Here is a 57,671-nt window from a genome sequence, read left to right as displayed (position 1 = left end):
CTGGCTGGCGATCGTCGCGACGACCACGGCCGGAACGGAAATATCCGATATGATGGATCGGTCCTTCGGCCTCGGCTACCTCTCGGGGTCGATCATCCTGACGCTCGGGCTCGCAATATCGCTCGGTGTTTGGTATTTGCGGGACGCCAAGCTTGATGTCGTGCACGTCAACCGCCGGGATACCGAGACCCTATTCTGGATTGCGGTCGTCTTCTCAAACAGCCTTGGAACGGCCTTCGGTGATTTTCTCACCGACAACATGGACCTGAGCTATGTTCAAGGTGCGATCGTTACGGCCGGGATCATCGGTCTCGTTGTCGCGCTCCACTACATGACCAAGATCAGCGATGTCTTGCTGTTCTGGATCGCCTTCGTCTTCACGCGGCCCTTCGGAGCGACATTCGGCGATTTTCTGACCAAGCCCATCGAAAAGGGCGGATTGAACCTGCCGCGGGACAACGCTTCGCTGGTCACGCTTGGCCTCCTGGTCATTGTCCTGATGCTGTCCATGTGGAAGCAGCGATCAAAGATGGTCGCCCAGCCGGCGTAGTGCCTCGACAATCCAACGGATGTCGGCTGCGCAGGCGCATTTCGCCTGCGCAGTTTCGTCTTGGCTGAAGGCGACCGTTCACGCAGCAGGGGGAAATGCCGGGCCAACCAAGGATGATGAGACACTGACTGGGCGGACTGTCGGCATCTGCGCGTAAACCGGGCGTCTGCAGATGATTCGCGGCGGGCGGGTCGGTGGCGGTTCACGAGTCTAGGCCCAATGCTCGCGCAATCGCCTTTCGGTTGTGGGTCTGCGCGAACAAAGGTGTGCGCAAACTCATCGCCTGGCAGCCCATCTCGTCCAGGAAAGCCCAGCGATTCCAATAGGGTGACGGGATTCCGTCGGGCAAGCTTCACAATCAGCCTTGAGGCTTTGTTAACCCTATTGTTCTGGACGGTCCGGGAGAATCGTGTTTTATCTTTGGCGGGCAATGGCCGGTAAACCGACTTTCGGCCGCCAAGAGGGAAAAATGGCGATAGCTAGACCTGCAGAAACTGACGTTCAACTCAAGGAAGACGCTGCCGCCAAGATATTGCGGCACGCCGGTCTTTTGTCGAGCCAGTTGCAGCAACTGCGAACGCGCATGTATCCGCCGAAGTCCGAGAAGACCTTGAGGTCGTTTCTGACGAACGAAGTTTCGAAGCTGACATCCATACCGGATTCGACGCTGAAGCTGATGTCGTCCGAGGGGCGCGGGCCCAAGCCGAGCCGCCTAGAGAACAATCACCGGGTCTACACGCTCGCGCAGATCAACGAGCTGCGGGAGCTGTTTGCAAAGCAGAAGCCTTCCGAGGCGCTCCGCTTCCTGCCTCGCCGCCGCCCGGGCGAACATCTTCAGGTCCTTGCGATCGCCAACTTCAAGGGCGGTAGTGCCAAGACGACCACATGTGTCCATCTTGCGCATTATCTGGCGCTCAATGGTTATCGTGTACTCGCGCTCGATCTCGATCCGCAGGCATCGCTCTCGGCACTGTTTGGCGCGCAGCCGGAACTCGATGTCGGCGCCAACGAAACGATTTACGCGGCACTTCGCTACGACGATGCCGAGCGCCGGCCGATCCGCGACATCATCCGCAAGACCTACTTCGAAGGCGTCGATCTCGTACCGGGGAACCTCGAAGTCATGGAATACGAGCACGAGACGCCGCGTGTGCTCGCAAGCAAATCAAGCTCCGGCGCCATCTTCTTCGAGCGCTTGAAACTCGCACTTTCCGAGGTGGAAGACGACTACGACGTCGTCCTTCTGGATACGCCTCCTTCCCTCGGCTTCCTGACGCTGAGCGCGATCTACGCCGCCACGAGCATGATCATCACCGTTCACCCGGCGATGCTCGACGTTGCATCGATGAGCCAGTTCCTCTTGATGATGGGCGACCTGATCGGCGTGTTGAACGACAACGGCGCTCAGCTCGACCAGGATTTCATTCGTTACCTCGTGACGCGGCACGATCCGAACGACGCACCTCAGTCGCAGGTCGTGGCAATGTTGCGCCATCTCTTCGGTTCGGACGTGCTCCTGCCGACCGCGATCGAAAGCACGGCAGTCGAGGCGGCGGGCCTGGCGAAACGGTCAATCTATGAGCTCGAAATGGGCCAGATCGGCCGCGACACGCACAAGCGGGCCCGTGAGGCTGTCGATGGCGTGAACGAGGCCATCATTCGTTTGATCAACTCGAGCTGGGGACGTGAATGAGCAAGAACGCCCGCAAATCGATCGTCGCCAGCTTCGGCCTGCTTTCGGCCGAACTTGAAAGCAACCTTGCTGCGAAAGAGCAATCGACGACGCCCGCTCCTCCTGCCGCTCCCAATCGGGTCGGCGCCGGTGTGGTCGGTGCCGCGCATCGAGCGATCGACGACATACGGGCCGAGCGCGATCGGCTGAAGGCACTGGTCGAGTCGGGTGGCGGCGCGATCCGAGAGCTTGATCCTTCACTGGTCGACCCCTCTCCCTATCCGGACAGGCTGCCGGACGATGACGGGGCGGACTTCGAAGCCTTCAAGCGCTCGATCGATGCAGAAGGACAGAAGGTTCCGGTCCAGGTTCGCAAACACCCCTCGTCGGCGGGACGCTACCAGATCATTTACGGCCACCGGCGGTGGCTTGCCGCAAAACAACTTGGCAAGCCCGTTCGCGCGATCGAAGTCGAAATATCGGATCTGGACCTGGTCGTTGCTCAGGGCGTTGAGAATGCAAGCCGGCAAGATCTCACCTGGATCGAACGCGCCTTGTTCGCATCGCGCATGGACGACGCCGGTATCAAGCCGCGCGACATAAAGGCGGCACTGTCGATCGACGACCCGGAGCTCGCCAAGATGCGCAGCGTTTACCGCGTGGTCCCGACCGACGTGATCGAGGCCATTGGTCGCGCGCCAAAGATTGGCCGGCCGCGCTGGCTCGAATTCGCCAAGACGATCGCTGACCATCCGGAATCCGTTGCGGCCGCTCGACAGATCTTGTCTGAGGCGCGCGACGCTTCGCCGTTGTCCGATCAACGCTTCCAGCGTGCGTTCGAAACCATAAAACCCGCGAACGCGGTACGCCAAGACGGCACGGACTTGTCCGATGCGTCCGGCAACAAGCTGGGTTCCTGGAAGCTTTCGGCCAAGGAGGTGCGGATATCAGCCGACGGGCCTCTCGGCGTGGAATTCGTCAAATTCGTCGGGGAGGAACTGCCAGCGCTCGTTGCGCGGTTCTCTCGCGACCGCAAGGATCAAGGCCTCTGACAACGGTCGGAGATGCAATCGGATACGTGAACACGAAAGGACTGCTGCAAAAGAAAAAGGCCCCCAAACGTTGCCGTCGTGGAAGCCTCTCTCATATCTGGACAATCTGAGAATCGCATTTCCACGAATCCCCGTCAAGAGACTTTGGCACCTAATTTGGTGAGCGGATTTCTTTTGCCTTCTGAAGGGTGAGGGAAAATGCAGAGTGGAAATGTGACGACGCCCTTTGGGCGGCGGCCGATGACGCTTGCGCTGGTGAGGCGACAAGTAGCATCCGTCGAGATCACGCCGAACAAGTCGGCGGATAAGTGGAAGGTCTTTCGCGACGCCTGTGAGGCGCGGCCGCTTCTCGGCCTGCAGGACAGGGCACTGGCCGTCCTTGATGCGCTGTTGAGCTTCTATCCCGAGACCGACCTTCGCCAGGGTAAATCCCTGATCGTCTTTCCGTCGAATACTCAGCTTTCAATTCGGGCGCATGGCATCGCCGGCGCAACTTTGCGTCGCCACCTGGCAGCACTCGTCGATGCCGGGCTTATCGTTCGCAAGGATAGCGCGAATGGCAAGCGTTACGTTCGCAAGGACAGGTCCGGGGAAGTCGAAGACGCGTTCGGTTTTGATCTCGCGCCTCTGCTCGCGCGATCGGAGGAACTTGCTCAAATGGCCCAACAGGTCGCAGCGGAACGGACGCTCTTTCGCCGCACCAAGGAGGCCCTCACGATCAGGCGCCGAGACGCACGTAAGCTCATTTCTGCCGCTATAGAGGAGGGGGCGAGCGGCGATTGGGGGAAGATCGAGGCCGTTTACCTGGCCCTCGTTGCGCGTATGCCGCGCTCTCCATCCATCCATGACCTCAAGGCGCTGCTCGAAGAAATGGAACTGCTGTGCGCTGAGATCGTCAATCAATTGGAAGATCAGCAAAATTCTCAAAATATGAGCAGCAATGATGCTTGTTTTGAGCGTCATATACAGAATTCAAATCCCGAATCCCCTAATGAATTTGAACCAAGCTCTCGAAAGGAGCTGGGGGCGAAGCCTGAGCCAGAAAAGCGGCCGACAGCAGAGCCGCTTAAGGCGTTCCCATTGGCGATGGTTTTGCGGGCCTGCCCTGAGATCGGGCTTTACGGGCAGAGCGGCGAGATATCGAACTGGCGCGACTTCATGGCGGCCGCCGTGGTCGTTCGCTCGATGCTGGGCATCAGCCCGAGTGCCTATCAGGATGCCTGTGATGTGATGGGGCCCGAAAATGCAGCGGTGGCGCTCGCCTGCATGCTGGAAAGAGCTGGGCACATCAATTCTGCGGGCGGTTATCTCCGCGATCTGACCTCGAAGGCGCGGCGCGGTGAGTTCTCGCTCGGTCCGATGTTGATGGCGCTCTTGCGCGGGGCCGGCGGGATGCGGAATGCAGGGTAGAGTTCCAACGCGCGGTCGCCGCCTTGCGACGAAAGCGATTTTGCAAGCATCGGGTGGATGACATCAATGGGCGACCAGGCGGAAAAGCTGTCAAAGCGGTAACGCATCTGAAGCGGCGATGATCCGCTGCAGTATAACGGTTTCGCGATGGGTGCTGGGAGGAGCATCGCCAAACCCGCGGGACGATGCCGGCTCTACTTGAGCAGGAAGCCGGCGCTCGCCGAAACCACCCAGGGGTCTTGTCGTTCACATACAGGTTTCATTTTCGGATGCTGTCTTGCTGGCGCGTTGCCGACGGATCCAAGTCCCCTCCCCTCTTGTCGAGGCGGCACTGAACTACATTCCAACTTAAGCCAGCACCGCAGCCAGCCTTGGTCATGCCGGCGTCCGGTCTACAGTTCTCCAGCCGTACGGAATTTTCCGTCATCTGCGTTTCGTGGCAGATTGAGCAAGATCGCCTGGGGGAAGCAGTTAAGCTTCCATCCGACTTTCGGTAGAATGCCGCTAACCTGACGCCAGAACCTGGCGTCGTCGAACCTAGATGGCGCGATCACATCTGTAGCCGCCATGGCGATCAGGTCACATTCGGCTCCTGAGGGAATGTGGCCGTCTAACTTAGATGTCGGGCAAAGATGGTTGGCGGCAGGCACAGCGGGTTGATCCTCGAACGCGCAGCTCCGGATGTCGTTTCGACAGGGAGGCAATTGTCGTCATGTCGCGCGAAAGCGGGGGAAGCCTTCGCTGGTGGGAGTTTTCAAGGGCGGCCGGAACGCGGCTTGTCTGTTCTCGGCTTTTGATAGACAGAAACTGCGGTGTATCGTCTGTCATGGCTACTCGACAGACGAGCGCAAAACGGACAGGTCGGGCGTTCACCATTCAGTTCAACAGGTACCCATGACAGAGAGCCTTTCACAATCCGAAATCCCGATACATTCGGATGAAGAAAAGGCCTGGCTTTGCGCGGCCAACAATGCCGATCTCTATCAGATGGTGTTTCGAGCACATGGACGGCCTGATCGCCGAACCGGCACGTTTTGGTCCAGCGATGCGATCGCCCCTCCATACTATTCGAACATGACGACACTCGACCCGAACGGTGTTGCGGACCAGTTCGTCGAGATCGACCGGCTGACGGATAGGTTGGGACGGCGGCCCAGTCTTAAAGACGGATTTTCGACGCTGGATCTGACCGGCGAGGGATTCCGGCTGTTGTTTACGGCGTCATGGGTTTGGGCCGAACCTTGCGGAACGCCCGCTTGCTCGACCCACGGCTGGGAACGAGTGCGCGACGCGACGGCATTGAACTGCTGGGAACGCGCCTGGAAAGAGGCCGGCAACCCCTCCGACGCCAAGGTCTTTCCACCCTCTCTGCTCTCCGAGCCCGACCTGCATATCTATGGCCGATCGACGGGGAATGGCTTCGATGCCGGCTGCATCGTAAACCGGTCCTCTCAAACGGTAGGGATCTCGAACATCTTTAGTCTGTTTGATACCCCGCCCGCGTTTCGGGATGCTGTTTTGCTCGCCGGTAACGCCTTTTCCCCGGATCTGCCACTTGTTGGATACGATCACGGCCTTGCATTGGAGGAGCTTTTGAAGCTTGGCTTCAAACCGGTCGGTCAGTTGCGAGTCTGGCTGCCTGAAGCGGATACCTAGGAGGTATCCCAGATCGTTCTCAGACAGCGCTGGTAAACTGCGGGTCCAACGCAACGCTTATCAAGATGGTTGAGCTCGGGAAGTCCGACCACGTCCTAGCTCGCGGCATCGGTTTTGGATGAATGGCATCGGCGACCGCGATCGGCGCCGATCGCGGGTATCGTTCTCGTCGTGCCCTCCCCCTGGCGGAAAGTGTGATTGGCTCACCGCCTTCGCCTACCCGACAGAGGACCGCGGAAACGTGACACTGTCCGGCCGCTGCAACATGGGCGACCGCTCCTACCGCGAACTTGTCTTGGCAATTCAACAAGCGAAGTTGGAAACGGATGACGAGCGGACTTCGGTGAAGCCTGCAATTGCACGGGCTGACGAGATATCAAGTGCTCGGTCGCTTGCCGGCTGGCGGAAACCCCACTTGTAACGCAGCCACCATTCAGACATCACCCGGTGCCTTGCACCCAATGCTCAATCGCTCGAACCGGAGCACTGTCCCGTACTCTGCAACCTGGTGACAATTGACGTCAGTGGGGCGCCATATCGAAGCGTATTGGACCGAACAGCGCTCGCCAATTGGGCTGAAATTTGTATGGTCGGAAATCCAGCATTCTCGCTCTTCTAGCGCCGCGAGTGAATTCTCCCGCACGCCTGAGATCGTTACACGAAAGAGACGGTGGCAAGCGATGCAGTTTCGACGTGCGGCGTGGTCGACGGAACCGCCGCTCTCCTGGTTCGGATTGAACGCACGGAATCTCGGTAAGTGCTCGTCGGCGCAAGGGGCGCGCGTTTGGCGCGTTTCAAGCGATAGTTCCGGGCATTTGCGGCTTTTGTGATGCCGACGGATGAGCAGGGAAGCGGCCCGCGCGGCACCAGAACAAGCAACCGGTTTGAAGCGAGCGGAATCAGGAGCGCAATTACCACTCAGGTTCGGATCTCGGTGCGCTCGAAAGTTATGCACTTGTTAAATATATGATATAATGGCAATTATTGCAGAAGCGGAAGCTAACTCCCGGAAGACTTCTGCCATCGAACCCTGCACTCTGTAGCACCATTGACGATCTCTATCGGCTGAGCAATGCGATTTGATCGCCAAAGAGCCGGTCGAACCCGATCTGGGCGTCTCACGTCTTGTGGTTCTGAAAACTGAAGGCTGGAGAACTGAGAGATCCGACCTCTTTGACGTCGGACAGTTTGCATCTGCTACATTCCTGCGTATATCGCGCGAGCGCCCTCCCCTTCTCCGACCGTCATCTCTTCCGGCGATGACCTGGCTAATCATGAGACTGGACTGGCTGCGTTCAATAGCAAAGTGGGTCGCCTTCGGCAGAAGCTTCATGAACTCCGCTTCTCCCTTAGCGTTTCGCAAGCGGTCAACCAGGCGCAGAGGACTACCCCCTGCCCTTTTGTCTGCATCACTGTTCGACAAGTCAGACTGGAGGCTCCAATTTCTCGGCTCAGGGCTCCGCATCCCTCGCTCGGAAGTTGGCGACGACAACGACTTGTCGCCAGAGCGATCAGAAGTCGAACCCCGCAATCTGATCGCACTGATCTTTCAGCGCTGGTATTCGGCAACGTAACCATTGGGTTGGGCGGCGTTGGCGCGGGCTCGATCGTGTCGGCTTGCGTCTCTACGTTCCTGCGAAAGAGGTCGCGACGGCGTACAAGTTGATCTGATTGATCTGTTGTTTATCTCGCGCAGGCCAACACGGGCTTCTCGCCGAAGATCTCGAACCAAATTGCTTACGGAGGCCACGCCGCGAGACCTATCGCGAAATGCCGTCAAAGATCGCGCGGCGAAAGCGACGGCCAGCAAGCCAAGCGATCGTTGGCACGCATAAGATTGGTCGAGGTCATCGAAAGAGGTTGAATCCGGGACGTAAGGTTTGGGTTTCGCGTCGAGGGCATTTTCCAAACAAGGCGCTGGATAGACGAGGGAGTGGGCCTTGCGTGCGTTGGATGCAGCGAAGGGATAGCAACGGCGGGACATGAGGATCGTAGCACTCGAAGACCATCCACCCGCAGGTGTCGGGTCACGCGGGCTGGCCGCAACAACAGACGTCAGGATTGAACCGGGTGACGCGGCAGTGCACGAAGGCCTTGGCAACTTAGGTACCGAAAGTCGTAAGTGGCAGCTGCGGGATTGAATCTGGCTATTACCAATGCGCGCCGATTGCCGGACCAATTTCTTGGGAGTCTCTGACGGGACTTTGGTTTTGCCGGTGCTGTCGGGATCTTGCAAGCGTTAGGCGGCTCCCCGCCCCTGCATCCCGATGGATGCTGTCGCGATCTGTGCGCATGAGCAGCGACGGGGCGGGCTTTTGCCGTGATGTCGGGATTGCGGGGGCTTTGAGATCAAGACATCTCTTCGGACCTTTCGCGCGCTGGTTCCGGTGCTGCCAACCTCGGAGATGCGATAAGCAACCAAAGGTAGCATCTTTGAGTGAACTACCGTCAACCAACTGCGCTCGTAGACGAGGTGCGTATGTGGCTTCGGTGGCCTTAGTGCGGTGTACGAAGACCTTGTCAGCTGACAAGGCTTCTATGTTGCTTTTGTCGAACCGTGGTTGAGGGTATCCGGCGCAGTCGCGACAGATGATCCAATGCGAACAGACCTTGTCAGCTGACAAGGTCCGAACCCGTGCCGCTAAACATGAGCTTGTAAGCCAATCTCTAGCCACGCAAGCCGCGCCTTCCGATATCAGGGCCTTCAATTGGAAGCTAGAAACCATCTTGCGGCTTCAGGATATTCCAGAGACGGCTGGCGACGAGCGCGGGTGCGGGCCACTTTCCGAGGCTATCGGGTAAGGATAACAAAGGGCGAAAGCTAGGTCCGAAATTGATCGACCGGTGGCGACCTCTAATGCGGAGGCCTGTCAGGAAAGGCTGCCCCGGGGCCATCATTCCCAAATGCGACGTCTGCTTGGGCTAGACGAAGCAACGGCAGCCGCTCACGCCGTACCCTTCGTGGGTGTTTGAAGTTTGTCTGAAGGTGCTTGGGCGCCGGCGCTCGTCTCAAATTGATTTCGCGTCGATCGTGGCTCAACCCTGGCTCCGACTATCTCTTGCTGGATTACGGATGGCATCACTGTCGAAAGTCGCTTCAGAAAGCAAAGGAGATGTTGGATGCTTGGCGCGACTGCCTGCAAACTTCCAAACAAAATCGCCGCCGCGAGGGTTGCTTCTCTAGCGTTCGTCGCCGATCTGCTGGTATGGGTAGTACAGGTCTGTGACGAGTCCGGCGTAGCGACCGCGCACTCGAGATGCAATCCTTGTTGGGGACTTCTTGGGTTGTTAGCCGGGTTTGTAAGCGCCCGGAGGCCCGGTGTGATGAAATCGGCTTTTGCTGCACTTTGATATGTGGCCCCTAAATTGATCTCCCAAGCGGACGAAATTGCGAGCGCGGGAGTGGTGCAGCTCCGCCGGATTGCGGCGCCCTGGGTCAAGGGCGCGCGGGCTCCCTCTGTCTTCGCTGGTGCCGCTTCGAACTCACTTCTGTGACATTCGATAGGTCCTGGTCCAACGTTCGACGGGGATTGGAAGTGCGCTTGCAAACAAATTCGCGGATCCCCGGTAGCGCACGAAAAAAAGCCTGCCCCGAGGCATTCAGCGTCTATACGCGCCATAAGGGAGGGAGCCGATAAGGTTCTTAGATCCGCGGCGCTTTGATTAGATTCGGGCCTTCCGAGGTTCGTGTTAAAATCACTTTGTTTCGCGGGCGCGCCGTCAGGCGCATCGTGTTTCGGGATCTCAGAGTGCCGGTTGATGTTCGACTGTCGGCGTCAGGACCGCGTGCCAGCCGTCTTTTGAGCTGTTCGTCCGCAAGTGCGTCCTCCACTCCGTCGTTCCAGGTAACGATTTCATGGTTGGTTCGACGCCGTGAATGGAGGTACCGCCTTGGGAAAGATCCGACCAGCCGGCATCGAATCCCTGTAAGCGTCGACGCTCGGTCATTTCACCGACAAGAGCCAAGGGCTCGCTGGACGCGGGCCTTTCAGCGGCGCCAGTATTGAGGTGATATCGCCTCTCCATGTGAAAACCCGGGGCGATGCGGCCATCGCATGGACACGGGATAGATTTCGGCAATACAGGGGTTGTGCCCGGCTGGTTTGCGGCAGCTCATTGCGGTCACGTAGAGCGACTGCGGCGCGGGCGCGCCTATCGCCATCACTCGTGGATTGACACGATGGAGCAAGGGCACTTCCTTGATCTGAACCTCATCGGGCCGGCCGTTCTGCGCCGAAATCGGTCGGCGGATCGGGATGACGGGTTCGTCGTGGTCGCTTCTCTTGGTCGGGGCAGATCGAAAGACTGGGAAGAGGGGGCCTGTCGCTCGGCCTGGCGTGAACCGGTTCTCCTCAATTCCCGATCCGCAATGCTGCCACGTCCGATTGCCGGGGTCGCTGACAACTCGCCGTTTGGCGGTCGTGCCCCTGCTGCCGACCGTTCTCATGTACGGTGGCCGGCGGCTTGCCAGTTTTGCCGAAACTTGAGCCATGGCGGCCATCTTGCGTTTCGGGATGTCTCGGTCGCGTTCCGGCACGCAGCGCCGGTGGCGATGGGGATCTAAACTGCCTGCCGCCGAAAGTATTGGTTGGCCGGCTGAGCGCGTGAAGGTCGACTATCCGCGAGAGATAGGGGACGACGATATCGAGAAGCAGACCTTCTAACTCGGGATAGGGGAGGAGACCGCGAGGCCGCGGGCTCGCGCCATAATTGGACGTGGTGATTAGGCCATTTGCGTCGCGTCTTGGTCGTCCCCCAATGGCAGTTCGAGCCCAGCGGCGACGACGCCGCTGTCGAGATGTGATCGATTTCAGCTCAGGTGGCGGAAGTAGATAGACAAATAGCTTCTGCTAGGAGGTTTAGTATAGAGAAATTAGATAGTTAGATCCCGGCGAATTTGGCCGGCATCGCGGGGATTCGGGGTAGATCGAATGTTCGTGTCCGCGGAGGGCGTATGAAGCTGGGCAAAGGGCGTCGGCGTGGCCGGACAATTGTCTCCGACGTGGCTCTTCGCCAGATCAGCGCTGGATAGCAAATCTCTTTTGGTGAGCAGACAGAGGATCGTTGGCTCTGCCTGACCTTCATGGTGTTCGATCTGATCATTGGGCGGCGCTCTTCTTGCCAGATGCGAAGGAGGTTGCCGCTCTGAGATGAGTTGTCTCTTCCGTCGAGCGTGGAAGCGGTGAAATTCCCTCGGCCCTTGAGGCGGAGGCTTCGAAGACGTCGGCGCTGAGCTGCCGCGTGATTATGGCGCCCTTGGCACTGAGCCGAATGGTAGTCCGGCTTTCCTTTGGTCTTCGACGTGAACCGTCGGCGGCGCCCGACGACAGTTCATTGTCGCGCGGTTGGATGGAGACAGGGCTGCCTGTTTCACAGGCGACCCTCCGATCGCCTAGCGCTTGCGAACAAACTCGGTGCGCAAAACGAGACCTTTGATCGTCTCATGGCGGCAATCGATTTCTTCAGGGTTATCAGTCAGCCGGATAGACCTGATGACCGTTCCCTGCTTCAGCGTTTGCCCGGCACCCTTGACCTTGAGATCCTTGATCAGAACGACCGAGTCACCATCTGCAAGGACGGTGCCTGACGCATCGCGTACCTCGGCGGCTCTTGCTTTTTCGGCAGCGAGTTCGGAGGCTGGCCGCCACTCACCCGTTACATCGTCGTACACGTAGTCGTCGTTCTGGTCGCTCATGGTCTGCCTTGCATGTTTTTTCGGATTTGCGGCGGTCGCGTTGGCGGCCGCTGCCATTGGGGTGCACCCCTACCTTTTCTGCGGTTTTGACGCAAATGTAACGGCTCCCCCATCGGGGCTGGACGGAGGCGGCTCGGTTGCCGCATCCCTATAGGGGGCATCAGGTAAGGTACCGTCTCGGCTCGTCGCTCGGTTTTGCTGCGGCTTAGACCAGCAGTCGTCCGCTCCACGGCCAGTGGATTGGCAAAATACTGTCGTTTCAGTGCCCCGTTCGCGCCAAAAGCAAGTTCACGCTTCAGATCCTGGAAAACTCCGCCCGAGTTCGTGCAGCACAGTGAGTGCTCTAGTCGGCGAAGGCCTGTTCTCTCGCAAAGATTTCCTGATCCGTCGCTGCCTTGAGGGCACTCCGCGTTCGATTTCGGCCCGCACTCTTTGCTTCGTAGAGCAGTTTGTCGGCCCGTTCATAGAGTTTCTCGAAATCTTCATCGCCGAGGGCATCCGCCACTCCCATGCTGGCGGTTACGGGCCGCTTGAGACCGGGAACGACATTGGCGACAATTGCCGGAATCGCCTGCCGCCGGCGTTCGGCCAAGGTGGCGGCGCCATTGCCGCGCGTGAGTAGCACAAACTCTTCACCACCAAGACGGTATGCCCTCACGTCCGGCCCAGGCTGGAAGGCACTGGCGACAGCCTTGAGTACGGCATCACCAACGACATGGCCGCTTACGTCGTTGATTGACTTGAAATGATCAAGGTCAATGACCGCCAATGTTGCAAAGCCTTCAGCTCGAAGCTGCCCAAATTGTCCCTCAATAGCCCGCCGATTGAGCAAGCCCGTCAACGGGTCTGTTTCGGAAAGCCGCTCAAGCAGATCAGCTTCGATGCGTGCGCGATCTCGCTCTCGCTTCATGGTCACGAAGCGATCAGCTACGCCGAGCGTGGTGAAGAGGGCTTCGAATAGACAGCCAGTATAAAATGCGAGCGTGGCATCGATGCTCTCGAACCAGGGGACGACGCCCGTCACAAGACGGGTCAACCCGACCGCGACCATTGGCGTGTATCCGACTGCCTGAAATTTTGCCGCGCGGCTCCCGCGGCGCAATGCGTCGATCATCGACAGTATGAAAATGATGAGGATCGGTGCAAACGAAGCCGTGTACGCCGTCGATTGTATTGGCCGAGCAACGAACGGGAATGCCGCGTGAAACGCACTCAGGAACAATGCCGATGCCGCGCAATAGGGTAGCAGACGCCGTAGTGCAGGATGCATCAGTCCAGGTTCGATGAAGCTGTACGTGAACATCGCTCCTGATGCGACGGTCATCCCGAAGAGCAAGGTGGTCATCCAGCTCAACGTCATGGCGGGAGGGTCGAAGAAGACGACTGACAAACTTGATGAGGTCACAATGGTCATCAGCAACGAGAGCGTCAGAGCCGAGTGCCAGAGAATAAAAGGTTCGCGCAGGATCCGATAGAACGCCCCATTGAAGATCAGAAGCATGGCGAGCATGCCCGCAAGGCCTGCAACGATCATAAGGGGTTGCATATCCTCGATGCTGTTGCCTGCGACATCCTCTGGTGCCAGGTATGCTCGCTCCAGTGTCATCCGGTGGCTAGGCAAGTCGATGGCGACGACGATTTGCCGCGTCGCATCGGTCACGCCAGGCAGGGGAGCCTTGAAATACCCACCGGCGGCCATTGAGCTGGGCAACGCTGCTGCGGAAGCGGAGGCTTGCCGCACCGTCCCGTTCTGGTCGATTGCAAGCAGATGCACCGCCTTAAGTGCGCTCCGCCTTGAGAGAAAATATCGAGGAAGGCTATCGCCCGGCCTGAGATCGAAGCGAAGCAGCACTCGCTCGGAATCAATCGAGAATTTCCGGTCATCACAGAGCCACCGCTCCGCGGCCAAAGCTATGTTGATGACGTTCTCCGAGATGCGGCCGGATGCCCAGCAGGAATTGCGAATGTTGCTGGAATCAGCAGCGTGGGTCGATCCAACGCCCAGGTGCGTCAGCATCAACAGAAGCAGAAATACTGCCAATACAAGACTTCGAAACCCACCCCCAAGCATGAGGCTTTGGTATAATCAGACGCTTTCGATACCATTAAGCTTCGCAAAAAAAGCGCCTGTTATCGGCTCGGCGAGGCTCGTTGAAATGCCCCGATCCAGCAATAGCGCCTGAACGCGAACAGCGACCCTTCCATTCTGGCGCGCGGCCGCGCTTCGTAATGGGCTGCAGCCGGACACGACAGATGTTTGAAATGGCCCTTGAGGTTTTGCGCCGATCGCGGCGCTAAGGTCGGTCGCCGCTTTCGATGGCGGCCGGTGCCTCTACTGGGTTCTCGGATGCCACGTGCTCCTCGGCAACGCTCAAATCCAGTTTCCCCCAGATCGATAGTTTTTCGCCGTTGGGTTTCAGCTTTCGGGAATGCTTGATCTCAACGATAAACGGTTTTGTCTGCTGACGCATTTTTCCTCCAGGCGACGAATCGCAATGCAACTCTTTCGCAACGCATTGGTCTCGCTAGCGAACCTTGCCCGAAGGTCGTGCGAGAAACGTGCGAGTATTCGTTGTGGCTGTGGCAGTGTGCTGCAGCGCGCTGCTTCTATTCGAGTAGGGGCATGATTGCGCGCGTTGCCACTGTCAGATCCCTTTCCCCTCCGCCGCGGCTCCATGGGCGGGCTCGTGAGGCAGGTCTGATGGTAGAACGGCTGCGCCTCGCTCTTGTTCCCGCAACGGACTTTAGAAAGTTTCATCGCCTGGCTGAGACCGCCCGCTTTGACACATCAGAGTGGGGATCCCTGATCCACGCCGATGGGAACGCTTCGAAACAACTGGCGACGGAACGATTGTGCTGTGAGCGAGAGACCCATCGTCCGGCGTCGGCCTTAGCCGTTGCCAGATAGCAGAAATCGAAGCTGGTGACGCGAACGCGACGTTGGAGACACTCGAAAAAGTGGGCCGGCTCTTCGGCTTCGCAATGGGCTTCGTTCCGAAGTGTCAGCGCCGGAGCCTTGATCTGCTGTTTTCAGAAAACACCGTTTGCGTCTTCCCTCCGCTTCCCAACTTTCATTGGCCACACCCTCGGGCAATGCCACTTCACCACGCGTATCATCCCCTCAATATTCAAGAATGTAGCTTTCTTACATTTTCTTTGACAGATGTAGATTTCCTCGCTATACCAACACTCATGCACGGCGAGTGAGACCTGAGAGCCCGGGAAGGCTTTCACAAAAGGGGGCCGTCGCTTTCATTTGGAGGAAATCAACATGTCACGCCGTTTCGCGCTGGCTTCAGCGCTCGCAGTCCTGTGCTCACACGTCTTTTCCGCCGGCAGCGCCAGTGCCGCGGCCATGACCGTCTATTGCCCGATGTCGGAAGACGACTGCGGTGCTGTGCTGAAAGCCTTCAAGGACGACACCGGGATCGAAGCGCAGTTCGTGCGCATCGGCGCCGGCGAGATCCTCGCGCGTATCCGGGCGGAGAAGAACAATCCGCAGGCGGGCCTTTGGCTTGCAGGAGCGGCCGACAACTTCATCCAGGCAGCCAGCGAAGGGTTGCTCGCCGCCCACAAGGCGACCGGTATCGAGAAGGTCGACCAGCGCTACACCGACAAGGAAGGCCGCTGGACACCGATCTCGCTGTCGCCGATCGTCTTTGCCTACAGCCAACAGGTTCTCGACGAAACCGGCGCCAAGCCGCCGACAAGCTGGAAGTCGTTTGCAGACGCAACCTTCCATGAGAGTGTGGCGCTTGCTCACCCGGCATCTTCAGGCACTGCCTATGTCGCTCTTGCTTCGATGGTTCAGCTATTCGGCGAGGAGCCGGCTTTCTCCTTGATGAAGGACATCGACAAGAACGTGGTGCAATACACCCGCTCGGGTGTGGCGCCATCGCGCATGGTCGCCAACAACGAGATTGCGCTTGCCATGGCCTACACCCAGGACATCGAGGCGGCGATCGCTCAAGGGTATCCGGTCGGCTACTCTTTCCCGGAAGAGGGTACGGGCTTCGAGGTGAATGCTGCGGCCGCGATCGCCAACGCGTCGGACGAGCAGGCGAAGAGCGCCGCGGCGTTTCTGGACTGGGTTCTGACGGACAAGGGTCAGGCGGCTATAGGTGCAACGTTCCGTGGCCCGATCGTGCCCGGCTACAAGAACCCGGAGGCGAAGATCGATCTCTCCAACGTGAAGATGATCGACTACGACTTTACCTGGGCCGGTGAGAACCGCGCGCGGCTCCTGCAGCGCTACGAAAGCGACGTGCGCCACAAGGCCGACGCCAAGTAAGGCCGGCAAGGAGCCCCGACATGACCCTCGTCTCGCAAGCGACCCCGTCCGGCCGGACGGGGGCATCGCCGGCCTTCCTGCGAAGGATCACCATCGACCCATGGCTGTTCGGCCTCTTCGCCCTCGTCACGCTTTCGGTGCTGGTCTTCGCCGTCCTGCCCATCTTTACCGTCATGAAGCAGGCGGTCGTCACCGACCATGGCTTCGATTTCGCTGCGCTCGCCGATACGCTTTCCCAATCCTTCGTCTGGGAATCGCTGGTTAACACGCTGCTGCTCGGCGCCACCTCGGCGGTCATCGCCACCGCAGCCGGTTTCCTTCTCGCCTTTTCGGCGACGCGAACGACCATGCCCGGCAAGACCTTCATTCATGGCGTGGCGCTGCTTCCGATTATCTCGCCGCCGTTCGTGATGGCGTTGGCGGTCGTCATTCTTTTCGGCCGCTCGGGCCTCATCACCCGCGAACTGCTCGGCATCCGCAATGCCAATGTCTATGGCTTCCATAGCCTGGTGCTGATCCAGTCGCTTGCCTTCACGCCGATCGCCTATCTCAACATTCGCGGCATGCTGCAGTCGATCGACAGCGCATTGGAGGACGCCTCCGCATCTCTGGGGGCCTCACGCTGGACGACCTTTTCGCGGGTGACGCTTCCGCTCGTCACGCCGGCGATCCTCAGTTCAACCCTGCTCGTCTTCGTCAAGTCGGTTGAAGACTTCGGCAATCCGATGCTGATCGGCGGCAACTTCAACACGCTTGCCGTCGAGGCCTATTCGCAAATGGTGGGCTATTTCAATCTGCAGGCGGGTGCGCTGCTTGCGAGCCTCATGCTGGTCCCGTCCATGACGGCCTTCCTCATCCATCGCTACTGGGTGAGCAAGCGCAGCTATGTGACTGTCACCGGCAAGCCGACGGCCCAAACGATCCGGATCTCCGGCGCCGTCGTGATCCCGTTGACGATCCTGTGCTACGTGGTCGCCTTCACCATTCTCGCCTTCTATGTGACGGTGATCTACGTCTCGTTCACGAAACTGCCCGGCGTCGACAATACGCTGACGCTCGCCCACTACAAGACCGTCTTCACGGCGGGCTTCGAGACGCTCAGCAACTCGCTGCTGCTTGCGGGTGTTGCGACGCCGGTGACCGCGATTGCCGGCATGCTGATCGCCTATCTGCTCGTCCGCAAGGCTTTCCCGTGCAGCTTCCTGCTGCGTTGGGGGACGCTGTTGTCGTTCGCAGCACCGGGTACCATTCTCGGCATCGGCTATGTCAGCACCTTCAACGCGCCGCCTCTGCTCCTGACCGGAACCGCCCTCATCGTCGTTGCGGCGATGGTGGTGAAGAACCTGCAGGTCGGGATCGAGGCCGGCTCCAACCAGCTCCGCCAGATCGACAAGTCGATCGAGGAGGCGTCCACCGTCCTCGGTGCGTCCAACACACGGACCTTCTTCGAGATCACGCTACCGCTCCTGAAACCGGCGCTGTTCACGTCTCTGTCCTACGCCTTCACCCGCTCGCTGACGACGCTGTCCGCAGTGATCTTCCTCGTCTCCGCCAACTGGACGCTGATCACGGTCACCATTCTGTCGCAGGTTGAGACGCTGAAGCTCGGTGTCGCCGCCGCCTATTGCAGCATCCTTGTCTTCGTCGTGCTCGCCATTCTTGCGGTCATGCAGTTCCTCCTCACGTCGACCTCGAAGAGGTAAGCCCATGTCGAAAGTCATCTTCTCCAACATCAGCAAGCGCTTCCCGGGTGTCACCGGAGCGACCGCCGTCGACCGGCTGAACCTCACGATCGAGGAAGGCACGCTCGTCACGCTGCTCGGCCCGTCCGGCTGCGGCAAGACGACGACGCTCAGAATGCTTGCCGGCTTCGAGACTCCCAGCGACGGCACGATCACCATCGGCGGACGTGACGTCACCAACGTTCCCGTCAATGCGCGTAATGTCGGCATGGTGTTCCAGAGCTACGCGCTCTTCCCGCACATGAGCGTGCGCGAAAACGTTGAATACGGCGTGCGTCTGCTCAACCTGCCGCGCGCGGAGATGAAGGACCGCGTCGATTCCATGCTCGATACCATGGCGCTTGCCCAATACGCCGATCGCTCGCCCTCGCGGCTTTCCGGCGGCCAGCAGCAGCGTGTGGCGCTTGCCCGCGCCGTCGTCACGCAGCCGAAGGTGTTGCTGTTCGACGAACCGCTCTCCAACCTCGATGCACAGTTGCGCGAGCGCATGCGCGATGAACTGCGCGCCATTCAGTTGCGCCTCGGCATTGCGAGCCTTTATGTCACCCATGATCAGAGCGAGGCGATGGCCATCTCCGACCGCGTGGTGGTGATGCGCAACGGCGTTATCGAGCAGGGCGACACGCCGCTCAACGTCTACTCCCGCCCCGGAACCGGCTTTGTCGCCGAGTTCATGGGCAAGGCAAATCTTCTGCGCGGCAAGGTCGAGACTGCAGACGCTGCGGTCGTTCGCGTGCGGATCACATCCACCATGGCCTTTGATCTTTCGAACGAAGGTCGCGTCTTCAGACCGGGCCAGGAGGTGCGCTGCGTGGTGCGGCCGGAGCACATCCGGGTCGAACCCGAGGGCACGATGGAGGCAAAGGTGCGCCGCGTCGTCTTCCAGGGCGCCTATGTCGAATATCTGACCGACCTCGAAGGCCAGGAATGCATCTTCCTCGATACCGAATACTATCGGACGGGCGTTGCCGAAGTCGGCCAGACGCTGCGCCTTTCCGTCGATAGCAGGCCTGTCTGGATCCTGCCGGAAAATGAAGCCGACGCCATGGGAAAAGCCGCATGACCCTTAACCAAGCCATCCGCCATGATCTGCACCGGGTAATCGTGGACGTCGCTCACGAAGCCGCGCTTGCTGCCGGCGCCGTTGCCCGCAAGGGCTTCCTCGAGGCTAGTCCGGAGACGCTGCAAACCCAGCAGAAGGCCGGGTTCTTCGACATCGTTACCGCCGCAGACAAGGCGGCGGAAGCTGCGGCCTGCGAGATCATCCGGTCGCGGCTACCGGCATCACGGATCCTCGGAGAAGAAGGTGGCCTGCAAGGCGAAGGCGATACGACGTGGATCATCGACCCGATCGACGGCACCAGCAATTTCGCCTCCGGCCTGCCCTTCTTCTGCGTCTCGATCGCGGCGTACCATGTCGGCGAACCGATCTGCGGCATCGTCTATGATCCGATCCGCGAGGAGCTCTTCCTGGCGACCGGCGGGCAGCTGTCATTGAACGGGAGTGAGGTGAAGCCTTTCCTGCGTGGGCGCATCGACCGCGAAGTCGAACTTTTGAGCAATGCTCCCTATGAGGGAGAGCGCCCGTCGCGCGCGGCACAGGAGGCACATGCCGATCTTGTCAATTCCTTCCGTGCCGTGCGCCGTCTCGGCTCATGCGCGCTGCATCTCGCCTATGTCGCTTGCGGCCGCGCGGCGGTCGCCTACGAATCGAAATTCAGCGCCTGGGATATCGCGGCCGGCATCCAGCTCGTCGAGGCGGCCGGAGGTCTCGTCGTGGTCCAAGATGGTGGGGGTCGGTCGCTTCACCCGCGCGAAGAGACACTCGGATCGGTGAAGAGGCTCGTTGTGGCGCAGGCCGGTTTTGACTATCAATCGTCCTGCCTGTCGAAGCTCATGGCTGATGGGACATTGTGATCCTCATGTTCAACAATCCCTCTATGCCGGAACGAAGGGTTCCATGCTCGATCTGATCAGGCAGTCTCTCTCGCAGTTCACCCCCGCCGAGCGCAGGATCGCCGAGGCGATCCTCGACACTCCGAGCACGGCGATCACCTGGTCGATCACCGACGCGGCGCGCATCGCCAATGTCAGCGAGCCCTCGATCATCCGATTTTGCCGGCGACTCGATTGCGATGGCTTTCCGGATTTCCGCCTGAAGCTCGCCCAACAGCTCGCCGTGCGCCAGGCGCCGCCAAGCCCGGTGGAGGGCGGCGGCGACCCGTTTACGAGCCTCGTCGATGACGTTTTCAACCGCGCCGCAGAATCCTTGCGCGAGGCCCGTCATGATCTTGACCTCGAGACACTTCGTCGTGCCGTCGAACTGCTCGCCAGGGCCCGCCGCATCGACGTCTACGGTTATGGCGGCTCCGGCTTCCTCGCTGGCGAAACGCAACACCGCCTTGCCTCGCTGGGCGTCGCAAGCGTTGCCTATTCCGATCCGACGTTGCAGATGGTTTCGGCACCCCGCTTGACGGGAGAAGATGTGCTCTTCGTCCTCTCCTTCTCCGGCCGCACGAGCTACCTTATTTCGAACATGGAGATTGCGAAGAAGGCTGGCGCACGTATAGTCTCCATCTCTCCCGGCGGCTCCGTCGTCGCCTCCCTTGCCGATGAAAACATCAATCTCAACGCTTACCGCGCCTCAACCCATCCCCTCATCGTGCCGACCGGCCGCGCTCCGATGTATGTGATGCTGGACGTGCTCTTTGCCCTGCTTGCGCGTAGATGCGAGGAAGGCGCTTAATAAACCGGACCGAGGAAAAATTGACATGGAAGCGACTTTTTCTCCAGTGCTGACCGTTTGCGGGATCGACGAACTGCCGGGCCAAAGCAGTCGGAACGTGACCCACGTCCTGTCGATTGTCGATCCTGAACTCCCGGAACTGGAGGCCTTCGGCACTTATGGCGAGCATCATCGCACGACCTTGCGCTTCCACGACATCATTGCTGCAGCACCGGACCGGGTGATGCCGCGCCCGGACCATGTCGAGGCGATCCTGCGCTTTGGTGCCGACTTCCTCGCACGCGAGAACAAGCAGGCGTCGAGCCATGTTCTGGTGCATTGCCATATGGGCGTGTCGCGCTCGACCGCCGCGATGCTGACTTTGATGGCGCAGGCAAACCCGGATGCGTCAGGCGAGAGCCTCTTTGCCCGTCTTGCGGCCATCCGTCCGCAGGCCTGGCCGAACTCTCAGATGATCGGCTTTGCCGATGAACAACTCGGCCGCGGAAGCGAACTCACCACCGCGCTTCGCCGCCACTACGGTCGCCAGATCAAGAGCCGACCGGAGTTTGCCGAATGGATGACCTCGCTCGGCCGCCAGGCGGAGTTGAAGATGGCCATGCTTGGCTGACGTGGACGGCGGGCTAGTCGGCCTTTCGCAGGATCTTGCGCGCCCATTCGATGATCGGAGTATCCGGCGAAGCCGTCGCGGCTTGCTTCCTGTGACGCCAGTTTGAGGGCTTTGCGATCCTGATACGCGGCAATGGTCGTCAGGGTGCCAAAAGACAACTTTCTTTCCGCTTGGGCCGCCAGATGGACCGACACGTCTGGAAACGCATCAGCGCCCATGCTGGTGGGCTTCACACCGACACAGCGACGGACCGAGCGCAATCAAGCGGGACAAGGATGTTAGACAGGCAGCGATTCTATTCGAGGTTCTCCATCAAACGCGACGAGCGGGCGACCTTACGCTTGTCTACAACGAGGCACTGTTCGGGGCGCTCAGTGGTAGAACAGCATCCGCACGGGAGCGGGAATGCTCACAGAAGATGAGCGGGGCCGACTCACGGACTGTCTCAGAGCAGGAGCAAGGGAGATCGGCCAAGACCTGACAATGCCGTTCTAGGACAGCAGAAAAGGGGACCGCATGATAGCAGTACGGCTCACGCAGGGGAGGGGAGCTGGTATCCGCCGGATCGACCATTCGTGGGTCAGGTTTTCCAGTCGGTTGGGAGGGCCGGAAAGCCTAGGCCATCCTTCTTGCCAACCTTTGGCTCAAAAGCATGGAAAACGCGGTATCTTGAGATTTGTTCGCGGTATCAGTGTGTTGATATTAGCCTGTCCGGCCGCTTAAATCTTCATGGCCCCCAAGCCACATCGATCTTCCGGAAATCGGAGCAACATTTATGAGCCGCCAACTTTCTCTCCCACGCGACCGAATTTCCGTGCTTCTACTGGAAGGTATCAGCCAGACCGCCGTGGACTACTTTTCGTCGTCCGGCTACACCAACCTCATTCATTTGCCGAAGGCGCTGGACGACAAGGATCTTAAGCGCCACATCGCCGACGCTCATATCATCGGCATTCGTTCCCGCACGCAGTTGACGGACGAGATTTTCGAATCCGCCAGGAAATTGATCGCCGTTGGCTGTTTTTCCGTCGGTACGAACCAAGTCGATCTGGATGCGGCGCGGCGGCGCGGCATTCCGGTGTTCAATGCACCCTATTCAAATACGCGATCCGTGGCCGAGCTTGTGATCGGCGAGATTATCATGCTGACACGGCAGATTTTTCCGCGCTCGGCTTCCGCGCATCAAGGTGGGTGGGAGAAAACCGCTGTCGGCAGCCGGGAGGTCCGCGGCAAAACGCTGGGCATTGTCGGCTATGGAAATATCGGATCGCAGCTCAGCGCGCTTGCCGAAAGCATGGGCATGGTCGTGCGCTACTTCGATCTTTCCGATCGGCTGCGCCGGGGCAATTCGGAATCTATGGCCTCCCTCGGCGAACTTCTTGAGATCTCTGACTATGTGACAATGCATGTTCCCGAGACATCGTCGACGCATAATATGATCACCGAAGCCGAATTGCGCCGCATGAAGAAGGGCGCCATCTTCATCAACAATTCCCGTGGCACCGTTGTCGATCTCGACGCGCTTGCGAAAGTCCTGAAGGACGGGCATCTGGCGGGTGCCGCGGTCGACGTGTTCCCCAAGGAGCCGGCATCGAACAACGAGCGTTTTGAGACGCCGTTGCAAGGCTTGAGCAATGTCATCCTGACGCCGCATATCGGCGGCTCAACTGAGGAAGCCCAAGAGCGCATCGGCGGGGAGGTTTCAAGGAAGCTGGTCGAGTATTCCGACATCGGCTCAACGATGGGCGCGGTTAACTTTCCGCAGGTACAGCTGCCCGAGCGCCCGAACGGCACGCGTTTTATTCACGTGCATGAAAACCGCCCTGGAATGCTTATTCAGCTCAACGAGATCTTCTCGTCGCGCGGGCTGAACATCGTCGCTGAGTTCCTTCAGACGCTTGGCGACACGGGCTATGTCGTGGTCGAGGCCGATGGAATTTCCACAAATGCCGACGAGATTCTTCAGGCTCTGCGCGGAATTCCCGGAACGATACGAACGCGACTGGTCTACTGAGCACCGTTCGGGCCGTCAGACCCAAATTCCTCCTCGACGATCAGTCGAGCCGCTCGTCCGTTCTTGCGTTCGGCGTTGTTGTAGTAGCTCGCCGCCTGGGTGACGGACTTGTGCAGCGACTGCTGCATCGCTTCAGACAGCGGTATGCCGCGATTGGCCGCCTCGGTCAGCCCGTCCTGTGTAACGAACTGGTTGTCCGCTTCGGACCACCGCATCCTGCCCGTAGCCAAAGTGCACAGTGCTTGAAGCGAGCCGCTGTTCACAAGGCGGCGGATGGCTTGTTGCTAGGATGTTCACGTTCTGGGCCAAAATGATCGCATAATGTATCGTCAGGAACGGGTCATCGACTGGCACTGCATGGATTGTGCGGTATCGCGGGGGCAGTGCTGTGTTTGCTGGAGATGTTCGACGCAGGCGCAAAGGCGGACCAGGCCCTTGAACGCAAGAGACAAAACCATGTAGAAGGCCGCTTCTGATACTGAAGGAGATTTAATATCAAGAAGTTGGTTCAAGTCGTTATCGTCATTTCCGTTGCGGTCATGGTGATGTTTGGTGGGCGCTGGTACATGTATGTTGCGTTTGGCGAAAGCCCTTACGACGAGGTAGGGATCGCGCTGAATGGGTACATGCCGCTCCCTTTGCGGAACTGGGGTTGCCAAAAGATGCAATCGAGGTTCGAAGGCAATCTTCCGCCTTACGGGTGCAGTGGTCCTGACGGACGCAGCTGGCTCTGATTCCGAGCTCACTCGGCGGCTCGCACTGCCGCCCGTCGTCGTCGTCCCTCCCCATCGCCACAAGTGAAGGTGGCAGCATTGGCTGGCTCGGTCTTGTTGTTCCGTAGCTGGTGATCCGGTCCGTCTGTCCGTTCATCGACCGATTCACGGTCTTACCGGCAACGTCAACGAAAGTCGTGCCGACACTTCCCTGGTTTCGGGGAGTGCGACATCGGATTCCGGATCGACTCGATCCAGCCGTTCTTAGTGGCGCGTCCACTCGGCTCCTCGCTGGTTTCAGAAAGCCTCGGCATAGGCTTTGCCCGGGAATGGACAACCGTTGGCTCGACCGGACGGTGAGGGTGATCCTCAATCACCGTGCCGACGGTGTGCGTCCCAGTATGTAAACTGCAAGGGGCCGTATTCAGGACAAGGGATGCTAATCGATAAAGCCGGGGTACTGCACTTCCTCGCGATTTACGCCTTCGGAATCCAACCGGACCGGAGTGAGCTGTGCCACGTCGGACATGTACCGATGCGCGACAAGCCAGTCGTGCAATATAGCTTCGATCGCGCTGGCTCGACCTGGAGGTGCTGGTGAAAGTTCCGGGTCAGTCATGTAGGCGGCGAGACCATTTTCAATTTCATCTGTCAGGCGAGGGAAATCCGTCGAATCCGACATTGTTGGCTCCTCTCCAAGGCGCTCGATGCCTTGCGGTCACTGCTCGCCGTGGGGCAGAGCGAACTGGTCGGCACGGTACGACTGGCCTCTGTGGTCAGTGCTTCGACGGCCATGGTTGGATCTGACCAATTGGCGACATCGGTGTGAGCGATCATGAACGCTGCGCTGTCCCTATTCCGGTTTTCACTGTTGGTCGGTCCATGCCGGCCCCTCGGCCCGCGTGCCCGGGCCGCAGCTTTCGCTATCGGCGCCGTGCTTTTTTGGGCGACGTGGCCAACCCTGGCTATGTTGGCCCATCCGGCTCCGCCGTTTCTTGTTTTTGGGCTTGCCGCCTCCGTGGGTTTCGCAATGTCATTGTCGCTCGCCTTGATGAGAGGGCGGGCGGCCTCCTTCTTGGCAACGCCCCCTCGAACAATTCTCCTGGTCAGTGTTGCTCTTCTCACCAACAACGTCCTTTATCTTTTCGCTATGCGGAGGATCGGTCCGGCGGAGGCGAACGTCATTGCCTATCTCTGGCCGGTTCTTCTGGTTCTCATCCTGGCGCGATGGCAGCATGAACGGCTCGGACCGCTGCGCCTGAGCGGCATTGCGCTCGGTTTTGTCGGGGCGGGGTTGGCGATCGGTCCCACGTTTGCGCTGGGCTTCGATCCCTACGGTGTCATTCTGGCGTTCCTGAGCGGCCTGACCTTTGCGATCTATGCCGCGATCCGATCGCGCGGCCGTGAACCCGGCGATGTCATCGGACCATCCATGGGGTTGTTGGCCGTACTTGCGATAGGCCTGCACTTTGTCTTCGAGGTGCGCACCAGCCTTTCCTTGTCTCAACTGTCGGCGATCGCCGTGATTGGCGTCGTTCCGCTGACACTTTCGAATGTGCTTTGGGATCGCGCGAGCAGGATGGGCCACACCGTGCTCATTTCAAGCATCGCATATGCAACGCCACTGGCCGCGCTGGCGCTGCTTGCAATTTTTGGCGTCGTCGCCGTCTCCTTTGCAGCGGTGGCCGGAGCTCTGCTTGTTGTCATCGGCGCCTTGGCAGCCTCGGGCCTTGGCGGGCGCCGTCCGTGAATTCTTCACCACTGGCAGGCAGCGGCTTCGAGGACGGCGCCCATACTCCGGCAAGGCTAGGATGGTGGTCAGTCGTCGCGGTTAATATCTGTTGCGATTTCGAGGGAGGGGTTTTCTCTGGTCGCAAAACCATTTTGGGATTGCCAGCCTTCTTGTGCCGCGCGTCCCAACCGTCGGTGGGTTGTCGTTATTCAGCATGCCCTCGGAAGGGCTCAAGCTCTCCCATGCAAGTTTTCATCAGAATTCGATAGTTTTGTTCTGTAGATTCCTTTCCCGAGTTTGGCATACCGTCCCGTCACAGTGACTTTGCATTTTCTTGGTTGGAGTCGAGCCCTTCGCGCGCATTTGCGTATGCGCCGGAGCCGACCTCGCTTGCTCCATTTTTTTTAGGGGGCTCGTCGCATGAAGTATGCCGAACGCACGGGGACAGTCTTGCAAGCATTTCGGCGTCGGTCGCGCGCCGCTTCGTCCCTGGTCCCGCAACAATCGCCATTCCTTCAAACTTCCCTTCCTCGAGTTTCTCTCGCGGATGCCGGCGTCCAGCGTGGATTAACCACCCGCGCGCCCAGCAATAATGGTTACCCGGTCAACGGTCATGGCGTTCACGTGCCGCACATTTTGATCGTGTTGGCGCTTGGCATGGGTGGAGCGGGCATTGCAGGCGACGCCTATGCAGGCTGCAGTGGCGATCCCAACCAGACAATTGGCCAGGGTAACTACGGATACACCTGGTCGGCCTGTTGGGGCGACAGCGGTGTCGATCACGACGATGAAAAGGACGGAGAAGCCGGAGCCAACATAACGATCAATACGAGTGCGACGTATACCGCCGGCGAAGGCCTTCCTTATGTCATGCCGACGGACTCCGCCGGCGGCGTCATCATGACCTACACGATGGGTGGCGCCGGTGTCGACGAGGGACGCGCTGGTGTCGGCGGGACCGTGACGATCACCAATTACGGCCCCATAACCCTGTCTCAATCCGCAGATCCGGGGTCCATCGGCAGTTTGATTTCGGCAACGAGTTTCGGCGGCTCGGGAGACGGAGACAATGACAATTACAAATCGAACGGTGGCGCTGGCGGCGCCGGAGGCGCGATAACGATCACCAACTATGGGATGCTGGCCGTGGAATCGCTCAAGTCGACCACGGCCAGAGGCATGGCTGGGATCTTCGCCGTGAGCAAGGGAGGCAGCGGTGGCGAACAAAACAGCGGCGCGACCGGCGACCAGGTGGGGGGCAGCGGGGGCAACGGCGGCACCATCGGCATCGTCAACACCGGGCAGATTACTCTCGGCAGCCCGACGAGTTCGCTGAACGGCCTCAACTATGCGTGGGGTCTTGCTGCCGAATCCATCGGCCAGCAGGGCGGCCACGACAACGGCGCGGGCGGTGCGGGTGGCTTCATCGATATCGCGAACGGTTCTTCCGGCAATACAACCGTCGGCGCGATCAGCATCTACGCCAACGATACCGACAGCGTGCGCGGCATCCATGCGCAGAGCCAGGGTAGCGACGGTACGGCTTCGCGCGACAGCTCCGATGAAGGCGGCGTGGGCGGAGGCGGCTCGGTCGTAAATGTCGACACCTACGCAGACATGACGATCGTCGCCACCGGCGAAGTGGGCGAGCTTTCGGGCGGCGTCGTCGCCGTCACTCGGGGTGGAGATGGTGGCGACGGCTGGAGTTCGAATGTCGCCGGTGCCGGCGGCGAGGGCGGCAGGCCCGGCAGTGGGATCGCCGCAACGACCGTGACGGTCCATTCGGGCACCATTTCGACGAAAGGCGATTATCTTGGCGGCGTAATCGCGTTGAGCCAGGGCGGACGCGGCGGCAATGGCCAGGACGGCGAGAAGAACAGTTCCGGCGGGCGAGGGGGGAACGGGGGGCAGATCCAGTTGAACCTGTCCGGTGGCAGCGTTCAGACGGATGGCCGCTACGCTTACGGTCTGTTGGGCCAGAGCATTGGCGGCCAGGGAGGCAATGGCGGCGACGACACTGCCATTGTCGGCACGAGTGGCGGGGGCGGCTATGGAGGGGACGCCGGTAGCGTGGGCGCCTTTACAAGCGCCGCCTCCAGGATTTCGACAACCGGGGACTACTCCGCCGCCGTCACCCTGCATTCCATCGGCGGCGGTGGCGGCACCGGCGGCGACTTCACCGACGTGCTCGGTGGCGGAGCGGGCAATGGCGGCAATGGCGGCACTGGCAACACGGCTATCATCAACAACAACGCAGCGATCGCGACCGCGGGCGCGCATTCCTACGGTATCCTGGTCCAGTCGATCGGCGGCAGCGGCGGCACGGGCGGCATTGCCGCCGGGCTCACGCTCGAGTTGGGCGGCGATGGCGGCAGTGGTGGGGCGGCTGACACGGCAAGCGTCCTCAATGCCGGCATGATCACCACCTCCGGCTATTCGGCGCACGGCATTATCGCCCAGTCGATCAGCGGCGGCGGCGGCGCGGCGGGCATGGCTGGCGGAATTCTGTCGATCGGTGGCTCCGGCGGCTCCGGTAACTATGGCGGCAATGCGCAGGTTCAGAATTCTGGCGTCATCAGTACCGGCGGGGATGCCGCCATCGGCATCCTGGCGCAATCGATTGGCGGCGGCGGCGGTTCGGGTGGAGGGGCGGCGGGCATCGCCACCGTCGGAGGATCGGGCAGCGCCGGCGGCAACGGCAGCGAGGCTGGCATATTTTTGACCGGCGGCTCGGTCACCACACGGGGCGAGATGGCGCATGCAATCATGGCACAGTCGATCGGCGGCGGTGGCGGCAACGGCGGCAATGCGATCGACCTGTCGGTCGGGATCCCGGCACTGGGGGTCGGTGGCAGCGCCTCGGGCGGCGGCAACGGCGGGAAAGTTTGCGTCACCAATGAAAATACCGGCGACGAATGTTCCACGGGCTCCGGTGCCTCGCAGGTGATTTCCATCGCCACTGCAGGGTCAGGTGCAGTCGGCGTACTGGCGCAGTCGATCGGTGGTGGTGGGGGCAATGGCGGCAATGCCACGGGTGGCGATGCCGGACTCGGCAGCTTTCAGATTGGTGGCGGCGGCGGTGGCGGCGGCTACGCGAACACCGCGAATGTCGGCTTCCAGGGGCTGACGCTGACAACCCAGGGCTCGCACGCCGCGGGGATCGTGGCTCAGTCGATAGGTGGCGGCGGCGGCACCGGCGGTTCGGCAAGCTCCTATTCCGCAGGTCTCGGATTCACGGCGTCGGTGGCTGTCGGTGGCACCGGCGGTTCCGGAGGTGCCGGCGGCGCGGTCGCCGTGGGCCTGACCGACAGCATTGTGCGCACCGGCCAGGACGGCGGAGATGTGACCGACGCCATCGGCGTGCTTGCACAGTCGATCAGTGGCGGCGGCGGCTCCGGCGGCTCCTCGATTGCCGAAGCGCTCACGGTGGCGGTGCCAACCGGCGAAGACGTCTCCCTGGCTATGAGCGTCTCCACGGCCGTCGGCGGCAGCGGCGGCTCGACCCATTCCGCCGGTGACGTGTCGTTGATCCTGGACGGCAGCACCGCGGTTTCGACGAAAGGCGCTTCCTCGCATGGTCTCGTGGCACAATCGATCGGCGGCGGCGGCGGCAATGGCGGAAGCGCGTCGTCGATGGCTACGACCGCCGGCACAGTGGATACCGCCAGCGCCGATATCGGTGTCTCGGTCGGGGGGGCGGGCGGCGGCGGCGGCAATGGTGGTTCTGCCACGGTCACGCTTGAAGACAGCGCCTCGGTGACGACGGCCAACGACTATGCCAACGCGATCGTAGTGCAGTCGATCGGTGGCGGCGGCGGCAATGGCGGTGTCGGAAGCGTCAACAGCAAGCAGATCGGCAGTGGCTTCAACCTGACGGCAAATGTCGGGGTCGGCGGCTCGGGCAGCGGGGGTGCCAGCGGCGGGGCGGCGACAGTCGATCTTGACGCAGGCACGGCCCTAAAGACCAGCGGGACGGGTGCGCGCGGCTTGCTCGTCCAGTCGATCGGCGGAGGCGGCGGCACTTCGCAGGGCGTCAGCGTCGGGCTGTCGGCTAGCGCCAGCCTGCCCGAAGGCGAGGAAACCAAAGGGAGTAGTGGCGATTTTTCCGCTTCGGTCGGCGTTTCCGTTGGCCGGACCGGCGGCAGTGGTGGTTCGGCCGGAACGGTAAACGTCACCACTTCAGGCAATATTGCTACCTCCGGCGCAGATGCGGACGGCGTGCTTGCGCAGTCGATCGGTGGCGGTGGCGGGCTGGGCGGCTCGGTGGGGCAGGCGAGCTCCGGCGATACGGAGCCGCTCGATGACCAAGGCGGCAGTGATTGCCTGAGCGACGACGGCGACGGTAAATCCGGCTACTGCTTCGACGTCAATGTCGGTGCCGCGATCGACGACGGCGGGACCGGTGGCACGGCCGCAAACGGCAACACGGTCACGTTGACGCATGCCGGCGGTATAAACACGACAGGCGATTGGGCCGACGGCATCGTTGCCCAATCGATCGGTGGCGGTGGCGGCGCCGGCGGTAGCTCCACCGCGTCTGGCAGCCAGGCAACAGCCAACATAACCGTCGGCGTCGGCGGTCGCGGCGGTGCGGGGGGAAATGGCGGCAAGGTCGACATCACCTTCGACGACAACCACGGCAACAGTATCAACACTTCCGGATACAGCGCCTATGGGGTGTTGCTGCAGTCGATCGGCGGCGGCGGCGGCCAGGGCGGCGACGGTTCGGATCAGGCGGCGGGCAAGATCACCGTCGGCGGCGGTTTCGGCGGTTCGGGCGGCTCAGGCGGTTCGGGTGGCCAGGTTCAGGCGCAGGGCTGGATCAATCTATCGACCAGCGGCGACGACGCGCATGGTATCGCCGCACAGTCTATCGGGGGTGGCGGTGGCGTCGGCGGTGCCGGAAGCAGCAAGGCTGCCAAGGACGAAGACAGCCACGTGATCGACCTCATTGTCGGCGGTAGCGGAGGGGTAGGCGGTCGTGGCGGCGAGGTCGATCTGACGATCGGCACCGCGCTCAGCACCTCTGGCGACCGCGCGTTCGGCCTCGTCGCACAATCAATCGGCGGCGGCGGCGGAATAGGCGGTGCCGGTGAAGCCGACAGCATAACCTCGATCGTGGTCGGGGGATCGGGCGGCAGCGACACGAACGGCGGCGCCGTCACGGTTGATCTGACGAGCGAAAGCACGGTCCACACGCGCGGCATCGGCGCACACGGCATCGTTGCCCAATCGATTGGCGGCGGCGGCGGCATTGGCGGCAGCGCTTCGGGCGCGCCGCTCTCCTTCAAAGGCAACAGTCCCGGCAGCTATGGTGACGGCGACGATGTCTCCGTCATCATAGACGGTGGCATTTTCACCGATGGCGACTATTCCTTCGGCGTGCTGGCACAATCCATCGGCGGCGGCGGCGGTTTCGGCGGCAACGCGAACAGTGCCTTCATCGGCTCGAACGGCAATCTCTCTTCGGCCGGAAAAAGCGGGGACGTAACGATCAAGCTTGATGCCGGCAATGAAATCCGAACAACCGGCAAGGACTCGATCGGCATATTTGCGCAAAGCGACGCGGGCACGGCAAACAACGGCACGGTCAGCGTGACGGTGGATGGTTCGGTGACTGGCGGTTCGGGCGACAATGGCGCCGGGGTCTGGATCTCGGGCGGGCAGAACAATGGAGTGACCGTCAATTCTGGAGGTACGATCTCGGCAGCTTCGGGCGTAGCCGTGCAATACACCGGCGGAATAAACACGTCCCCAGACGGCACGCTGATGGTGGTGAACAACGCCGGTGTCATCAACGGCAGTGTCAAAGGGGCAAGCACCGTCGACGCCAAAATATCGAAGACAGCCCGCGTCGGAAGCGACCCGGTGGTCTCCGTTGTCAACAAGGCGGGCGGGTTGCTGACGGGTGCGGAGGTCTACGAGGCTGATGTGTTCAATCATGGCCGGCTGGCGGTCGGGAATTCGGGGGCCGTCGACGCCACGAGCATAGCAGGCAACTTCGCGCAGAGCGTGGACGGCGTGCTGGCGATCAACGCCGATTTCGCCGGGTTGCGCATCGATCGACTGACGGTCGACGGAGACGCCACGCTTGCCGGAGAGTTCATGGTGAGTGCCGAAAGCGTTTTGCCGGATATCACATTGTCGTTCCTCACTGCGGGCGGCACCCTGGATCACTCGCTGAGCGCGCGATCTGCGATCTTCGACTTCGTGCTCACCCAAACCGGAAACGAGCTGTCGGTCGCGACGGGGGCAGCCCACTTTGCCGAGCCGGGATTTGCACTGAACGAAGACCAGGACAAAGTCGCCGACCACCTGCAGGAGATCTGGGATGCCGGCGGCGGTCCCTTCGGCACGCTGTTTGGCACACTCGGCTCGCTTGCCGACGGCAATGCTGGTGACTACGGGTCGGCCCTGTCCGATCTGTCGCCTGGTGTCGCGGGAGCGGCCGCTGCCGGCAGCATCGCCACGACGCGGCAACATCTCGATCTGCTGCTGAGCTGCCCGATGTTTGCCGCGGGCACCTCGTTCCTGACGGAGACGGAGTGCGTGTGGAGCCAGGCAGGTGCACAGAGGCTTGACCAGAAGACCAGCGGCGGCGTCTCGGGTTTCGACACCACGACCTATGCACTGCAGGCGGGCGCTCAGGTCGAACTGTCACCCGACTGGTTCGTCGGTTTTGCCGGGGGCTACGACCGCAACGCCATTCGTGGTGACGACGGTCGCGTCAACGCCGAAGGCGACGTCCTTTATGCCGGCGTCTCGCTGAAGCACGAGACCGGTCCGTGGCTTCTGTCGGGCGCTGTTTCCGGCAGCTATGGCTGGTACGACAGCGAGCGCACAATCCGGATTCTGGGCTTTGCCGGCCAGGCGGAGGGCGATCCGGAGGTCTACAATGTCAGCGCCCGATTGCGCGCCGCTTACACCTTCGCACAGGACGCCTACTATGTGCGGCCGCTAGTGGACCTTGATTTGATCTATTCGCACGCCAGTGGCTATCGCGAGTCGGGCGCCGGTCCGCTAGACCTCCTGATTGACGATACCCGCCAATGGAGCGTCACCACCACCCCGGCGATCGAGATTGGCACGCGCGTGGATCTGAACGAAACGACGGTCATGCGGGCCTATGCTGCCGCCGGGGTGAGCTTCAGCAGTGCTGACAGCTGGGATACGTCAGCGCGGCTGGCCAATGCACCAGTCGGCGTCGGCGCTTTCGACAGCACGGTGCCGCTAGCCGATGTGGCGGGCCGACTAAGCGCGGGCGTCGACATCGCCAACGCCGACGGCTTCAGTTTACGCGTCGGCTACCAGGGTTCATTTTCCGACACCTATTCCAGCCATGGCGGCACACTGCGGATTGGCTACAAGTTCTGAGGAAGAGGTTCGTGGTGGCCTGTCATCATAGGTCCGACTGTGGCAGCCATGACTTCTATTCGAAATTTCCGCTCAGGGGAGAACTTTGTCGCACCCCGACGTCAACGATCTATTCTCTGCAGCAATACGCGCGGGTGGTGCGCAAAACGTGGCCGCTCGCATCGACGATGGCGTTCCAGGCGTGAATCAACCGAATGACCGATACGAACATCCGGCGCCACCGTCTTGAAGATACTCATTCAACGATTGCCGTCGCTGTGAAGGTATATCCAACGCCGTAGACGACCTTGATCGGAGCCGTGAGGTTGGTGCTTTCCTCGATTTTTCGACGCAGTCGGCTGACAATGGCATCGAGATGGCCGTTGCCGAAATTCGACCTGGGACGGGCGAGGATCTCCAGCAGGTCTTCGCGCTGGCAGGTGCCGCCGCGGCTGCACAGTGCACGCATGAAGGCGAACTCGGTCGCCGTCAACTTGAGCGAACGGTGGTTGGGGGCGGTCAAAAGCCAGTTGGTGCCATCCAGCACCCATCGATCGCCGTCGCCGTTCGTGGAAGCGGACAGGGGACCGTTGCGTCGTAGCAGGCTGCGGGTCGCAGCCTCGATCTCGCGCAGCGTGCTGTGCTTGACGAGATAAATATCGGCGCCGCTCTCGAAGCCTCGGATGCGGTCGTCGCTGTCACTGAGCGCTGTCAGCATGATGATGCCGCAGCGATGGGTTTTGCGAAGCTGGCTTGCGAGCTCGAAGCCGTTTCCATCCGGCAGTCCCACATCGAGGATGACGACATCAGGCGCACGTCCCTCTTGCAAGGCCTGCTGCAGCTCATGGGCTGTCGCAACTCCGCTGGCCGAAAATCCGCATAGTCCGAGGAAATCGACCAGATCCTTGCGCAACCTGATTTCGTCCTCCACGATCAGAATGTGCGTCACGCTCTCATCTCCTCTCGTAGATCGGTGCGCACCTCGTGCGACGATGGCACGCGCACGATGGCTGTTGTTCCGGCTTGGCCGTTCGTGACGAGCTGCAACGTCCCGCCGTGATAGGCGAGAAACTTGCGAGCCGCGTAGAGCCCGAGGCCGGTACCCGTGCTCGCCTTGGCGTTGGAGGCCCGAAAGAAGCGGCGCCCGATCTTGCTGATTTCGGCGCTGGGAATTCCGATGCCCCGATCGCGGACCTGGACTATGACGAAATCCGCTTCTTCCCAGGCTTCTATGCGGATTGAAGGGTCGTCCGGCGCGTATTTCAGGGCGTTGTCGATCAGATTGATGATCACTGTTCCAAGCATGTCCGGGTCGCCGTGGAGTGAGATTGTTTCGTCGATCGGACTGAAATGCAGACGATCGCCGCGTTCCGTCATCTCAAAATGCAGTCGTGCATCCCCGATTAGGGAGCCGAGCTGCAATGGCTCGGGTTGGAAGCCATTTTCCCGGTCATCCGCCATGAACCTGTCGATGAGGGAGAAGAGTCTATTGAGCGCCTCTTCGATGCCGGCGAGCCGTTCTCGGGTTGCAGCGGGTGATGTTTCTCCGACAAGGCCGATCATGTCGGCAGCGTTGCGAATAATCGCCAAGGGCGTACGAAACTCGTGACTGACCACGCGCATGAAATCCGCCTGCTCGTCACGCAAGGCACGCTCGGTCTCGAGGCTGGCATTCAGTTTACCCTCGAGTTTCCGCCGCTCTTCGACTTCCCGCAACAGGGCATCGTGCTTCCCGCGCAGATCGGCGGAGAGCCTCGCACTCACCATGAAGAGGAGGCAAGCGAAAAAAGCGATCAGGAAGAGTGTGCCTTGCAGCAGGTACCAGGCGTTGCGATCGGCCAGGATCGGGCCGCCGTCGAAATCAGCGGACAGGCGATATTCGGCGACGCTCTGCACGATACTTGCCACCATATACTCGGCGAGAAGGCCGATGGTGATCCAGCGCAGGAGCGACGGCTGCGTCCTGTCTCGCAGGAGACCCAGGCACATCACCGACATCATGATGACCGTGAAGACGGTCGAGCTGTGAATGCGGATCGCGATGTTGTCGGTATCGACCGCTACAGCCGCGCTCCAGATCACGATCTGGCAGAAAAGAAGCGACACGCCGATCCAGGTGTAACGGGGCTGCCCCAGGAAGCGGGCAAGCCCTTCGGCAAGCAGGACGAGACCCAGCTTGATGACTATATTGTGCACCACGATCGCCAGGGCCGAAGGTTCCGGGCCGCGCACAATCATCAGGAGGAGGCCAAGGGCGATAGCCCCAAACCCTGCGGCGAGGAACTTGAGCTCGTAGAGATGACGCCACGCCCGCCATATGAAGATCCAGGCGACCGCTTGGAGGCTTGCGGTCGCCAGCGAGACAACCAGAACCGTCTTCAGATCAAGCATTTCGGCGTAATTTCCCGAATCGTCTTCCGGCTGATGTTCGAGCATACATATAAACTGATGCTCTATTGCAGCGAATATCCCTCCGCCAAGATTCTGATATTTTTGGATTTTGTCAGAATTGATCTAAATTCGCTGGTAGAAACTCACTTCAGGCTCGTTTTGTTCGAGCAGAAATACTTTTGTCTTTTTTAGCGCGGGTAGGGCTCATCGACCGCGGCGGCTGTCCTCGCGACGCCATGACATCACTTGATGTCTCATCGATTCAACGATCGTCGAAACGTGACAGCCAGATCGACGCCGTTTTCTGACGGCGCGTACGGAGCTTTCGACCAATCTGTGCAATTTGGGTCGAAGCTAAAAGCGGGTCTCGCCGACGCCTGATCACCTTCGAGCGTAATCGTTGCAGCGTGCTGGCATCCTTTGCGAGCCGACCCGTCAGCCTGTGGATTTATCCCGAGCGGCTGGTCTTTGCAGCCGAGGGCAACATCCTCTGCGAACATCCGCGGATCATAGAACGCAGTCACGACAAAACACCGCGAACGATTTACGACTGGCGGCATTACCTTGCGGTTATCCAACGTAAGCCTGGTGCTCTCCGCAATGACGCGCGCTTCCTGGAGTTGCCGTTGGCGTTTCGGCGTCTACAGTGGGTCACGGTCTTCGGTGACGCCAAGATGACGACCGCTCTGCTCGACCGCTTGACCCACCGTTGCCATATCTTGGAAACAGGAAACGACAGCTTCCGCTTCAAGACCAGCTCAGCCGCCGTTCAAGCAAGCGACCTTTAGAGCGCACGGGACCGCCACCAACAGCCACGCCTACCGCGTCCTGTCGCTCGCCAGATCGTCCGGCTTAAGCTCATAGACGGCCCCGACTGCAGAGCGGGGGCTGGCAGTCACCCACACACGGGATCGCTCGCGACGACGGCCTTGCGCCCGCCTCCTGCCTCGGTACCGATCTTCCCCGTCCGCGGACTTTCAACCGAGAAGAAAGGTATCGTCTGTTGGGCAGAGTGGAAGCGGCAACTTTTCTTGTTTCGCGCAGCGAAAGAGAACGTCATTCCTATAATCTATAAAAAATATGTATTTAATAATTTTCTATCGTAAATGGCGATGAAAGCTCCGAACCATGTCCTATCTGCTTAGCCTTCTCGACAAGAGCCCCGTCGATCCGGGGAGGACGCCAACGGAGGCCCTTCACGCGACCGCCCAGCTCGCCGCGAAGGCGGAGGAATGGCGCTATCATCGCTTCTGGGTCGCAGAACACCACAACATTCAGGGGCTAGCGAGTTCGGCGCCGGAAATCTTGATCGCCTATCTGCTGGCGAAAACGTCGAAGATCCGCATCGGATCCGGCGGCGTCATGCTGCAGCACTACAGCGCCTACAAGGTGGCCGAGAGCTTCAATCTTCTCGCCAGCCTTGCGCCATCGCGCGTCGACCTCGGCGTCGGCAAGGCGCCGGGCGGATTTCCGCTTTCGACCAGGGCGCTGCAGGCGGGGATAGATCCCGCGCTCCGACCGAATTTCGCCGAGCAGCTGGCGGATCTCAATCGTTATCTGTTGCCGCAGGAGGCACAACACTCCGACCTGCTCGCCACACCGCTGCCGCCTGTCGCGCCGGAACGCTTCCTGCTTGGAGCAAGCGTCGACAGCGCCGTCCTTGCCGCCGAAAAGGGCTGGAAGCTGGTTTTCGCCGGCCATCTCAACGGCGATCCCGACAATCTGCAAAAGACGTTCGATGCCTATGAGCGGGCGACCGGCGGTGAGCGACCGCTGCTCGCGCTCGCGGCCTTCGCCGCCGACAGCGAGGAACGGGCGCGCCAGCGCGTCGCCGAGCTGAAGATTTTCAAGGTGTTCTTCGGCAATGGCCAGAGCGTCAATGTCGGCAGCGAGGAGCAGGCCGCCGACTATGCCCGCCAGGCCGGCTTTAGCGATTACCGCATCGAGGAAAAGACACCGAGCGTGCTCACCGGCACGCCGCGGCAGGTGCGCCAGGAACTCGACGCCCTGCACCGCCGCTACGGGGTCGAGGAATTCGTCATTGAAACGCCCGCGGTCGGCGCCGCCGAGCGCCTCGCTTCGGTCGAACTCATCGCACGCGAGCGGCTGTCGCTCGCCGCCTGATCACTCCGGGAAGGATCTGTCATGACCAAGAAGAACGTCACTTTCGGTATCATGCTGCAGGGGCCGGGCGGACACATGAACGCCTGGAAACATCCAAGCGGGCCGGCCGATGCGAGCGTCAACTTTTCGTTCTTCGTGGACACCGCGCGCAAGGCGGAGGCCGCCGGCATCGCCTTCGCCTTCGTCGCCGATGGCCTCTACATCAACGAACAGTCGATCCCGCATTTCCTCAACCGCTTCGAGCCGCTGACGATCCTGTCGGCGCTTGCCGCCTCGACCTCGAAGATCGGCCTCGTTGGCACGGTCTCGACCTCCTACAGTGACCCGTTCACGGTCGCCCGCCAGTTCGCCTCGCTCGATCTGATCAGCGGCGGCCGCGCTGGCTGGAACGCGGTAACCTCGCCGCTCGAAGGGTCTGGCCGCAACTACGGGCGCGAGCATCCGGAACACGAACTGCGCTACGAAATCGCCGACGAATATCTCGATGCGATCAAGGGGCTCTGGGACAGCTGGGACGACGACGCCTTCGTGCGCGACCGGGCAACCGGCGTCTATGCCGACAAGACGAAGCTGCGCCGGCTCAACCACAAGGGACGGTTCTTCCGGATCGAAGGGCCGCTCAACATCGAGCGTTCGCGGCAGGGGCAACCGGTCGTCTTCCAGGCGGGCGCCTCCGATTCCGGCGTCCGGCTTGCCGGCAAGCACGCCGACGCGGTGTTCACCAATGGCGGGCCGATCGAAGACGCCAAGGTCTTCTACAAGCAGGTCAAACAGAGTGCGGTGGCGCAGGGGCGCCGTTCCGCCGAGATCGGCATCTTTCCCGGCATCGGCCCGATCGTCGGGGCGACGGCAGAGGAGGCCGAGGCGAAGTACAGGGCCATCCGCGATCTGGTGACGATCGAGGAAGCGCTGCTCTATCTTGGCCGCTTCTTCGACCACCACGATTTCAGCGCCTATCCGCTAGATGCGCCGTTCCCCGACATCGGCGATATCGGCAAGAACAGTTTTCGCGCGACAACCGACCGCATCAAGAAGACGGCGCGCGAGACCGCCGCCAGCCTGCGCGAGATCGCGCTCGACGTTGCAACGCCGAAAACCGCCTTCATCGGCACGGCCGAACATATCGCCGACGAGATCATCCGCTGGATCGAGGAGGATGCCGCCGACGGATTCATCCTCGGCTTCCCGGTGATTGCCGAAGGGCTCGCCGATTTCGCCGCGCATGTGCTGCCGATCCTCGAAGGCAAGGGCTACTTCAAGCGCGACCTTGAAGGAGAGACGCTGCGCGATCACCTGGGGCTCCCCTACCGCGAGAGCCGCTATGCGACGCCGGCGGTGGAAAGCAAGCGGGGAAGGGCCGTCGGGGCCTGATTGGCTTTGGCGGAGGTACCCCCATGAACCTCATCCTCACCGACACACAAAGATCCGCCACGGTCGAGCGTGGCCTCGCCACCTTCCTCGACGAGATCGTCTCCGTCAGGCGCGACCTGCACCAGCATCCCGAGCTTGCCTTTCAGGAGAAGCGCACGAGCGGACTGATTGCCGATCTGCTGGTCTCCTGGGGTTACGAAGTCAGCCGCGGCATCGCCGGCACCGGCATCGTCGCCACGTTGCAGCGCGGCAGCGGCAACAGGGCCATCGGCCTTCGCGCCGACATGGACGCCTTGCCGATCGAGGAAGCGACCGGGCTTGCCTATGCCAGCCGCCATAAGGACGTGATGCATGCCTGCGGCCATGACGGCCATACGGCGATCCTGCTCGCCGCCGCCAGGTTTCTGGCTTCGGAGGGGCGTCTCGACGGCACGCTGCGACTGATCTTCCAGCCGGCCGAAGAGATTGGCGCCGGGGCGCGCAAGATGCTGTCGGAGGGGCTGTTCGAGCGCTTCCCAGTCGATGCGATCTTTGGCCTGCACAACTGGCCGGGTGTGCCCGCCGGCCGTTTCGGCTTCGTCGAGGGCCCGGCCATGGCGTCCGTCGACCAGGCCAATATCACGGTCGTCGGCAAGGGCGGCCATGGCGCCGAGCCGCACCTGACCGTCGACCCAGTGCTGGCGACAGCATCGCTGATTACCGCGCTTCAGAGCCTCGTTTCGCGCAATGTCGACCCGCAGCATATGGCCGTCGTCACCGTCGGCTCCATCCATGGCGGCCAGGCGTCGAACGTCATCCCCGAAAGCGTCTCGTTGAAACTGACCCTGCGGGCCTTCAATGACGACGTCCGCCGCCTGCTTGGCGAGCGTGTCCAGGCGCTGGCGCGGGCGCAGGCCGAGAGTTTTGGCGCAAGGGCCGAGGTCGACTATCGGCTCGGCTTTCCGGCGCTGGTCAACCACGCCGCCGAAACGGACTTTGCCCGCGATGTCGCGCTCAAGGCCTTAGGCCCCGACGCGATCATTGCAGATTTCAAGCCGCGCACGGCCAGTGAAGACTTCGCGTTTTTCCTGGAGGAGAAGGCCGGCAACTACGCCTTCGTCGGCAACGGCGACAGCGCGGCGCTCCACAGCGCCCAATACGACTTCAACGACGCGATCATCGCACCGGCCGCCCGCTACTGGGTCCGGCTGGTGGAAACTTATCTCGCATGACGACCAAGGGATGGCGAAAGACATGAGCGACACGTTTCTCTACACCACGCCCCTCGATCCCCGTGCCAAGCCGCTGATCGACGAGCTGATCGTCGAATATGACAGCCGCTACGGCAATTATTTCAGCGAGGAGGGGGCGGCTGCCGAAATGAACCGCTACCCGGCGGAAGCCTTCGCCCCGCCGCATGGCGGCAACTTCGTGCTTCTGATCCGCAACGGCGAAGCCGTCGGCGGCGGCGCCTTCAAGCACTATGACGAGCACACCGCCGAGTTCAAGCGCATCTGGACCCGCTCCGATCTCCGCCGACAGGGGCTGGCGCGCAAGGTGCTCTTCGAACTCGAGGCGCAGGCGGCACGACAGGGCTATTCGCGTGTCTATTTGACCACCGGCTTTCGCCAGCCGGAGGCGGTCGGGCTCTATCTCGCCAACGGATACACAGCACTCTTCGATGTCGAGACCGATCCGGAGATCTACAAGACGCTTCCGTTCGAGAAAAACATCTCCCATCTCGTCACGACTCTGGCGTTCCTGGCCGAAGTGCCGCCGCCTCAGGCCGCAAGCCACGTCTGACACCGACCGATCGCGCCGTCTGCTGCGCCGGCCGCCAACCGATTTCTGAGAGAGGATCCACCATGGCAGTTCTGAGCGATCTTGCCGGCGCGCCCGGTGTCAGCCGGACGAGCGAGCCGAACCCCGGCTATGCCCATTACCGCATCGTGCCGGCGCGCCATCCCGGCCGCGCGCTCGGCACGCTGTTTGCAGCCCTTGTCATTGCCGGGGTCCTCTATTCGGTGTTGACCAATCCGCGCTGGGGCTGGCCCGTCTTCGCCGAATGGTTCTTCGCCGAGCCGGTGCTCGCAGGCCTTGGCCGCACCCTGCTTCTGACGGCACTTGCGACTGTCTCCGGCTCGCTGCTCGGGACCGCACTTGCGCTTGCCCGCGTGTCGAAATCGCCGCTGCTTGCGAGCCTCTCCTTCGGCTACATCTGGCTGCTGCGTTCGATCCCGCTGATCGTGCTTTTGCTGGTCCTCAACAATCTCGGCTACCTCTATGAGACCATCCAGATCGGCGTGCCCTTTACCGGTACGGTCTGGCTGACCTACCCGACGACGCAGCTCCTGACGCCTTTCGCGGCCGCCTTCCTCGGGCTCACGCTCAATCAGTCGGCCTTCTTCGCCGAAATCGTGCGCGGTGGCATCCTTGCCGTCGATCAGGGCCAGCACGAGGCGGCCGCGGCCCTCGGCCTGCCGCGTCGGCGCCAGGCGTTCCGTATCGTGCTGCCGCAGGCCATGCGCTCGATCCTGCCGACCGGTTTCAACGAGATCATCGGTCTCGCCAAGGGCACCTCGATGGTCTACGTGCTGGCGCTGCCTGAGCTGTTCTACACGGTGCAGGTCATCTATCGCCGCAATCTCGAGGTCATTCCGCTGCTGATGGTGGCGACCGTCTGGTACCTGGTGATCATGACAGGGCTCTCGATCGCCCAGCATTACATCGAACGCTATTATTCGCGCGGGGCGGTGCGCAATCCGGCGCCGCTGCCTTTCCAGGCGCTCGTCGCGCGCTTTCGGCGGCCGCTGCCGGAGGTGGTCCGCCCGGCCGCCGCAACCGCAAAGGTCGGCTTCGGCGATGCCCGGGATCTTCGCGCCGGCGGCGCGGTGCATGTGCACGGGATCTCGAAGAGCTTCGGCGCGCTGCAAGTCCTCGACCGGGTCGAGCTGAATCTGCCGGCGGGCAGCGTCACGGCGATCCTCGGACCGTCCGGCTCAGGCAAATCCACGTTGCTCAGGGCCATCAATCATCTGGAGCGCGTCGATGACGGCTTCATCGCGATCGACGGCGAACTCGTCGGCTACAGCCGGAAGGGCGACACGCTCTATGAACTCAAGGAAAAAGACATCCTGAAACGGCGCGCCGATATCGGCATGGTGTTCCAGAACTTCAACCTCTTCCCCCATCTGACCGTGCTCGAAAACCTGATCGAGGCGCCCATTCACGCGCGCGGCCTTGAGCGCGAGGAGGCGGTGCGCCTTGCCCAGGAACTGCTCGCCCGCATCGGCCTCAGCGACAAGATCGACGCCTATCCGCGCCAGCTCTCGGGCGGCCAGCAGCAGCGCGTCGCGATTGCCCGTGCGCTGGCGCTGCGTCCGAAGGTGCTGCTCTTCGACGAGCCGACCTCGGCGCTCGATCCGGAACTCGTCGGCGAAGTGCTCGACGTGATCAAGGAACTCGCGCGCACCGGCACGACGCTCGTCATCGTCACCCATGAAACCGGCTTTGCCCGCGAGGTCGCCGACACCGTCGTCTTCATGGAGGCGGGTCGCGTGTTGGAGGCAGGCCCTCCGGTCCAGGTCTTTTCCGATGCCAAACATCCGCGCACCCGCGAATTCCTCGCGCGCGTTCTCTGACACCAACTGCCGTGCATGTCCCGACGGCGAAGCTTCGCCATCATCCGCAACCAATGATTGAAAGGAGAGAGTTATGCCGATACTCAACACTGTAAAATTGCTTCTGGCTGGCGCCGTTACGGCGCTGACCCTCGGACTTGGCCCCGTCCATGCCGAGGAGAAATTCGACCTCAGCCCCGACACGTCGAACCGCGTGCGCGCGGAAAAGAACGACGCGGCGATCAAGGCGATCGCTGGCGACTTCAAGTTCGTCAATCCGGGCAAGTTTACCGTCGCCATCAATCCCTGGGATCCGCCGATTGCGACCTACGCCTCGGATTCGAAGACCGTGGTCGGCGCCGATCCGGATATCGCTTCGTTGCTCGCCGACAGCTTCGCGCTCGAGCTTGAACTGGTTCCTGTCGCCTGGGCCGATTGGCCGCTCGGCGTTGCCTCCGGCAAATATGACGCGGTCATCAGCAACGTCACGGTCACCGAGGAGCGCAAGGAGAAGTTCGATTTCTCCACCTACCGCAAGGACGTGCTCGGCTTCTTCGTCAAGTCCGACAGCAAGATCGAGGCGATCAAGGAGCCGAAGGACATTGCCGGGCTGAAGGTGATCACCGGGGCCGGCACCAACCAGGAAAAGATCATTCTCGAATGGGACCGGCAGAATGTCGCCGCCGGGCTGAAGCCGATCGAGGTGCAATACTACGACGACCGCGCCGCCGGCGATCTCGCCTTGCAGTCGGGCCGCGCCGATGTCGAGTTCAATCCCAATGCCACCCGCGCCTATGCAGCCTCGATCAAGAACAACACCAAGGTGGTCGGCATCGTCAGCGGCGGCTGGCCGCTAACCGCCGAGATCGCCGTCACTAGCCGCAAGGGCGGTGGCCTGGCCGATGCCGTCACCATCGCACTCAACGACCTGATCAAGAACGGCAAATACGGTGAAGTGCTGAAGCGTTGGAGCCTCGGCGCGGAAGCCGTCGATGCTGCCCAGACCAACCCGCCAGGCCTCCCGAAGAGCGGTTCCTGATCCTAGCCCAACGGATCGGCGGTGCCGCCGCCGGTCCGGTTTCTGCATTCATCCGGAGACCAAAAGCATGATTGGCAAGTCCGCCTTTCGCATCCTTGTCGCCGCAGCAGCGGCAACCCTTCTACAGGTCGCTTCGGCGACGGCCGATGCCGGCTTCGATCTCAGCCCGGAACAGCCGGGGCGCATCCAGGCTGTTCGCAACGAGGCGGCTGTCGCTGCAATCCCCGTCGATTTCAAGTTCGTGACGCCGGGCAAGTTCACCGTCGGGGTCAGCCCCGGTGGGCCGCCACTTGCCACTTACGCCACCGATGCGCGTACGGTCATCGGCGCCGATCCGGAATATGCCGGCGCCATCGCCAACAGCCTGGGATTGGAACTCGAGCTCGTGCCGACCGCCTGGATCGACTGGCCACTTGGGTTGACGTCGGGCAAGTACGACGCGGTCATCTCCAATGTCGGCGTCACGGAACAGCGCAAGGAGAAGTTCGATTTCTCGACCTATCGCCAGGGGCTGCACGGCTTCTTCGTCAGGGCGGACAGCGGGATTGCGGCGATCAAGGAACCGAAGGACGCGGCGGGCCTCAGGATCATCGTCGGCGCCGGCACCAATCAGGAGCGCATCCTGCTCAAATGGAGCGAGGAGAATGTCGCTGCGGGTCTGAAACCGCTGGAGTTGCAATATTACGACGACGAGGCGACGAGCCTGGTGGCGCTCTCATCCGGTCGCGCCGACGTCATCGTTCAGCCGCATGCGCAGCTCGTCTTCATCGCCGCACGTGACAAGAACATCAAGCGGGTCGGGACCTTGAGCGCCGGCTGGCCGGAGCGCTCCGACGTGGCGATCACCACCCGCAAGGGCAGCGGGCTCGCCAATGCGCTGACCATCGCCACCAACGGCCTGATCGAAAACGGGACCTACGGCAAGGTGCTCGCGCGCTGGCACCTGCAGGAAGAGGCATTGCCGAAATCGGAGACCAATCCGCCCGGCCTTCCGAAGTTCTAAGGAGCAATGGCGTGACGCGGAACAAGATATCGATCAGCCATATCGGCTTCCTCAGCCCCGGCAACTACCCCGCGGACGATCCGTTGGATGGACTCGAAAAGACCTTGGCACTCCTGGAATATGGCGAGGCGCTCGGGTTTGCCAGCGCCTGGGTCCGCCAGCGGCATCTGGAACCTGGCATCTCCTCGGCCGCCGCCTTCCTCGCGGCCGCCACCCAGAGGACAAGTCGCATCGAGCTCGGTACAGCGGTCATTCCGATCGGTTACGAAAACCCCTATCGACTGGCGGAAGACCTTTCGACTGTCGACGTGCTGTCGCGCGGTCGCCTGAATGTCGGCCTGAGCGCCGGCAAGCCGCCGCATCTCGATCTTATCGGGCCTCTCGCCTTTGACGGCGACTGGTCGGCTTACGACTTTTCGCACCAGCGGGTACTGCGTTTTCAGGAAAACCTGCGTAGCGGCTCGCTGGGCGACGACGACACGCTGATCAAGACGCCCTTTGGCGCGAAACGCCCGCGGCTGCAGCCGCATGCCAAGGGGCTCGCCGATCGGCTGTGGTATGGCGGCGGGTCGCTGCGTTCGGCCGCCTGGGCCGGAAGCCACGGCTTCAATCTGTTGATCGGCAACGTCACGACCGGCGAGGAGACGGACGCGTTTTTCGTGGCGCAGGCCCGCCAGCTTGCGCTCTATCGATCCTCGGGCGGCGAGGGCAGGCGCGTGGCGCTTGGCCGGGTCATCGTTCCCCTTGATAGTGCGGATCCAAGAACGCGCAAGCGCTATCTCGACTACGCGATCGGACGTACAGAGCGAACTCTGGCGCCGCAGGGGGAACGACGAACGCTCTATGCCCGCGACCTCGTCGGCACCTCGCACGAGATCCTGGAACGGTTGCATGCAGACCCGATTTTGCCGCATGTCCACGAACTGAGGCTCGAGCTTCCGTACGAATTCGAGGATGAGGATTACCGCCAGATTGTCCGTGACTTTGTAACACATATCGCTCCCGAGCTCGGGTGGTCGCCTGCCGACCAAAGGGCGGCCTAGAGAACAATGGCACCGAGCGCATCAAGCCTTGCAAGCAGGACAATCAAAGTGACAAAGACAATCGATTACTTCTTCTCGATCGGCTCGCCGTGGTCCCATATTGGTTTCGATGGCCTGGTCGACCTTGCGACCCGTCATGGTGCTGAGATCAGGCCCTATTTGACCACTGTTGTCGAAGAAAACGGGGGCATCTTCTCGCGAAATCGGCCGGATGCACGCCGTGCCTATGGCGCACGAGACCTCAAACGTTGGGCCGGTGTGCGAGGGAAATCACTGCTTCTGGAAAACCGGCCGGCGCTCGGTGATCCGACGCCAGCATCACTGATCGTGATCGCCGCTTTTCTCGATGGCAAGGACTGGACCGGCCTCACGAGCGCCTTGCAGCATGCGTTTTGGGCCGAGGCCAAGGATATTGGCAATCCAAATGTCCGTGGCGCGATTGCGCACGAAACGGGGCTCGACGGTGCGGCGCTGGTTCGGCGCGAAGCGGATGATGACGTCAAGGCGAAATGGGGGAAAGATCGCGAACATGCCTTAGCAAGCGGCGTTTTTGGTTTCCCGACCTATCGCTATGACGGTGAACTCTATTGGGGACAGGACAATTTGCCGTTCCTGGAGCGCCATCTGGCCGGTGATCGGCCATAGTTCGTAAGCGATCCTCTGTCCTCAAATGAGAATGCGACCATGAATTACAAAGCAAACCTCACCGTCGAACCGGGTCCGCAAACACAGCTGATCAAGGCGGGATATGATCCCGACAGCCAGCGCGGCTTTATCAGTCCCCCTGTCGTTCACGGATCGACAGTGCTCTTTCCCGACGCACGGACGATGGAAACGCACGGGCAGAAATATACCTACGGGACGCGCGGGACGCCGACCACGGATGCACTTTGCGACGCAATCAATGAACTGGAGGGCGCAGCCGGCACGATCCTTGTGCCCTCCGGACTTGCGGCGGTCACAGTGCCATTGCTTGCCTATCTCGCTCCCGGTGACCACGCGCTGATCGTCGATTCCGTCTATGGCAATGTCCGCCAGTTCTGCGACATCATGTTGGCGCGCCTTGGCATCGAAGTGGACTATTATGCTCCCTCGCTCGGGGCCGAAATCGAGACCCTCTTCAAGCCGAATACGCGGCTCGTGCACACCGAGGTACCCGGTTCCAACACGTTCGAGATCCAGGATATTCCCGCGATCGTCGCGGTTGCCCACAGTCGTGGTGCAATCGTGATGATGGACAACACCTGGGCGACGCCGCTCTATTTCAGGCCACTGGACTTCGGCGTTGATATTTCCATCCAGGCGTCCACCAAATATCCGGCCGGTCACGCGGATATCCTGTTCGGAACAGTTTCTGCGAACGTTGAGCATTGGCCGTGGTTGAAGGAAGTGAACGGGTTGCTGGGCCTTTGCGCTGCACCTGATGATGCCTACCAGGTACTTCGCGGCCTGCGGACACTTGGAATCCGGCTTGAGCGCCATCAGAAAAGCGCGCTTGAGATCGCCACGTGGCTTGAAGGTCGCGACGACGTCGAACGTGTGCTGCACCCCGCGCTGCCGACTTTCCCGGGGCATGACATCTGGAAGCGCGATTTCAAGGGGGCCACCGGTGTCTTCTCGTTTGTCCTTCGTGTCGAGCGTGAGGATCAGTTCAAGACGAAAGCGCAGGCCTTTTTGGACGCGTTATCCATATTCGGCCTGGGCTATTCCTGGGGCGGATTTGCCTCGCTCGCGCTTCATGTCAATCTTGACGAACGCAAGGTGACGCCCGTGCCTAGCGAAGGGCCGGTCCTGCGCCTGCAAGTCGGATTGGAAGATGTAGACGACCTCAAGGCGGATTTGGAGCGAGCGTTTTCTGCCGCTCGCGTAGCCTAGGTCTCGTTTCCAAGTAGGTTGTTCAGTCCTTGGAATGGGCTTGTTCCTGCAATGCCTGCATGGGGTCGCATAAGGTTATAGTGAGTGGTCCAGTCTGCTGCGGCCTGTGATCGGTGCAACCGGGAATGATATGGGTTGGCATAGGCCCGAGGGCGGACTGGACGAAGCGTTCGGCCTTGCCATTTGTGCGAGGAGTACAGGGTCGGGTTCGAATATGTCGGCCACCGGCCTGCCGTAAGGCTGTGGCAAGCAGCTGAGCGATAGGCCGAGCCATTGTCGGTCATCATTTGCTCGGTTTTCACGTCAAGCCGGCTGAACCAGCTCAAGGCTCGATTGAGAAAGTCGGTCGAGTCTGCCTGGCCTTCGGACGGCAGGATCTCGGTATAGGCCAGACGGGAGGCGTCATCGATGGCGACGTGCAGGAAGTCCCAGCCGTGGCCTTTGTTGGTGTGCATACCGGGCCTCCTGCGCAGGAACCGATGACCGATACCGTTGATCTTACCTAGCTCCTTGATGTCCAGATGGATCATCTCACCTGGCCCGTGCCGTTCGCAAGGGACCACCGGCAGCTTGGGTTGGAGCAAGGCCAGACGATTAAGCCCGAGCCGCCGCAAGACCAGCCCGACCGTTGAGCGGGCCATGCCGAGCTCCTGCGCGATGACCGGCCCGGTCTCCCGCTGTCACGAAGCCGTTCAATAGCAGCGACCTGCGCGTCCGCCAGAAGATGAGGATAATGTTGCGGCGCCGAACTGCGGTCGTCGAGCGGCCTCTTCGCAACGGGCGTGGAGCGCACCGAGCTTCTTTTCATTCAACTTCTTGATGCCCACACAAGCTCATTCTCGGCATCTGTGAACGCAGGGTGGCTATATTCTTATCAGGCATATTCTAAAAATATGTCATACATGTTTGACAGGTTGACTGATATCTGTCTAATCTAACGTTAGACAAGTTGGTGTGGCCAGGCCGCGCCTTTCACATGCCGGAGGACCAATGATCATCACCGACGTCGAAGTGCGGGTTTTCCGCACGACCACGCGCCGCCATTCGGACAGCGCCGGTCACGCGCATCCCGGCCCGCCGCACCAGGTAGAGCAAGCGATGTTGACTGTTCGCACGGAGGACGGTCATGCGGGGCATTCATTCACGGCGCCGGAAATCGTGCGGTCGCATGTCATCGACAAATTCGTCAAGAAAGTCCTGATTGGTCAGGACCACCGAGATCGCGAGCGGCTTTGGCAGGATCTTGCCCATTGGCAACGCGGATCAGCAGCCCAGCTCACGGATCGCACGCTGGCCGTCGTTGATTGCGCCCTCTGGGATCTCGCCGGGCGGACTCTGAAACAACCTGTATACAAGTTGGTCGGCGGTTATCGCGACAAGGTGTTAGCCTACGGTTCCATCATGTGCGGCGATGAACTGGAAGGCGGGCTCGCAACACCCGAAGACTACGGTCGCTTTGCCGAAGCCCTCGTCAAGCGCGGCTATAAAGGCATCAAGTTGCACACCTGGATGCCGCCTGTCAGTTGGGCGCCGGACGTGAAAATGGACATCAAGGCCTGTGCGGCCGTGCGCGAAGCCGTCGGGCCGAACATCCGCCTGATGATCGACGCCTTTCATTGGTACTCGCGCACCGATGCGCTCGAGTTGGGGCGGGGACTGGAAAAGCTCGGCTTCGATTGGATCGAAGAGCCGATGGATGAGCAGTCGCTGTCTTCCTACAAGTGGCTGGCCGACAATCTCGATATCCCCGTCGTTGGTCCGGAAAGCGCCGGCGGCAAACATTGGCACCGTGCCGAATGGATCAAGGCGGGCGCCTGCGACATCTTGCGAACCGGGGTGAATGACGTTGGCGGCATCACGCCCGCACTAAAAACGATGCATCTCGCCGAGGCCTTCGGCATGGAGTGCGAGGTACACGGCAACACGGCGATGAACTTGCATGTCGTCGCGGCGACGAAGAATTGCCGCTGGTACGAACGCGGGCTGCTTCACCCGTTCCTCGAATACGACGACGGACACGACTACCTGAAATCGCTGTCCGATCCGATGGATCGCCAGGGTTATGTGCATGTCCCGGATCGGCCGGGGCTGGGCGAGGACATCAACTTCGAGTTCATCGAAAACAACCGGGTGCGGTAAGAAGCAAGGCATCTTTCATGAAGACCATTCTCGCTTTTGGAGACAGTCTGACGTGGGGAGCGGATCCGCAGACCGGTCTGCGCCATGCGCCTGAAGGTCGTTGGCCCGAGGTGCTCTCGCGTGAACTCAACGGTACGGCAAAGGTCATTCCCGAAGGGCTTGGCGGCCGCACGACCTGCTACGACGACCACGGTGGACCGGCATGCCGCAATGGTGCCAAAGCGCTGCAAGTGGCGCTCGCAAGCCACATGCCGCTCGATCTCGTCATCGTGATGCTCGGTACCAATGACATCAAGCCCGTGCATGGCGGACGGGCGGAGGGAGCGGTTTCCGGCGTGCGCCGGCTGGCGCAGATCATCGACACTTTTCCTTACAAGCCAAGTGGTGCGAAGCCGAAAATGCTGATCGTTGCCCCTCCACCCTGTTGCGCCGGTCCGGGCGGGGTGCCAGCGGCTGGACGCAACGTTGCTGAATCCGAGCGACTTTCTCCGCTCTACCGCAAGCTCGCAGATGAACTTGGACACGCCTTCTTTGATGCCGGCTCCGTCGCGCGCGCCTCGCAGGCCGATGGGGTCCATCTCGAAGCCGCTGCCACGGCGGCGATCGGCCGGGCGCTTGCAGCACCCGTTGCCGAAATTCTTGGGTGATCTGTCCTTGTGCCTGTGGAGGAACGGGCGGGGCAGAACGTGTAACCGGAAGGCCGAACTCCCTGATGGGCGGCCGCAATAGGAGGAAACATGAAACGCTTTCTAGCAACGGTCGCGTTCGGCGCGCTTCTCATCGCGTCAACGCCATACGGCGTCTACGCCGAAACGCCGGAAGATCAACTCGTCGTCGCAACGACGATGAGCAACATCCTGACGCTTGATCCCGCTGCCATCACTGGCCGCGAGACCGTTCAGGTCCTCAACAACATCTACGACACGCTGGTCATTCTTTCGCCGAAGGACCGCAGTGTCCAACCACGCCTTGCCGAGCGCTGGGAGGTTTCCGACGATCGCAATTCAATCCGCTTTCACCTGCGCAGCGATGCGAAATTTGCGTCGGGCAACCCGGTCACGGCTCAGGATGTTGCCTGGAGCCTGAAGCGCCTGCTTGCGCGTAATCTCGCGCAGTCGTCTTTCCTGAAGACACGAGGCTTTACGCTCGAAGAGGCCGACAAGGCCTTTGTCGCCGAAGACGACCACACCTTCGTTATCAATCTGCCGAAACCCGACGACCCGAACCTGCTGCTGATGATCCTTGCCCAGAACGGCCCCGGCTCCATCTTCGACAGCAAGACGGTTCTCGAAAACGAGAAGGACGGCGATCTTGGCGCCGCCTGGCTGACCCTGAATTCCGCCGGTTCCGGTCCCTTCACGCTCACACAGTGGAAGTCGAACGAGTACATCATCCTTACGCGCAACGACGACTACTGGGGTGAAAAGGCCGCAATGAAGCGGGTGCTGATGCGCCATCTGCCGGAATCCCAGTCGCAGCGGCTGCTTCTGGAAAAAGGCGACATCGATGTTGCCTATTCCCTGCAGGCGCCGGACCTGAAGTCGCTCGAAGCCGACGAGGCGATTGCGATCGCATCGACACCGGGCTCGGGTTTTTACTATCTCAGCGTCTCGATGAAGGACGAGCGGTTTGCCAACAAGAAGGTGCGTGAAGCACTGCGTTATCTGATCGACTATGACGGTCTCGACAAGGCCGTGATGCCCTACTACGGCAAGCTGCATCAGCGGCCGTTGTCGACGGGCGTTCTCGGTGCGCTGCCGGACGAGGGGTACAAGCTGGATGTGGCCAAGGCAAAGGCACTGCTTGCCGAGGCAGGCTATCCGGAGGGTTTCAAGACGACGCTGCGGGTCCTGTCCGAAGATCCGTTCATGAAGGCGGCGACAGCCATCCAGAACACGCTTGCCCAGGCCGGCATTCAGGCGGAGCTCATCAGCGGTTCGGGCGATCAGATCTACGGCGCGATGCGCGAGCGGAACTTCGAGCTGCTCCTCGGCCGTGGCGGCGGCGGCCAGCAGCCGCATCCCGACAACAACTTGCGCTCCATCGCCTACAATCCCGACAATTCGGACGACGCCAAGCTCACCAATTATCAGAGCTGGCGCACCAGCTTCCATGACGAGAAGCTGAACAAGATGATCGAGGAGGCCCTGGTCGAGCGCGACCCGGCCAAGCAGGCCAAGCTCTACGAGGGCGTGCAGCAGTACATGGACGAGATCGTCATGTCGATCCAGCCCTTCTCGGAAGTGATCGACACGGCAGCGTACCGAAGCGATGTGAAGGGGATGATCGTCAGCCCCTGGCTCTCGCGCTTCGAGGGCGTGACCAAGGAGCGGTAATCGCTTCAAGACACTGAAGAAAATGAAGCGAAGAGGGCGCATGTGATCCATGCGCCCTCTTTTTTACGACTGTGAAAAGTGTCATGGGCCCGGGCGCCGACGCGTCGCCGAACGAAATCGGTAACGTTCCCTGTGGCTGCCACTGCTCGGGTTCTCTCGCTCGAGGCCGAAGTATTCCTCATCTTTGCCGGTTTGCGTGGTTCCCCGCCCGTCGCCCCTCGCCTCGCGACGACATTCATCACCAGCGCCTTGCGCGTGCGACCTGGCTGCGGCCCGCTTGCCAATTGCTGCTCCTGGTGTTGCAGCCCTGTTGCTGGAGCGGGCGAACCACCACCGAGATCCAATGCCGCTTCCGGTGCCACTGCTGCCGGTGAAACCGACGTGTCGACAGTCTGCGGCTGGTCTGATGCTGGCTTCTGCGCATTGCCATTTCCCTTCTTTGATCCAGGGCGGTGTCGTTCTCGCGCATCACGCAACCCCACCTTGCGAAACTGCGCGGCGGCGCGATAGCGTCGTGCCTAAAGGAGCAACGAAATGGACAATCGGGACAAAGATTTTGGCTACTACACCGGCTGGGGCGTCGCCTACGCATTGGTCGCAGGCATCTTCATCTACATTCTGTGGCAGGGCGGCGCCGAAAACTGGTGCGCGCCAGAGGACAACGGTAGCTGCTTTCGCGAGTGGGTTGGCGTCCTCAGCGGATGGGCCGCTGCCGCTGTAGCCGTTCCCTCTATCTTTTTTCTTTCCCGTCAGATTCGCACTAGTGATCGCCAGCATCAAACGGCGTTGTTGATGGCCATGCGGCCGCTTCATGCGGCCGCATGGCGTGTCCGTGAATTGGCACGCATCGCTCGCAATGAGGCTAGCGACGTAGCGGAACGTTGGGCCGACATGGAAAAAATTCAGAACGGTAAGCTTGGGGTCGTCGAGCAGTTTCGCGTCGATATCGCTAATCTGAGGGCGCGCATCGACACCGAGGACTTCCGCTTCTTCGAACGGTCGGTTTTGATTTCGCCGTCGATGTCGTCTGCGGGGGTCATCAGTGTGTTTGATCGCTTTGGACGATTTGAAGGGATCGTCGAAAACCGTATCAACGCCGCCCAGTTGCCGGGAGTTTGCGCCATGATGCTCATGAGCGTCGAACAGGTGTACATTTTTGCCGACGCCTGCCTACAGGCGTGCGACCGCATCGAGCAAGAGGTCGCAATGATTGCAGCCGCACGTTGACGCTCCTACTTCCGGCTTGGTCAATGGCGATTGGCCGCCCATCTCGTGCGCCCGGCCTTGCAGACTCAGCCACCCGCAGCCTAGCGTTGCTCTGCAACGAGCTTGGGGCCGATTTACATGAATTTTCGCAAACATTGGGACCGCTGGGTGTGGCTGGTCCCTGCTGTCGTCATCCTCATAGGCGCTGCGCGCCTTTTCTTTGGGCGCGAACCCTTTTGTGCCGTCTCCAAAGAGGAGCATTGCCTGAGAGAGTGGGTATCTGCCTTCGGCGGCTGGGCCGCCGTCGCAGCTGCAGTTCCGACTGTCTTGTTTCTCGCTAAACAGGTTGCGGACGCTGAAAAATTTGCGCGCGCAACCGTTAGGATGAACTCGGTCCCCGCGATTGAGCACGCCAGGCACATCGCTGACCTTGCGCAACGCTTGAAAAACCACGTATCCAGCGGCAGGACCGCACTTGGGGCACTGCCCACTGGCAACGGAGAACAGGACCTGCGGGAGCTCACGGTTCGCGCGAAAGTCGCGCAAAACACTCTCGCGCGTAAGGAACTCCAAGACGCCAGCAGGGAGTTTCAAACATCTCACACATCGTCGTTGCTTGTGGAACTCCTTGATATGGACGTCACGCCATTGACACAGCTCGCTGAAGAGATGGTGCCCGAAAAAGAGCATATCGCAGTCTGCCGGGACTCCGTTCTGAAAACCTACGAAATGATCGAATCGTTTAGTAAAGAGTTGTCGGAGAGAGCAGTCGAACGTCGGCGCATGTTTGAGAAGATTCTCGACCCTTGATCCTGTGATCACACAAAAGTCCCCTCGACTGCTCGGATAATGGCTTCGATCGCGGCATCACTCTGTCGATCGTCCTCGACCTGCTTCGTGGTGACGGAAAGTTCGCCAATACTCTCGCTGAGACGCATCTGCGCCCGGCCTTGCAGACTCAGTCGCTCACAGCCTAGCGTTGCCGATGAACTGTGTGGGGAGGCGACATGGACATACGCAAGCACTGGGACCGTTGGATCTGGCTGATTCCGGCGGCTGTAATAGTAATCGTCTGGTTGCGCTTGCTTTTTGCGGAACGGCCATTCTGTTCGGCAGATCCGAACGAAAATTGCTTTCGAGAGTGGATTTCGGCGCTCGGTGGCTGGGTTGCCATTTTCGTCGCGGTACCGACGATCGCCTATCTGGCGAAGCAGGTAGGCGACGCGGAAAGGTTCTCCAGAGCGAATGTCCGCCTGCAAACGCTCCCAGCCCTCGAGCATGCGAAACACGTCAAGAGCCTTGCGACAAAACTCAAGCGCGCACTTGAGGAGTCTATCGACCGCCTGCCGACAATTCCTTCCTCCGACATTGTTCGGGATGTGAAAAGCGTAGCCAGTAGAATAACAGTTATCAGAACAATTCTTGACCGAGAGGAGTTCAAAAAAGCAAACCTTGACTTTCAGACTTCCTTCAACGCATCGATGTTTATCGATGACTTCAATTCTATGATCACCGATGCTGAAGGAAAAATTAAGTCTGGCTTCAGTGAAACATATCTCACAGCACTGACCGATACCGTAAAAGGCCACTATGAAACAGCGATATTGTTTTGCGATGCGATCATAGATCAGAGCACTCTTCGAATTTCTCTTACCGAGGCGATAATTTCGGCCACTTGAATACTTCATGCCTCAAAAGCCCCCTCGACTGCTCGGATGATGGTCTCGATCTCGGCATCGACCTGCCGATCATCTTCCACTTGCCTCATGGAAATCGAAACGTTGGCCTTGCTCATGCTGGCAACGCGGGCGAGATCCGCCTGCTCGACATTTAGATATTGGTTGGCAATGTAGAGGGCGATGCGGCGCAGCCGGGCGGCGCGCAGCCACAGCGGATCCGCCGTCGCGCGCCGGGCCGGGTCTGCTTCCAGGATGAAGGCCGGTTTCACCGTCGCGGCCTGGGCCACAAAGGCGATCGCCATGCGGTATTGCGCCGTCGAGCGGCTTTGCCATGGCCTCTTACCGTTGGTCGCCTTCTCGCGTGTTTCCATGCGGCGCTGGCTCTTTAGCTCAGAGATCGCGAGCTGCACCCGTGAGGCAGTTTTCCCAGTGAGTGGCTTCTGCCCGACGCGGATCCGGTAGAGATAGCGCGGGCAAAGGCCGGCGGCCTGCAGCACGTCCAACTCCCGAAGGCCGGCGGCGGCGATCGCGTCATCGATGGCGGCAATGGTATTGAACATAATCAGCCTGGACATGAGGCCGAACGCGGGACAAATCGGCAGATTGAGAAAGCTCATGGCTGCGGCAGGAGCTGCCGCGCCGAGCCGCCACCGACGGCGGGTACGATTAGAGAGGCGCCATTGCTACGCACTGCATTAGCGACATCGCACTGAACTGAGGAGCGCTCCCGAGGAAGGGGCCGCACTGAATTGGGGAGCGCTCCAAACTGCGACGCCTGCACTGAATTGAGGAACGTTTCCGACACCGCGCCCTTCAAGACTGCGCCTCCCCGCTCTCGACGAACTGGATGCCGCGTTCCGCGGCGATGAGGGTCTGGGCTGCACGCGCCGAAAGGTTCGGGAGGCGTGCTGCCAGGGTCATTGGAAAGCTCAAACGCCGATGGTCAAACGGGGGTGATCAGGCAAACAAAAGCCCGGCGTTGAGCCGGGCGAGTTGGGGAGAAGGAGGTTTTTTTGGGAGGAGATGCGGCTGGCTCAGTGCGAGCCTTCGTACTCCAGCGAGGCGCCGATCAGCTCACGCGCGTAGGCGTGGGTTGCCTGGTTGCCCGGGATCGCCGCGCGGGGCAAAATTTCGGTAATCTCTCCGTGCAGCATGACCGCAAAGCGGTCGCACATGTGGTCGACCACCGCCAGATCGTGCGTCACCATGATGTAGGTGAAGCCACGCTCCTCACGCAGGCGCTGGAGCAGGTTGAGGATTTCCGCCTGCACCGAAACATCGAGCGCCGACGTCGGCTCGTCGAGGAGCAGCAAGGAAGGCTCGAGAATCAGTGCCCGTGCGATCGCAACGCGCTGCCGCTGGCCGCCCGAGAGCTGATGCGGAAAGCGATCGAGGAAGGAAATCGGCAAGCCCACATCCGTGATTGCCTTGCGCATGCGCTCCTCTCGATCACCGAGCTTATGGATGACAAGAGGCTCGTTCAGCACCGTGCGAACCGATTGGCGCGGATGCAGCGAGCCGTAGGGATCCTGGAAGACCATCTGCAGCGTACGGCAACGCTCGATCAACGGCATGTCACGCACCGACCGTCCGTTGATCAACACGTCGCCGGTCCAAATGTCCGTTAGCATCGAGATGCAGCGCAGCACCGTGGACTTGCCCGATCCGCTTTCGCCGACGAGGCCGAAACATTCGCCTGGTGCCACGGAGAAGGTGACGCGTGGCAACACCTTGACTGCGGTGGGACCGCTACCAAAGGTGATGGAGACGTCGCGAGCTTCGACAGAGACGGACATCAGGCTTTCTCCTCCAGCCATTCGGGACGGCGATCAAGCACGCTGAGCGGTGCCCGTGGGCCGCCGATCCGGGGCTGAGCGGCCAGCAGGCCACGCGTGTAGGGATGTTGGGCCTTGTCGAGATCCCGCGCAGCCAGCGTTTCAACGATGCGGCCGGCATACATGATGAGCACCCGATCGCAGAAATTGCGCACCAGGTTCAAATCGTGACTGATCATGATGAGCCCAATGCCGCGATCTCGCACCAGCCCATCGAGAATGTTCAACACCTGAAGTCGCACCGTGACGTCGAGGGCCGAGGTCGGTTCGTCGGCAATGACGAGCTCCGGATCGGCAAGCAGCATCATCGCGATCATGACGCGTTGCCCCATGCCGCCAGATATCTCGTGCGGATACTGATCATAAACGCGTTCCGGATCGCGGATCTTCACCGCCGACAGCATGGCGAGCGCCTTCTGACGGGCTTCCGCCTTAGTGCACCTGAAGTGCCGCAGATAGGTTTCCGCCACCTGGTCACCAACCCGGCGAATTGGGTTCAAAGAGAATTTCGGATCCTGAAGGATCATGGACATACGCCGGCCGCGAACTTTGAGCAGTTCCCTTTCCGAAAGCGCCGTCAGATCGAGCTCGGCAAAGCGCAGCGTGTCGGCGGTGATCGTGGCACCCGGCAGAAGTCGCAGCAGGGCGCGTCCGACCGTCGATTTGCCGGAGCCGGATTCGCCGACGATGCCAAGGCGTTCGCGGCCGAGGGTGAAGGACACGCTGCGCACGGCATCGGTCGCTGCGCCGCCATAGCGGATGCGGAGGTTTTCGACCTGGAGAATATCTTTGCTC

The 57,671-nt window shown here is 60.8% G+C and carries 41 protein-coding genes and 2 pseudogenes (2 of these 43 running past the window's edge); 32 read left to right on the top strand and 11 right to left on the bottom strand.

Annotated elements, in window-relative coordinates; genetic code table 11:
• The 5 genes from OKW20_RS22335 to OKW20_RS22315 all read left to right on the top strand — a co-directional run.
• A protein-coding gene (locus OKW20_RS22335; protein ID WP_429175458.1) for a COG4705 family protein crosses the window boundary here: on the top strand, positions 1-550 show its 3' portion. It extends 251 nt beyond the left edge of the window; 550 of the gene's 801 nt are visible here — the last part of the coding sequence; the start codon falls outside the window, past its left edge; it ends in the stop codon at positions 548-550.
• A 469-nt stretch (positions 551-1,019) separates the two neighbouring features.
• Positions 1,020-2,243, top strand: a complete 1,224-nt coding sequence (repA, locus tag OKW20_RS22330; RefSeq protein WP_043619426.1) for a plasmid partitioning protein RepA — start codon at positions 1,020-1,022, stop codon at positions 2,241-2,243.
• Complete coding sequence (gene repB, locus OKW20_RS22325; protein ID WP_429175455.1) at positions 2,240-3,274, top strand: plasmid partitioning protein RepB; 1,035 nt, start codon at positions 2,240-2,242, stop codon at positions 3,272-3,274. The genes repA and repB overlap by 4 nt, the downstream gene beginning before the upstream one ends.
• Positions 3,275-3,472: 198 nt before the next feature.
• The gene (gene repC / locus OKW20_RS22320) at positions 3,473-4,684 is read left to right on the top strand and encodes a plasmid replication protein RepC (RefSeq protein WP_429175452.1); all 1,212 of its coding nucleotides are present in this window, start codon (positions 3,473-3,475) and stop codon (positions 4,682-4,684) included.
• An 894-nt stretch (positions 4,685-5,578) separates the two neighbouring features.
• A complete protein-coding gene (locus tag OKW20_RS22315) occupies positions 5,579-6,340 on the top strand; it encodes a hypothetical protein (RefSeq protein ID WP_429175450.1) in 762 nt (253 codons plus the stop codon).
• Positions 6,341-11,732: 5,392 nt separating this feature from the next.
• Here the strand turns inward: OKW20_RS22315 and OKW20_RS22310 are convergent.
• The 3 genes from OKW20_RS22310 to OKW20_RS22300 all read right to left on the bottom strand — a co-directional run bounded on the left by OKW20_RS22310 (position 11,733) and on the right by OKW20_RS22300 (position 14,506).
• Positions 11,733-12,035, bottom strand: coding sequence for an alkylphosphonate utilization protein (locus tag OKW20_RS22310; RefSeq protein ID WP_043619433.1), 303 nt, complete (start codon positions 12,033-12,035; stop codon positions 11,733-11,735).
• Between the two features lie 343 nt (positions 12,036-12,378).
• Entirely contained in the window at positions 12,379-14,076 is a 1,698-nt protein-coding gene (locus OKW20_RS22305; protein WP_429175447.1) for a sensor domain-containing diguanylate cyclase, read from the bottom strand.
• Positions 14,077-14,329: 253 nt separating this feature from the next.
• Entirely contained in the window at positions 14,330-14,506 is a 177-nt protein-coding gene (locus OKW20_RS22300; RefSeq protein WP_197067158.1) for a hypothetical protein, read from the bottom strand.
• Positions 14,507-14,918: 412 nt separating this feature from the next.
• Between OKW20_RS22300 and OKW20_RS22295 the strand changes: the two are divergent.
• The 8 genes and pseudogenes from OKW20_RS22295 to serA form a co-directional block, all read left to right on the top strand.
• Positions 14,919-15,041 (top strand): annotated as a pseudogene (locus OKW20_RS22295) (helix-turn-helix domain-containing protein); the annotation flags it as partial.
• A 265-nt stretch (positions 15,042-15,306) separates the two neighbouring features.
• On the top strand, positions 15,307-16,326 hold the full coding sequence (locus tag OKW20_RS22290) for an ABC transporter substrate-binding protein (RefSeq protein WP_082006082.1): 1,020 nt from the start codon (positions 15,307-15,309) through the stop codon (positions 16,324-16,326).
• A 20-nt stretch (positions 16,327-16,346) separates the two neighbouring features.
• Positions 16,347-18,029 carry an ABC transporter permease gene (locus OKW20_RS22285; protein ID WP_429175444.1) on the top strand — a complete coding sequence of 561 codons (1,683 nt, stop codon included), beginning with the start codon at positions 16,347-16,349 and terminating at the stop codon, positions 18,027-18,029.
• Positions 18,030-18,033: 4 nt separating this feature from the next.
• Positions 18,034-19,131: an ABC transporter ATP-binding protein gene (locus OKW20_RS22280; RefSeq protein ID WP_429175441.1), complete on the top strand. Its 1,098-nt coding sequence runs from the start codon at positions 18,034-18,036 to the stop codon at positions 19,129-19,131.
• Positions 19,128-19,985: an inositol monophosphatase family protein gene (locus tag OKW20_RS22275; protein ID WP_429175438.1), complete on the top strand. Its 858-nt coding sequence runs from the start codon at positions 19,128-19,130 to the stop codon at positions 19,983-19,985. Before OKW20_RS22280 ends, OKW20_RS22275 begins: the two co-directional genes overlap by 4 nt.
• A 43-nt stretch (positions 19,986-20,028) precedes the next feature.
• Complete coding sequence (locus OKW20_RS22270; protein WP_043619439.1) at positions 20,029-20,814, top strand: MurR/RpiR family transcriptional regulator; 786 nt, start codon at positions 20,029-20,031, stop codon at positions 20,812-20,814.
• Between the two features lie 25 nt (positions 20,815-20,839).
• The gene (locus tag OKW20_RS22265) at positions 20,840-21,424 is read left to right on the top strand and encodes a tyrosine phosphatase family protein (protein ID WP_429175435.1); all 585 of its coding nucleotides are present in this window, start codon (positions 20,840-20,842) and stop codon (positions 21,422-21,424) included.
• A gap of 775 nt (positions 21,425-22,199) precedes the next feature.
• On the top strand, positions 22,200-23,438 hold the full coding sequence (gene serA, locus OKW20_RS22260) for a phosphoglycerate dehydrogenase (RefSeq protein WP_429175433.1): 1,239 nt from the start codon (positions 22,200-22,202) through the stop codon (positions 23,436-23,438).
• Here the strand turns inward: serA and OKW20_RS22255 are convergent.
• Both OKW20_RS22255 and OKW20_RS22250 read right to left on the bottom strand, forming a co-directional pair.
• Positions 23,432-23,653 carry a hypothetical protein gene (locus OKW20_RS22255; protein WP_429175836.1) on the bottom strand — a complete coding sequence of 74 codons (222 nt, stop codon included), beginning with the start codon at positions 23,651-23,653 and terminating at the stop codon, positions 23,432-23,434. The two genes, serA and OKW20_RS22255, sit on opposite strands and share 7 nt — an antisense overlap.
• Positions 23,654-24,590: 937 nt before the next feature.
• Positions 24,591-24,833: a hypothetical protein gene (locus tag OKW20_RS22250; RefSeq protein WP_429119185.1), complete on the bottom strand. Its 243-nt coding sequence runs from the start codon at positions 24,831-24,833 to the stop codon at positions 24,591-24,593.
• A gap of 153 nt (positions 24,834-24,986) precedes the next feature.
• Here OKW20_RS22250 and OKW20_RS22245 point away from each other — a divergent pair, with 153 nt between their 5' ends.
• Positions 24,987-25,901 carry a DMT family transporter gene (locus OKW20_RS22245; RefSeq protein WP_429175431.1) on the top strand — a complete coding sequence of 305 codons (915 nt, stop codon included), beginning with the start codon at positions 24,987-24,989 and terminating at the stop codon, positions 25,899-25,901.
• A 639-nt stretch (positions 25,902-26,540) separates the two neighbouring features.
• A complete protein-coding gene (locus OKW20_RS22240) occupies positions 26,541-33,257 on the top strand; it encodes an autotransporter outer membrane beta-barrel domain-containing protein (protein WP_429175819.1) in 6,717 nt (2,238 codons plus the stop codon).
• Positions 33,258-33,492: 235 nt separating this feature from the next.
• On the opposite strand, the gene OKW20_RS22235 is transcribed toward OKW20_RS22240, so the two are convergent.
• Positions 33,493-34,185: a response regulator transcription factor gene (locus OKW20_RS22235; RefSeq protein WP_043619671.1), complete on the bottom strand. Its 693-nt coding sequence runs from the start codon at positions 34,183-34,185 to the stop codon at positions 33,493-33,495.
• Positions 34,182-35,627 carry a sensor histidine kinase gene (locus OKW20_RS22230; protein WP_429175428.1) on the bottom strand — a complete coding sequence of 482 codons (1,446 nt, stop codon included), beginning with the start codon at positions 35,625-35,627 and terminating at the stop codon, positions 34,182-34,184. The genes OKW20_RS22235 and OKW20_RS22230 overlap by 4 nt, the downstream gene beginning before the upstream one ends.
• A 358-nt stretch (positions 35,628-35,985) precedes the next feature.
• Here OKW20_RS22230 and OKW20_RS22225 point away from each other — a divergent pair.
• From OKW20_RS22225 to OKW20_RS22175, 11 genes and pseudogenes are all read left to right on the top strand, one after another.
• A pseudogene (locus OKW20_RS22225) lies at positions 35,986-36,334 on the top strand (Mu transposase domain-containing protein); the annotation flags it as partial.
• 421 nt (positions 36,335-36,755) lie between these two features.
• Positions 36,756-37,751, top strand: coding sequence for an MsnO8 family LLM class oxidoreductase (locus tag OKW20_RS22220; RefSeq protein WP_429175424.1), 996 nt, complete (start codon positions 36,756-36,758; stop codon positions 37,749-37,751).
• 21 nt (positions 37,752-37,772) lie between these two features.
• The gene (locus tag OKW20_RS22215; RefSeq protein ID WP_429175421.1) at positions 37,773-39,122 is read left to right on the top strand and encodes an LLM class flavin-dependent oxidoreductase; all 1,350 of its coding nucleotides are present in this window, start codon (positions 37,773-37,775) and stop codon (positions 39,120-39,122) included.
• 23 nt (positions 39,123-39,145) lie between these two features.
• Positions 39,146-40,333, top strand: a complete 1,188-nt coding sequence (locus OKW20_RS22210) for a M20 aminoacylase family protein (protein ID WP_429175419.1) — start codon at positions 39,146-39,148, stop codon at positions 40,331-40,333.
• Positions 40,334-40,355: 22 nt separating this feature from the next.
• Entirely contained in the window at positions 40,356-40,904 is a 549-nt protein-coding gene (locus OKW20_RS22205) for a GNAT family N-acetyltransferase (RefSeq protein WP_429175416.1), read from the top strand.
• A 62-nt stretch (positions 40,905-40,966) separates the two neighbouring features.
• Positions 40,967-42,742: an amino acid ABC transporter permease/ATP-binding protein gene (locus OKW20_RS22200; RefSeq protein WP_429175391.1), complete on the top strand. Its 1,776-nt coding sequence runs from the start codon at positions 40,967-40,969 to the stop codon at positions 42,740-42,742.
• Between the two features lie 73 nt (positions 42,743-42,815).
• A complete protein-coding gene (locus tag OKW20_RS22195) occupies positions 42,816-43,760 on the top strand; it encodes an ABC transporter substrate-binding protein (protein ID WP_429175388.1) in 945 nt (314 codons plus the stop codon).
• 67 nt (positions 43,761-43,827) lie between these two features.
• Positions 43,828-44,763, top strand: a complete 936-nt coding sequence (locus OKW20_RS22190; RefSeq protein WP_043619661.1) for an ABC transporter substrate-binding protein — start codon at positions 43,828-43,830, stop codon at positions 44,761-44,763.
• An 11-nt stretch (positions 44,764-44,774) separates the two neighbouring features.
• Positions 44,775-45,806 (top strand): LLM class flavin-dependent oxidoreductase, encoded by a 1,032-nt coding sequence (locus tag OKW20_RS22185; protein ID WP_429175384.1) that lies wholly within the window; start codon positions 44,775-44,777, stop codon positions 45,804-45,806.
• A 48-nt stretch (positions 45,807-45,854) separates the two neighbouring features.
• Positions 45,855-46,451, top strand: coding sequence for a 2-hydroxychromene-2-carboxylate isomerase (locus OKW20_RS22180; protein WP_429175381.1), 597 nt, complete (start codon positions 45,855-45,857; stop codon positions 46,449-46,451).
• A 39-nt stretch (positions 46,452-46,490) separates the two neighbouring features.
• Complete coding sequence (locus tag OKW20_RS22175; protein ID WP_429175378.1) at positions 46,491-47,681, top strand: cystathionine beta-lyase; 1,191 nt, start codon at positions 46,491-46,493, stop codon at positions 47,679-47,681.
• Here OKW20_RS22175 and OKW20_RS22170 read toward each other — a convergent pair.
• A complete protein-coding gene (locus tag OKW20_RS22170; RefSeq protein ID WP_429175376.1) occupies positions 47,678-48,322 on the bottom strand; it encodes a hypothetical protein in 645 nt (214 codons plus the stop codon). The two genes, OKW20_RS22175 and OKW20_RS22170, sit on opposite strands and share 4 nt — an antisense overlap.
• A gap of 349 nt (positions 48,323-48,671) precedes the next feature.
• On the opposite strand from OKW20_RS22170, the gene OKW20_RS22165 reads away from it, so the two are divergent.
• The 6 genes from OKW20_RS22165 to OKW20_RS22140 all read left to right on the top strand — a co-directional run bounded on the left by OKW20_RS22165 (position 48,672) and on the right by OKW20_RS22140 (position 55,041).
• The gene (locus OKW20_RS22165; protein WP_429175373.1) at positions 48,672-49,820 is read left to right on the top strand and encodes a mandelate racemase family protein; all 1,149 of its coding nucleotides are present in this window, start codon (positions 48,672-48,674) and stop codon (positions 49,818-49,820) included.
• A gap of 17 nt (positions 49,821-49,837) precedes the next feature.
• The gene (locus OKW20_RS22160) at positions 49,838-50,467 is read left to right on the top strand and encodes an SGNH/GDSL hydrolase family protein (protein WP_429175370.1); all 630 of its coding nucleotides are present in this window, start codon (positions 49,838-49,840) and stop codon (positions 50,465-50,467) included.
• A gap of 90 nt (positions 50,468-50,557) precedes the next feature.
• Complete coding sequence (locus OKW20_RS22155; protein ID WP_429175368.1) at positions 50,558-52,156, top strand: ABC transporter substrate-binding protein; 1,599 nt, start codon at positions 50,558-50,560, stop codon at positions 52,154-52,156.
• Between the two features lie 534 nt (positions 52,157-52,690).
• Complete coding sequence (locus OKW20_RS22150; RefSeq protein ID WP_429175365.1) at positions 52,691-53,383, top strand: hypothetical protein; 693 nt, start codon at positions 52,691-52,693, stop codon at positions 53,381-53,383.
• 117 nt (positions 53,384-53,500) lie between these two features.
• A complete protein-coding gene (locus OKW20_RS22145) occupies positions 53,501-54,172 on the top strand; it encodes a hypothetical protein (protein ID WP_429175363.1) in 672 nt (223 codons plus the stop codon).
• A gap of 197 nt (positions 54,173-54,369) precedes the next feature.
• The gene (locus OKW20_RS22140) at positions 54,370-55,041 is read left to right on the top strand and encodes a hypothetical protein (RefSeq protein ID WP_429175360.1); all 672 of its coding nucleotides are present in this window, start codon (positions 54,370-54,372) and stop codon (positions 55,039-55,041) included.
• 5 nt (positions 55,042-55,046) lie between these two features.
• Here the strand turns inward: OKW20_RS22140 and OKW20_RS22135 are convergent, their stop codons facing one another.
• From OKW20_RS22135 to OKW20_RS22125, 3 genes are all read right to left on the bottom strand, one after another.
• On the bottom strand, positions 55,047-55,658 hold the full coding sequence (locus OKW20_RS22135) for a hypothetical protein (protein ID WP_429175358.1): 612 nt from the start codon (positions 55,656-55,658) through the stop codon (positions 55,047-55,049).
• Between the two features lie 417 nt (positions 55,659-56,075).
• Positions 56,076-56,837: an ABC transporter ATP-binding protein gene (locus tag OKW20_RS22130; protein ID WP_429175355.1), complete on the bottom strand. Its 762-nt coding sequence runs from the start codon at positions 56,835-56,837 to the stop codon at positions 56,076-56,078.
• Positions 56,837-57,671 carry the 3' portion of an ABC transporter ATP-binding protein gene (locus tag OKW20_RS22125; RefSeq protein WP_429175352.1) on the bottom strand. It continues 2 nt past the right edge of the window, so the window shows 835 of its 837 coding nt (coding positions 3-837); only part of the start codon is in view: it crosses the right edge, with 1 base visible at position 57,671; its stop codon occupies positions 56,837-56,839. The genes OKW20_RS22130 and OKW20_RS22125 overlap by 1 nt, the downstream gene beginning before the upstream one ends.

Origin of the sequence: Ensifer sp. LBL, from assembly GCF_050435225.1 — a bacterium.
Taxonomy (GTDB): domain Bacteria; phylum Pseudomonadota; class Alphaproteobacteria; order Rhizobiales; family Rhizobiaceae; genus Ensifer.
The sequence above is the reverse complement of the archived record's forward strand: the minus strand, read 5'-3'. Positions and strand labels throughout refer to the sequence as shown.

What these genes read in the sequence shown, in the direction of transcription:
- repA (WP_043619426.1), top strand. Translation starts at nt 1,020, where the DNA reads ATGGCGATAGCTAGACCTGCAGAAACTGACGTTCAACTCAAGGAAGAC.
- repB (WP_429175455.1), top strand. Translation starts at nt 2,240, where the DNA reads ATGAGCAAGAACGCCCGCAAATCGATCGTCGCCAGCTTCGGCCTGCTT.
- repC (WP_429175452.1), top strand. Translation starts at nt 3,473, where the DNA reads ATGCAGAGTGGAAATGTGACGACGCCCTTTGGGCGGCGGCCGATGACG.
- OKW20_RS22315 (WP_429175450.1), top strand. Translation starts at nt 5,579, where the DNA reads ATGACAGAGAGCCTTTCACAATCCGAAATCCCGATACATTCGGATGAA.
- OKW20_RS22310 (WP_043619433.1), bottom strand. Translation starts at nt 12,035, where the DNA reads ATGAGCGACCAGAACGACGACTACGTGTACGACGATGTAACGGGTGAG.
- OKW20_RS22300 (WP_197067158.1), bottom strand. Translation starts at nt 14,506, where the DNA reads ATGCGTCAGCAGACAAAACCGTTTATCGTTGAGATCAAGCATTCCCGA.
- OKW20_RS22290 (WP_082006082.1), top strand. Translation starts at nt 15,307, where the DNA reads ATGTCACGCCGTTTCGCGCTGGCTTCAGCGCTCGCAGTCCTGTGCTCA.
- OKW20_RS22285 (WP_429175444.1), top strand. Translation starts at nt 16,347, where the DNA reads ATGACCCTCGTCTCGCAAGCGACCCCGTCCGGCCGGACGGGGGCATCG.
- OKW20_RS22280 (WP_429175441.1), top strand. Translation starts at nt 18,034, where the DNA reads ATGTCGAAAGTCATCTTCTCCAACATCAGCAAGCGCTTCCCGGGTGTC.
- OKW20_RS22275 (WP_429175438.1), top strand. Translation starts at nt 19,128, where the DNA reads ATGACCCTTAACCAAGCCATCCGCCATGATCTGCACCGGGTAATCGTG.
- OKW20_RS22270 (WP_043619439.1), top strand. Translation starts at nt 20,029, where the DNA reads ATGCTCGATCTGATCAGGCAGTCTCTCTCGCAGTTCACCCCCGCCGAG.
- OKW20_RS22265 (WP_429175435.1), top strand. Translation starts at nt 20,840, where the DNA reads ATGGAAGCGACTTTTTCTCCAGTGCTGACCGTTTGCGGGATCGACGAA.
- serA (WP_429175433.1), top strand. Translation starts at nt 22,200, where the DNA reads ATGAGCCGCCAACTTTCTCTCCCACGCGACCGAATTTCCGTGCTTCTA.
- OKW20_RS22255 (WP_429175836.1), bottom strand. Translation starts at nt 23,653, where the DNA reads ATGCGGTGGTCCGAAGCGGACAACCAGTTCGTTACACAGGACGGGCTG.
- OKW20_RS22250 (WP_429119185.1), bottom strand. Translation starts at nt 24,833, where the DNA reads ATGTCGGATTCGACGGATTTCCCTCGCCTGACAGATGAAATTGAAAAT.
- OKW20_RS22245 (WP_429175431.1), top strand. Translation starts at nt 24,987, where the DNA reads ATGAACGCTGCGCTGTCCCTATTCCGGTTTTCACTGTTGGTCGGTCCA.
- OKW20_RS22240 (WP_429175819.1), top strand. Translation starts at nt 26,541, where the DNA reads ATGGGTGGAGCGGGCATTGCAGGCGACGCCTATGCAGGCTGCAGTGGC.
- OKW20_RS22230 (WP_429175428.1), bottom strand. Translation starts at nt 35,627, where the DNA reads ATGCTTGATCTGAAGACGGTTCTGGTTGTCTCGCTGGCGACCGCAAGC.
- OKW20_RS22220 (WP_429175424.1), top strand. Translation starts at nt 36,756, where the DNA reads ATGTCCTATCTGCTTAGCCTTCTCGACAAGAGCCCCGTCGATCCGGGG.
- OKW20_RS22215 (WP_429175421.1), top strand. Translation starts at nt 37,773, where the DNA reads ATGACCAAGAAGAACGTCACTTTCGGTATCATGCTGCAGGGGCCGGGC.
- OKW20_RS22210 (WP_429175419.1), top strand. Translation starts at nt 39,146, where the DNA reads ATGAACCTCATCCTCACCGACACACAAAGATCCGCCACGGTCGAGCGT.
- OKW20_RS22205 (WP_429175416.1), top strand. Translation starts at nt 40,356, where the DNA reads ATGAGCGACACGTTTCTCTACACCACGCCCCTCGATCCCCGTGCCAAG.
- OKW20_RS22200 (WP_429175391.1), top strand. Translation starts at nt 40,967, where the DNA reads ATGGCAGTTCTGAGCGATCTTGCCGGCGCGCCCGGTGTCAGCCGGACG.
- OKW20_RS22195 (WP_429175388.1), top strand. Translation starts at nt 42,816, where the DNA reads ATGCCGATACTCAACACTGTAAAATTGCTTCTGGCTGGCGCCGTTACG.
- OKW20_RS22190 (WP_043619661.1), top strand. Translation starts at nt 43,828, where the DNA reads ATGATTGGCAAGTCCGCCTTTCGCATCCTTGTCGCCGCAGCAGCGGCA.
- OKW20_RS22175 (WP_429175378.1), top strand. Translation starts at nt 46,491, where the DNA reads ATGAATTACAAAGCAAACCTCACCGTCGAACCGGGTCCGCAAACACAG.
- OKW20_RS22170 (WP_429175376.1), bottom strand. Translation starts at nt 48,322, where the DNA reads ATGGCCCGCTCAACGGTCGGGCTGGTCTTGCGGCGGCTCGGGCTTAAT.
- OKW20_RS22165 (WP_429175373.1), top strand. Translation starts at nt 48,672, where the DNA reads ATGATCATCACCGACGTCGAAGTGCGGGTTTTCCGCACGACCACGCGC.
- OKW20_RS22160 (WP_429175370.1), top strand. Translation starts at nt 49,838, where the DNA reads ATGAAGACCATTCTCGCTTTTGGAGACAGTCTGACGTGGGGAGCGGAT.
- OKW20_RS22155 (WP_429175368.1), top strand. Translation starts at nt 50,558, where the DNA reads ATGAAACGCTTTCTAGCAACGGTCGCGTTCGGCGCGCTTCTCATCGCG.
- OKW20_RS22150 (WP_429175365.1), top strand. Translation starts at nt 52,691, where the DNA reads ATGGACAATCGGGACAAAGATTTTGGCTACTACACCGGCTGGGGCGTC.
- OKW20_RS22145 (WP_429175363.1), top strand. Translation starts at nt 53,501, where the DNA reads ATGAATTTTCGCAAACATTGGGACCGCTGGGTGTGGCTGGTCCCTGCT.
- OKW20_RS22140 (WP_429175360.1), top strand. Translation starts at nt 54,370, where the DNA reads ATGGACATACGCAAGCACTGGGACCGTTGGATCTGGCTGATTCCGGCG.
- OKW20_RS22135 (WP_429175358.1), bottom strand. Translation starts at nt 55,658, where the DNA reads ATGAGCTTTCTCAATCTGCCGATTTGTCCCGCGTTCGGCCTCATGTCC.
- OKW20_RS22130 (WP_429175355.1), bottom strand. Translation starts at nt 56,837, where the DNA reads ATGTCCGTCTCTGTCGAAGCTCGCGACGTCTCCATCACCTTTGGTAGC.